Annotated in this window: 61 protein-coding genes and 2 riboswitches (1 of these 63 only partly in view); of the genes, 24 read left to right on the top strand and 37 right to left on the bottom strand. The window is 37.9% G+C overall.

Features of this window, described 5'->3' with window-relative positions; translation table 11 throughout:
- Positions 1-19: 19 nt before the first annotated feature.
- Positions 20-739: a FadR/GntR family transcriptional regulator gene (locus AC4NPH_RS08865; protein WP_013055945.1), complete on the bottom strand. Its 720-nt coding sequence runs from the start codon at positions 737-739 to the stop codon at positions 20-22.
- Positions 740-932: 193 nt separating this feature from the next.
- Here AC4NPH_RS08865 and AC4NPH_RS08870 point away from each other — a divergent pair, with 193 nt between their 5' ends.
- On the top strand, positions 933-2,702 hold the full coding sequence (locus AC4NPH_RS08870) for a B12-binding domain-containing radical SAM protein (protein WP_013055944.1): 1,770 nt from the start codon (positions 933-935) through the stop codon (positions 2,700-2,702).
- Between the two features lie 27 nt (positions 2,703-2,729).
- Here the strand turns inward: AC4NPH_RS08870 and AC4NPH_RS08875 are convergent, their stop codons facing one another.
- The 7 genes from AC4NPH_RS08875 to phaR form a co-directional block, all read right to left on the bottom strand.
- Positions 2,730-2,903, bottom strand: a complete 174-nt coding sequence (locus AC4NPH_RS08875) for a protein YkzE (RefSeq protein ID WP_013055943.1) — start codon at positions 2,901-2,903, stop codon at positions 2,730-2,732.
- Between the two features lie 2 nt (positions 2,904-2,905).
- On the bottom strand, positions 2,906-3,067 hold the full coding sequence (gene ykzP, locus AC4NPH_RS08880; RefSeq protein ID WP_013055942.1) for a protein YkzP: 162 nt from the start codon (positions 3,065-3,067) through the stop codon (positions 2,906-2,908).
- 287 nt (positions 3,068-3,354) lie between these two features.
- Positions 3,355-4,734 (bottom strand): TrkH family potassium uptake protein, encoded by a 1,380-nt coding sequence (locus tag AC4NPH_RS08885; protein ID WP_255256020.1) that lies wholly within the window; start codon positions 4,732-4,734, stop codon positions 3,355-3,357.
- A gap of 223 nt (positions 4,735-4,957) precedes the next feature.
- Entirely contained in the window at positions 4,958-5,137 is a 180-nt protein-coding gene (locus tag AC4NPH_RS08890; protein ID WP_013055940.1) for a hypothetical protein, read from the bottom strand.
- Positions 5,138-5,257: 120 nt separating this feature from the next.
- Positions 5,258-6,346, bottom strand: a complete 1,089-nt coding sequence (locus tag AC4NPH_RS08895) for a class III poly(R)-hydroxyalkanoic acid synthase subunit PhaC (RefSeq protein ID WP_013055939.1) — start codon at positions 6,344-6,346, stop codon at positions 5,258-5,260.
- A gap of 76 nt (positions 6,347-6,422) precedes the next feature.
- Positions 6,423-7,166: an acetoacetyl-CoA reductase gene (locus AC4NPH_RS08900; RefSeq protein WP_013055938.1), complete on the bottom strand. Its 744-nt coding sequence runs from the start codon at positions 7,164-7,166 to the stop codon at positions 6,423-6,425.
- A gap of 81 nt (positions 7,167-7,247) precedes the next feature.
- Positions 7,248-7,847, bottom strand: coding sequence for a polyhydroxyalkanoic acid synthase subunit PhaR (gene phaR / locus AC4NPH_RS08905; RefSeq protein WP_013055937.1), 600 nt, complete (start codon positions 7,845-7,847; stop codon positions 7,248-7,250).
- 392 nt (positions 7,848-8,239) lie between these two features.
- Between phaR and phaQ the strand changes: the two genes are divergently transcribed.
- From phaQ to AC4NPH_RS08920, 3 genes are all read left to right on the top strand, one after another.
- Entirely contained in the window at positions 8,240-8,680 is a 441-nt protein-coding gene (gene phaQ, locus AC4NPH_RS08910; RefSeq protein ID WP_013055935.1) for a poly-beta-hydroxybutyrate-responsive repressor, read from the top strand.
- 168 nt (positions 8,681-8,848) lie between these two features.
- Entirely contained in the window at positions 8,849-9,361 is a 513-nt protein-coding gene (gene phaP, locus AC4NPH_RS08915; protein WP_013055934.1) for a polyhydroxyalkanoic acid inclusion protein PhaP, read from the top strand.
- A gap of 143 nt (positions 9,362-9,504) precedes the next feature.
- Positions 9,505-9,702 carry an alpha/beta-type small acid-soluble spore protein gene (locus tag AC4NPH_RS08920; protein WP_013055933.1) on the top strand — a complete coding sequence of 66 codons (198 nt, stop codon included), beginning with the start codon at positions 9,505-9,507 and terminating at the stop codon, positions 9,700-9,702.
- 50 nt (positions 9,703-9,752) lie between these two features.
- On the opposite strand, the gene sigI is transcribed toward AC4NPH_RS08920, so the two are convergent.
- The 5 genes from sigI to AC4NPH_RS08945 all read right to left on the bottom strand — a co-directional run bounded on the left by sigI (position 9,753) and on the right by AC4NPH_RS08945 (position 18,202).
- Complete coding sequence (gene sigI / locus AC4NPH_RS08925; protein WP_097813247.1) at positions 9,753-10,463, bottom strand: RNA polymerase sigma factor SigI; 711 nt, start codon at positions 10,461-10,463, stop codon at positions 9,753-9,755.
- A gap of 370 nt (positions 10,464-10,833) precedes the next feature.
- Positions 10,834-11,649 carry a TerC family protein gene (locus tag AC4NPH_RS08930; protein WP_013055931.1) on the bottom strand — a complete coding sequence of 272 codons (816 nt, stop codon included), beginning with the start codon at positions 11,647-11,649 and terminating at the stop codon, positions 10,834-10,836.
- Between the two features lie 96 nt (positions 11,650-11,745).
- Positions 11,746-11,841, bottom strand: a riboswitch (yybP-ykoY riboswitch).
- A gap of 76 nt (positions 11,842-11,917) precedes the next feature.
- Positions 11,918-14,956, bottom strand: coding sequence for a PAS domain S-box protein (locus AC4NPH_RS08935; RefSeq protein ID WP_098812600.1), 3,039 nt, complete (start codon positions 14,954-14,956; stop codon positions 11,918-11,920).
- A 144-nt stretch (positions 14,957-15,100) separates the two neighbouring features.
- Positions 15,101-15,844 carry a LytR/AlgR family response regulator transcription factor gene (locus AC4NPH_RS08940; RefSeq protein ID WP_013055929.1) on the bottom strand — a complete coding sequence of 248 codons (744 nt, stop codon included), beginning with the start codon at positions 15,842-15,844 and terminating at the stop codon, positions 15,101-15,103.
- Positions 15,845-16,546: 702 nt separating this feature from the next.
- A complete protein-coding gene (locus tag AC4NPH_RS08945; RefSeq protein ID WP_098812599.1) occupies positions 16,547-18,202 on the bottom strand; it encodes an alkaline phosphatase in 1,656 nt (551 codons plus the stop codon).
- Positions 18,203-18,404: 202 nt separating this feature from the next.
- On the opposite strand from AC4NPH_RS08945, the gene AC4NPH_RS08950 reads away from it, so the two are divergent.
- From AC4NPH_RS08950 to AC4NPH_RS08960, 3 genes are read left to right on the top strand one after another with little or no spacing between them, the layout of a single operon-like run.
- Positions 18,405-19,925 (top strand): spore germination protein, encoded by a 1,521-nt coding sequence (locus AC4NPH_RS08950; RefSeq protein WP_029325067.1) that lies wholly within the window; start codon positions 18,405-18,407, stop codon positions 19,923-19,925.
- 14 nt (positions 19,926-19,939) lie between these two features.
- The gene (locus AC4NPH_RS08955; RefSeq protein WP_013055926.1) at positions 19,940-21,025 is read left to right on the top strand and encodes a Ger(x)C family spore germination protein; all 1,086 of its coding nucleotides are present in this window, start codon (positions 19,940-19,942) and stop codon (positions 21,023-21,025) included.
- Positions 21,026-21,037: 12 nt separating this feature from the next.
- Positions 21,038-22,162, top strand: a complete 1,125-nt coding sequence (locus tag AC4NPH_RS08960) for a GerAB/ArcD/ProY family transporter (protein WP_098812598.1) — start codon at positions 21,038-21,040, stop codon at positions 22,160-22,162.
- A gap of 25 nt (positions 22,163-22,187) precedes the next feature.
- On the opposite strand, the gene msrA is transcribed toward AC4NPH_RS08960, so the two are convergent.
- The 6 genes from msrA to AC4NPH_RS08990 form a co-directional block, all read right to left on the bottom strand.
- Entirely contained in the window at positions 22,188-23,150 is a 963-nt protein-coding gene (msrA, locus tag AC4NPH_RS08965) for a peptide-methionine (S)-S-oxide reductase MsrA (protein WP_098812597.1), read from the bottom strand.
- Between the two features lie 153 nt (positions 23,151-23,303).
- Entirely contained in the window at positions 23,304-23,732 is a 429-nt protein-coding gene (locus AC4NPH_RS08970; RefSeq protein ID WP_013055923.1) for a MarR family winged helix-turn-helix transcriptional regulator, read from the bottom strand.
- 203 nt (positions 23,733-23,935) lie between these two features.
- Entirely contained in the window at positions 23,936-24,436 is a 501-nt protein-coding gene (locus AC4NPH_RS08975) for a MerR family transcriptional regulator (protein ID WP_013055922.1), read from the bottom strand.
- 137 nt (positions 24,437-24,573) lie between these two features.
- Positions 24,574-25,020 carry an aminoglycoside phosphotransferase family protein gene (locus AC4NPH_RS08980; RefSeq protein ID WP_257205796.1) on the bottom strand — a complete coding sequence of 149 codons (447 nt, stop codon included), beginning with the start codon at positions 25,018-25,020 and terminating at the stop codon, positions 24,574-24,576.
- A 318-nt stretch (positions 25,021-25,338) separates the two neighbouring features.
- Entirely contained in the window at positions 25,339-26,505 is a 1,167-nt protein-coding gene (locus AC4NPH_RS08985) for an ABC transporter permease (protein ID WP_491938690.1), read from the bottom strand.
- A gap of 1 nt (position 26,506) precedes the next feature.
- The gene (locus tag AC4NPH_RS08990) at positions 26,507-27,244 is read right to left on the bottom strand and encodes an ABC transporter ATP-binding protein (protein ID WP_013055919.1); all 738 of its coding nucleotides are present in this window, start codon (positions 27,242-27,244) and stop codon (positions 26,507-26,509) included.
- A 175-nt stretch (positions 27,245-27,419) separates the two neighbouring features.
- Between AC4NPH_RS08990 and AC4NPH_RS08995 the strand changes: the two genes are divergently transcribed.
- From AC4NPH_RS08995 to AC4NPH_RS09005, 3 genes are all read left to right on the top strand, one after another.
- Entirely contained in the window at positions 27,420-28,118 is a 699-nt protein-coding gene (locus tag AC4NPH_RS08995; RefSeq protein WP_063670924.1) for a LytR/AlgR family response regulator transcription factor, read from the top strand.
- Between the two features lie 17 nt (positions 28,119-28,135).
- Positions 28,136-29,086 (top strand): sensor histidine kinase, encoded by a 951-nt coding sequence (locus tag AC4NPH_RS09000; protein WP_053486999.1) that lies wholly within the window; start codon positions 28,136-28,138, stop codon positions 29,084-29,086.
- A gap of 219 nt (positions 29,087-29,305) precedes the next feature.
- Positions 29,306-30,607 carry an NCS2 family permease gene (locus tag AC4NPH_RS09005; protein ID WP_013055916.1) on the top strand — a complete coding sequence of 434 codons (1,302 nt, stop codon included), beginning with the start codon at positions 29,306-29,308 and terminating at the stop codon, positions 30,605-30,607.
- Positions 30,608-30,638: 31 nt separating this feature from the next.
- Here the strand turns inward: AC4NPH_RS09005 and AC4NPH_RS09010 are convergent, their stop codons facing one another.
- Complete coding sequence (locus AC4NPH_RS09010) at positions 30,639-30,833, bottom strand: hypothetical protein (protein ID WP_013082184.1); 195 nt, start codon at positions 30,831-30,833, stop codon at positions 30,639-30,641.
- A 174-nt stretch (positions 30,834-31,007) separates the two neighbouring features.
- Between AC4NPH_RS09010 and AC4NPH_RS09015 the strand changes: the two genes are divergently transcribed.
- Together AC4NPH_RS09015 and AC4NPH_RS09020 are read left to right on the top strand one after the other, a co-directional pair.
- Positions 31,008-32,177 (top strand): MFS transporter, encoded by a 1,170-nt coding sequence (locus tag AC4NPH_RS09015; protein WP_098812594.1) that lies wholly within the window; start codon positions 31,008-31,010, stop codon positions 32,175-32,177.
- Positions 32,178-32,200: 23 nt separating this feature from the next.
- Positions 32,201-32,524 (top strand): hypothetical protein, encoded by a 324-nt coding sequence (locus AC4NPH_RS09020; protein ID WP_102055980.1) that lies wholly within the window; start codon positions 32,201-32,203, stop codon positions 32,522-32,524.
- Here the strand turns inward: AC4NPH_RS09020 and AC4NPH_RS09025 are convergent.
- Entirely contained in the window at positions 32,452-32,898 is a 447-nt protein-coding gene (locus AC4NPH_RS09025; protein WP_013055913.1) for a GNAT family N-acetyltransferase, read from the bottom strand. The genes AC4NPH_RS09020 and AC4NPH_RS09025 overlap by 73 nt on opposite strands.
- 113 nt (positions 32,899-33,011) lie before the next feature.
- Here AC4NPH_RS09025 and AC4NPH_RS09030 point away from each other — a divergent pair, with 113 nt between their 5' ends.
- Both AC4NPH_RS09030 and AC4NPH_RS09035 read left to right on the top strand, forming a co-directional pair.
- A complete protein-coding gene (locus AC4NPH_RS09030) occupies positions 33,012-33,347 on the top strand; it encodes a CotG/ExsB N-terminal domain-containing protein (protein WP_335566177.1) in 336 nt (111 codons plus the stop codon).
- A 147-nt stretch (positions 33,348-33,494) separates the two neighbouring features.
- Positions 33,495-34,292 (top strand): VOC family protein, encoded by a 798-nt coding sequence (locus tag AC4NPH_RS09035; RefSeq protein WP_098325769.1) that lies wholly within the window; start codon positions 33,495-33,497, stop codon positions 34,290-34,292.
- A gap of 18 nt (positions 34,293-34,310) precedes the next feature.
- Here the strand turns inward: AC4NPH_RS09035 and AC4NPH_RS09040 are convergent, their stop codons facing one another.
- From AC4NPH_RS09040 to AC4NPH_RS09060, 5 genes are all read right to left on the bottom strand, one after another.
- Entirely contained in the window at positions 34,311-35,924 is a 1,614-nt protein-coding gene (locus AC4NPH_RS09040; protein ID WP_252288017.1) for a M20/M25/M40 family metallo-hydrolase, read from the bottom strand.
- 469 nt (positions 35,925-36,393) lie between these two features.
- Positions 36,394-36,636 (bottom strand): hypothetical protein, encoded by a 243-nt coding sequence (locus AC4NPH_RS09045; protein WP_028414204.1) that lies wholly within the window; start codon positions 36,634-36,636, stop codon positions 36,394-36,396.
- 67 nt (positions 36,637-36,703) lie between these two features.
- A riboswitch (SAM riboswitch) is annotated at positions 36,704-36,805 on the bottom strand.
- 63 nt (positions 36,806-36,868) lie between these two features.
- Complete coding sequence (locus tag AC4NPH_RS09050) at positions 36,869-38,023, bottom strand: M20 peptidase aminoacylase family protein (RefSeq protein ID WP_013055907.1); 1,155 nt, start codon at positions 38,021-38,023, stop codon at positions 36,869-36,871.
- A gap of 47 nt (positions 38,024-38,070) precedes the next feature.
- Positions 38,071-38,577 (bottom strand): GNAT family N-acetyltransferase, encoded by a 507-nt coding sequence (locus AC4NPH_RS09055; protein WP_013055906.1) that lies wholly within the window; start codon positions 38,575-38,577, stop codon positions 38,071-38,073.
- Between the two features lie 203 nt (positions 38,578-38,780).
- Entirely contained in the window at positions 38,781-38,975 is a 195-nt protein-coding gene (locus tag AC4NPH_RS09060; protein WP_223272336.1) for a hypothetical protein, read from the bottom strand.
- 301 nt (positions 38,976-39,276) lie between these two features.
- On the opposite strand from AC4NPH_RS09060, the gene AC4NPH_RS09065 reads away from it, so the two are divergent.
- Positions 39,277-40,029, top strand: coding sequence for a M48 family metallopeptidase (locus AC4NPH_RS09065; protein ID WP_063670916.1), 753 nt, complete (start codon positions 39,277-39,279; stop codon positions 40,027-40,029).
- A gap of 212 nt (positions 40,030-40,241) precedes the next feature.
- On the opposite strand, the gene AC4NPH_RS09070 is transcribed toward AC4NPH_RS09065, so the two are convergent.
- Positions 40,242-40,655 carry a DUF1259 domain-containing protein gene (locus tag AC4NPH_RS09070; RefSeq protein ID WP_013055903.1) on the bottom strand — a complete coding sequence of 138 codons (414 nt, stop codon included), beginning with the start codon at positions 40,653-40,655 and terminating at the stop codon, positions 40,242-40,244.
- A 253-nt stretch (positions 40,656-40,908) separates the two neighbouring features.
- On the opposite strand from AC4NPH_RS09070, the gene AC4NPH_RS09075 reads away from it, so the two are divergent.
- From AC4NPH_RS09075 to lepB, 3 genes are all read left to right on the top strand, one after another.
- A complete protein-coding gene (locus AC4NPH_RS09075; RefSeq protein ID WP_013055902.1) occupies positions 40,909-41,247 on the top strand; it encodes a YmaF family protein in 339 nt (112 codons plus the stop codon).
- 392 nt (positions 41,248-41,639) lie between these two features.
- On the top strand, positions 41,640-41,975 hold the full coding sequence (locus tag AC4NPH_RS09080; RefSeq protein WP_013055901.1) for a LapA family protein: 336 nt from the start codon (positions 41,640-41,642) through the stop codon (positions 41,973-41,975).
- 190 nt (positions 41,976-42,165) lie between these two features.
- Positions 42,166-42,717: a signal peptidase I gene (gene lepB, locus AC4NPH_RS09085; protein ID WP_013055900.1), complete on the top strand. Its 552-nt coding sequence runs from the start codon at positions 42,166-42,168 to the stop codon at positions 42,715-42,717.
- A gap of 36 nt (positions 42,718-42,753) precedes the next feature.
- On the opposite strand, the gene AC4NPH_RS09090 is transcribed toward lepB, so the two are convergent.
- Entirely contained in the window at positions 42,754-43,200 is a 447-nt protein-coding gene (locus AC4NPH_RS09090) for a YndM family protein (protein ID WP_013055899.1), read from the bottom strand.
- Between the two features lie 140 nt (positions 43,201-43,340).
- Between AC4NPH_RS09090 and AC4NPH_RS09095 the strand changes: the two genes are divergently transcribed.
- Positions 43,341-44,216 carry an aldose 1-epimerase family protein gene (locus tag AC4NPH_RS09095; RefSeq protein ID WP_029325052.1) on the top strand — a complete coding sequence of 292 codons (876 nt, stop codon included), beginning with the start codon at positions 43,341-43,343 and terminating at the stop codon, positions 44,214-44,216.
- 144 nt (positions 44,217-44,360) lie between these two features.
- Here AC4NPH_RS09095 and AC4NPH_RS09100 read toward each other — a convergent pair whose 3' ends face one another.
- Together AC4NPH_RS09100 and gloA2 are read right to left on the bottom strand one after the other, a co-directional pair.
- The gene (locus AC4NPH_RS09100) at positions 44,361-45,227 is read right to left on the bottom strand and encodes a gamma-glutamylcyclotransferase family protein (RefSeq protein WP_013082166.1); all 867 of its coding nucleotides are present in this window, start codon (positions 45,225-45,227) and stop codon (positions 44,361-44,363) included.
- Between the two features lie 5 nt (positions 45,228-45,232).
- Positions 45,233-45,631, bottom strand: a complete 399-nt coding sequence (gene gloA2 / locus AC4NPH_RS09105) for an SMU1112c/YaeR family gloxylase I-like metalloprotein (protein ID WP_013055896.1) — start codon at positions 45,629-45,631, stop codon at positions 45,233-45,235.
- Between the two features lie 147 nt (positions 45,632-45,778).
- Here gloA2 and AC4NPH_RS09110 point away from each other — a divergent pair, with 147 nt between their 5' ends.
- The 3 genes from AC4NPH_RS09110 (at position 45,779) to AC4NPH_RS09120 (ending at position 47,987) form a co-directional block, all read left to right on the top strand.
- Positions 45,779-45,979 (top strand): hypothetical protein, encoded by a 201-nt coding sequence (locus tag AC4NPH_RS09110; RefSeq protein ID WP_013055895.1) that lies wholly within the window; start codon positions 45,779-45,781, stop codon positions 45,977-45,979.
- 227 nt (positions 45,980-46,206) lie between these two features.
- On the top strand, positions 46,207-46,572 hold the full coding sequence (locus AC4NPH_RS09115; protein WP_013055894.1) for a MerR family transcriptional regulator: 366 nt from the start codon (positions 46,207-46,209) through the stop codon (positions 46,570-46,572).
- Positions 46,573-46,631: 59 nt separating this feature from the next.
- On the top strand, positions 46,632-47,987 hold the full coding sequence (locus AC4NPH_RS09120; protein WP_013055893.1) for a hemolysin family protein: 1,356 nt from the start codon (positions 46,632-46,634) through the stop codon (positions 47,985-47,987).
- Positions 47,988-48,037: 50 nt separating this feature from the next.
- Here AC4NPH_RS09120 and AC4NPH_RS09125 read toward each other — a convergent pair whose 3' ends face one another.
- From AC4NPH_RS09125 to AC4NPH_RS09140, 4 genes are read right to left on the bottom strand one after another with little or no spacing between them, the layout of a single operon-like run.
- Positions 48,038-48,748, bottom strand: a complete 711-nt coding sequence (locus tag AC4NPH_RS09125) for an ABC transporter ATP-binding protein (RefSeq protein WP_098315171.1) — start codon at positions 48,746-48,748, stop codon at positions 48,038-48,040.
- The gene (locus AC4NPH_RS09130) at positions 48,745-49,887 is read right to left on the bottom strand and encodes an ABC transporter permease (protein ID WP_013055891.1); all 1,143 of its coding nucleotides are present in this window, start codon (positions 49,885-49,887) and stop codon (positions 48,745-48,747) included. The genes AC4NPH_RS09125 and AC4NPH_RS09130 overlap by 4 nt, the downstream gene beginning before the upstream one ends.
- Positions 49,884-51,107 carry an ABC transporter permease gene (locus tag AC4NPH_RS09135; protein WP_098787782.1) on the bottom strand — a complete coding sequence of 408 codons (1,224 nt, stop codon included), beginning with the start codon at positions 51,105-51,107 and terminating at the stop codon, positions 49,884-49,886. The genes AC4NPH_RS09130 and AC4NPH_RS09135 overlap by 4 nt, the downstream gene beginning before the upstream one ends.
- Positions 51,108-51,121: 14 nt before the next feature.
- A complete protein-coding gene (locus tag AC4NPH_RS09140; RefSeq protein ID WP_097813258.1) occupies positions 51,122-52,816 on the bottom strand; it encodes a DUF6583 family protein in 1,695 nt (564 codons plus the stop codon).
- A 516-nt stretch (positions 52,817-53,332) separates the two neighbouring features.
- Here AC4NPH_RS09140 and AC4NPH_RS09145 point away from each other — a divergent pair.
- Positions 53,333-53,650, top strand: a complete 318-nt coding sequence (locus tag AC4NPH_RS09145; RefSeq protein ID WP_013055888.1) for an iron-sulfur cluster biosynthesis family protein — start codon at positions 53,333-53,335, stop codon at positions 53,648-53,650.
- 55 nt (positions 53,651-53,705) lie between these two features.
- Here the strand turns inward: AC4NPH_RS09145 and AC4NPH_RS09150 are convergent, their stop codons facing one another.
- Together AC4NPH_RS09150 and AC4NPH_RS09155 are read right to left on the bottom strand one after the other, a co-directional pair.
- Entirely contained in the window at positions 53,706-54,023 is a 318-nt protein-coding gene (locus AC4NPH_RS09150) for a hypothetical protein (RefSeq protein ID WP_013055887.1), read from the bottom strand.
- 15 nt (positions 54,024-54,038) lie between these two features.
- The gene (locus AC4NPH_RS09155; RefSeq protein WP_013055886.1) at positions 54,039-54,509 is read right to left on the bottom strand and encodes a MarR family winged helix-turn-helix transcriptional regulator; all 471 of its coding nucleotides are present in this window, start codon (positions 54,507-54,509) and stop codon (positions 54,039-54,041) included.
- 160 nt (positions 54,510-54,669) lie between these two features.
- Between AC4NPH_RS09155 and AC4NPH_RS09160 the strand changes: the two genes are divergently transcribed.
- A complete protein-coding gene (locus AC4NPH_RS09160) occupies positions 54,670-56,340 on the top strand; it encodes an alpha-keto acid decarboxylase family protein (RefSeq protein ID WP_098315169.1) in 1,671 nt (556 codons plus the stop codon).
- Between the two features lie 52 nt (positions 56,341-56,392).
- On the opposite strand, the gene AC4NPH_RS09165 is transcribed toward AC4NPH_RS09160, so the two are convergent.
- Positions 56,393-56,979, bottom strand: the 3' portion of a protein-coding gene (locus tag AC4NPH_RS09165; RefSeq protein ID WP_013055884.1) for a DUF554 domain-containing protein. 133 nt of this gene lie beyond the right edge of the window; only the last 587 of its 720 coding nucleotides appear in the window; its start codon lies beyond the right edge, outside the window; the stop codon is at positions 56,393-56,395.

Below are 56,979 nucleotides of genomic sequence, written 5' to 3' on the forward strand. Positions count from 1 at the left end.
TTTTCTACCTGAAATGGTATTATTTCTCTTCGGGTATGTATTTCATTAACACATGTTCAACATTATCAAGATGACTCATCATAAAATGCTGAGCGTCTTCTGCATGCTGAGAAAGAATAGCTTCATAAATTTGCTGATGCTCTTTATAAATCCGTTCAGCCGTTTTCTCTTCTGCATAAAGCCAGATGCGTCTTGTCTCTTTCATCGTTTCAATCATCATTTCTGATACGTTATTCATAAGCTTCACTAAAAGAGGGTTTTGCGAGGCTTTAGCAATGGCTAAATGAAAAGCAAAATCTGCTTTCTCTCCCAGCTCTTCATTGCCAAACGCTCCTTTCATTTGTTCCAGACTATCGCACAGCTGCTTGAGGTCCGCATCTGTTCTCTTTTGAGCTGCAGCACGAACAGCCCCAATTTCTAATACCTTTCTCACTTCAAGCAAATGTTCAATATCATTTTTATTCATTAATACAGCGCTAGTTACAGGCAAAGACAGCATATCGGAGTTAAACTCTCGTACAAATGTGCCTTCCCCCTGCTTCATCTCGAGCAGCCCCATCGCCCGCAAAGCACTAAGAGCTTCACGAATAGCTGAGCGCCCTACCTGAAAGTTTTCCGCCAGCTGCTGCACTGAATCCAAACGGTCACCAGGCTTTAAACTGCCTTCTTTTATATTCTCAAGAAGCGTTTCGGCTACTTCTTCGTATATTTTTTTTGGCTTAATTCGCTTATATTCCACGTTTTCCACCTCATTTTTTTCGTTCACCAAGGTTTACATTAACCGAGACTTTTTCTTCTTTTACGTTTCTGTTACATTTTACCGAAATCCTTTCCCCTCCACAACAAAAGTGGCAAGGTATTTATACTTTATTTCTCAAATGTGCTAAAATAGTAAATTGATTTCATATTACGAGTTAAAAGGAGCTTTTTGAATGAACATTGTTGTCAGTACATTGAATGCGAAGTATATCCATACTTCTTTAGCCCTTCGATGTTTAAAAGCCTATGCCGAGCCTGACTATAAAGTGGATATGGCCGAATATACGATTAAAGATCCTGCTATGAACATTGTCACGGATTTATATAAACGCAACCCTGATATTATTGGTTTCAGCTGTTACATTTGGAACATTGAAGAAACAATTAAAGTCGCACAAATGCTTAAAAAAATTAACCCCGAGCTCATCATTATATTCGGTGGACCAGAAGTAACCTATGATGTGACTCACTGGCTAGAGCGCATTCCTGAAGCTGACTTTATCGCTATTGGTGAAGGAGAAGAAACATTCAAGCAGCTTTTAGATGAACTTCACGGAGACCGTCAGTTTGAAAATGTAAGCGGCGTGGCTTTCCGAAAAGACGGCAAACCAGTTGTTAACCCGCAGCGCAATAAAATTGACCTGCGCGAAATGCCTTCTCCTTTCCGTTTTGAAGAAGACCGCCAAGAACTTTCAAAACGCGTTGTGTATATTGAAACAAGCCGCGGCTGTCCGTTTAGCTGTCAGTTCTGTCTCTCTTCTATTGAAGTAGGCGTTCGTTATTTCGATAGAGAAAAAGTAAAAGAGGATATTCGCTATTTGATGGATAACGGAGCGCGCACCATTAAGTTCGTAGACCGCACGTTCAACATCAGCCGCAGCTACGCCATGGAAATGTTCCAATTTTTAATTGATGAACACCGTGAAGGTACGGTATTTCAGTTTGAAATTACGGCCGATATTATGCGCCCTGAAGTCATTCAGTTCTTAAACGACAATGCGCCAAAAGGATTATTCCGCTTTGAAATTGGCGTGCAGTCTACAAATGATGCCGTTAATGAATTAGTTAAACGCAAACAAAATTTCAAAAAATTAACCCGTACCGTAACGATGGTAAAAGAAGGCGGAAAGATCGACCAGCATTTAGATTTGATTGCGGGACTTCCAGATGAAGATTATAACTCATTTAAAAATACGTTTAATGATGTATTTGCACTTCGTCCTGAAGAGCTTCAGCTGGGCTTTTTAAAAATGCTTCGCGGCACCGGCTTACGCTTAAGTGCATCTCGCTATAATTATCAATACATGGATCAATCGCCTTATGAAATTTTAAGCAATAACGTCTTGCCATTTTCAGATGTCGTACGTATCAAACATGTAGAAGATATTTTAGAAAAGTTTTGGAATGACCATCGAATGGATGAAACAATAGAGTTTTTAGTAGAGCACTGCTACGATACACCTTTTGATTTCTTCCAAAACTTCGGGACGTATTGGGATGAAATGGGCTGGGTTCGAATCGGCCATCAGCTTGAAGATTTATTCAGACGCCTTAGACAGTATATTGAAACAGAGAATTTTTCAAATGAAGAAATGATTGAAGGGTTTATGAAAATTGATTATTTACAAAACCAAAAGCATAAGCCTCGTAAACCTTGGTGGGACGATAAAGTAGAAAAACAAGTCCGCTCTCATTACTATCAGCAAATGCTTGCTAATCCTTCTATTATGGGACAGGCTTTTGAAGCTGAACAGCTTGCTGAAAAAGAATTATACAAGCACACCGTTTTAGAAATTCTTCCATTTGACTATATGTATTATAAACAAACGGGAAAAATAAATGAACAACCATCTGTTCTTCTTGCTTATTATGATCAAAAAGCAAATGATACAAAACTTTATTCAGCACCTGTAGAGGCATTTGGCCTTCCAGTTGTAAGCTAAAACCTCGGATGCCCGAGGTTTTTTTCTTTAACATTCTTTTTTCTTTTTTTGCTCTTTATCAGACTTTGTCTTTCCTAAGGATTCATATATTTTAGCTGCGTTGGGATCGCCCATTTCCGCTCCGAACTCTTCTTGCAGTAACTGTTTTTGCTTTGCTTCAGTGCTTGCGATATGCTTATTATTTTGTTTATGTTTGCTCATCGTTATTTACCTTGCTTTCCTTTTTTCGAATTGCGATTCGCGCCTTTAGCCGGCTCCTCGCCGCCAGCATATTCAGCAGCAAATTCTGCATCTGAAAGGCTCTCTTTTGGTGTATTATTGTTAGTCAGTGCTGATTTGTACCCTACTTTACGCTTTGCCATCATATATCCCTCCTATGCTTGGAAGTCCATTGAACTTCCTTTTCTTAGAATGCACTTTCTGATGCGTAATATAAGCAGAAAAAGCTGTAAAAAAGCGGTTGAAACATAACGAAATCATTTTACTCTAAATACGAATAAATGAGATAAATGGATTGACCCTCTTGTGACCCAGCTACATGAAACCTGCGTTCACCATCATAATAAAAAAATCCGAACGAGTTTGATTCTTAATCAAGAAACAAACTTGTTCGGATCTTCCTTCAACTAAAGTATTTGTGTCCCAGCCTCTTTTATCCAATAATAATACGTTCTTTCGGATAGTGATAATCCGGTCCAGACGTTGGACGGCGAAGCATTAAAATAAATGAAAACATGCCGATTCGGCCAATGAACATTAAAATCATAATAACGCATTTACCGATATCAGAAAGCCCTCCTGTAATTCCCATTGATAAACCTGTTGTTCCAAAAGCTGAACACACTTCAAAAATAAGCTCAATGAGAGAAAAATGTTCTGTAATACTTAAAATAAGAAGCGAAATCGAGCAAATGATTACGGCTAACATCGATACAGCTACTGATTTAATAATGTCATCTTCATGAATTTCGCGGCGAAAGATTTTAATCGTCTTATTTCCTCTTACGTAATAAAACAGGAAAAGAATATTTAATGCAAACGTCGTCGTACGAATTCCTCCCCCTACTGAGCTCGGTGAAGCACCGATAAACATCATCGCACTCATCATAATTAACGTAGGAAGTGAAAACTCATTAATATTCATGGTCGCCACTCCTCCGCTCCTTGTGGCAGCAGATTGGAAAAACGCATAAAAAAACGATTCATCCCAAGACTTATCTGCTAGAAATCCTGAATGCTCTAGCACAAGAATCAAGATTGTTCCCCCTGCTAACAGCAGAAAAAACATGATGGTCGTTAGCTTCGTAAATAGCGAAAATTGAAATTTACGCTTATCTTTAAATGTTAAAAAATAGTGCTTAATTTCAATTAATACAGGGAATCCAATCGCTCCAAGCGTAATTAAAATAACGGTTACCACTTGTACAAAATAATCATGGGCATACGGAATAAATGAAGATCCTGTAATATCGAAGCCAGCATTTGTTGTAGCGCTGACAGAAGCAAAGAACCCATGCAGAAAAGCATCTGTCCAGCTTGAGTAATAACGGAGAAAATGTAATCCTAAAATAATGGCGCCAACTAGTTCAATGGCAAAAATAATAAATAAAATATTTCTCATCAAGTCAACTAATCCTGATAAACGGGATTGGTTATGGTCTGTCATAATGAGCTGACGTTCCTTTAAACCGATTTTTTTACCCAAAATCATCCAAATAAATGTACTGAGTGTCATTACACCAATACCACCGATTTGAAAAATAAAAGCGAGCAAAAAATAGCCCGTCGTACTAAATGTATCCGGAGTGGAGACAGGTGTCAGCCCTGTTACACTTACCGCACTGACGGCAATAAATAAGCGATCAATAAATGCTAACTTCACTCCCGGCTTTAAAGCTTCTGGGATACTAAGTAATAGAAATCCAAGCGTAACAGCCACTATGTAAAATGTAACAATAATTTGAGCTGAAGACATCTGCCTTACTCGTCGTTTCCATGGTTGCGGCATAATCTGACATTCCTTTTTTGTTATAATACTAATAGTTTTCTTCTTTCTTCCCAAAGCATACTCATTGTTACACGGATTGCAATATCCATGTAAAAAATCCCATGTTCAAGAAGGTGACTACATTAGTATAAAAGAAGTCACCTCACTTGTCATTAGATATCATAAATCCCAGCAGCCCGCATAAAGGATCGTCACTCAATATTATCGGTTTACACAAAAAAACGAGGTTGCGACATAATTAAATGAATCAATCTAAAGACGAACAAATGGGATACATGAGCTGAACCGCTTGTGACACCGCTGTTGATTTCCGTGGAAGACTTCGCTTTCCGCGGGCGGCCCGTGAGCCTCCTCGTCGCTGACGCTCCTGCCGGGTCTCACCTGTTCCGCTTTTCTCGCAGGAGTCTTCGCCTTGCCCTCCAATCAACAGCTAGAAGCAACGACATACTTGAAACCTACGTTCACCATAACAAAAAACGAACCACTGATATCAGTGGTTCGTTTTTCACTTCGGCTAAAATACTTTTGTACCAGCCGCGTCTTTATTTTATTTAGAGCGTTTTTCTAGCCAATCGCCGATTGAAGGATATGTTTCCTTCACTGCTTTTGGACCAAATACAACAGATACGTGACCTGTTTGCAACAATTTATACTCTTTATCTTCACTTGAAACAGCGTCCATTAAAGCTGCCACCTGATGCGGCATCGCAATATGATCACGGCTAGCAGCAATGTTTAAAATATTAGCTTTAATATTTTTCAAATCTACTTTACGTCCGCGAACTTCAAGTTCACCATTGATTAATTTATTTTGTTGATAGAAGTCACGAATCCACTGACGATAAGCTTCACCAGCAAATGGGATTCCGTCAGCAACCCACTTTTGCATTAGCTTCCAGCTTTCAACAAACCGCTGATTTTCGGAACGGTCCACCAACGTTACATATGGGCCGTAGAAATTCGTGATTGGCTTTAACATCTTGTTTCCAAAGTCAATCATCTCTGGAGGGATGTTTCCGAATGTATCTACTGCTTTATCTAAATTAAAGTAGCGATCGTCTAGGAATGCTCCGTATAAACCTGTATCGGAAAAATCAAATGGACTTGTCATAAAAATTAAGTTTTTAATCGGCAAGTCTTCATTTAATGCAGCAAAAATAGATGTCATAGTTCCGCCCATGCAGTAACCAAGAACAGACAAATCAGGAGATTTAGAAGTGCGCAGCACCTTTTTCGCCGCTTTTGGAATATAATCTACAATATAATCATCTAGCTTCATATTGCTGTCTTCAAGCCCAGGAGTTCCCCAATCAAGCAAATACACGTCAAAACCGCGGTTTAATAAGTATTCAACAAGGCTGTTTCCAGGTGTTAAATCCAAAATATACGGTTTATTGATCAATGCATATACGAGTAAGATTGGTGTTTTATGCAGGTTATCTTTTACTGGCGTATAGCGATATAATTTCGCTTTGTTCTTTTTCCAAATAACCTCTTTTGGTGTTAATCCAACTTCCGGTTCCGCTTCTGTTGTCATAATTTCATATGCACGCTTAAAACGTCTTGCAGAACTTTTATATTCACTTGGCATTGATTTGATTAATTTTTCCCACTCTTGCACGTAAGGAATTGCCACGAATATACACACCCTTTCATTCCATTAGTAGTTAGTTAACAAGCACAGCCCCGACAAAAGTCAGGGCCAGCATTTATTACATGTATAAGCCGCCGTTAATGTTTAACTGTTGTCCTGTAATGTACGCGCCGTCTTTTGCTAAGTAAACAACTCCACGTGCAATTTCTTCAGCATGGCCTAAGCGACGAGTTGGAATTTTCGCAACAATTTTTGCACGAACATCCTCAGGAATTGCCATCACCATTTCCGTTTCAATAAATCCTGGGCAAATTGCATTAACTGTTACGCCTGTCTTAGCTAGTTCAAGAGCTAATGATTTAGTGAATCCTAGCATACCTGCTTTAGCAGCTGAGTAGTTTGTTTGACCAAATCCGCCCGCTTGACCAATAATTGATGAAATATTGATAACACGACCACCTTCAGATTCTAAAAGGTGCGTTAGCGCAGCTGATGTTGTGTTGTATACGCTATGTAAGTTTACATCAATTACTTTTTTCCAATCTTCTTCACCTAACTTCTTGAATGAACGGTCGCGCGTAATTCCAGCATTGTTTACTAGAATGTCTAATTGACCAAACGCAGCTTTTGTTTCTTCGATTAGGTGTTTTGCTTGATCTACATAAGACACGTCAGCTTGAACCGCAATAGCTTCTCCGCCGTTGTCTTTAATTTCTTTTACGATTGCTTCTGCAGATTCTTTACTGCTGTTATAGTTTACTGCTACTTTTACTCCATTAGAAGCAAGCTCACGTGTAATTGCTGCCCCGATACCTTTAGATCCGCCTGTTACGATTGCTACTTTACCTTGTAATGTTGTCATGAAAAATTTCCCCCTTGCTTCTTCAGCGATGATTTTTACTGTAAATACAGCAGTTAATGTTGTTATAAAATCCCCTATACCTTACTTGCGAGCCGGCTGCTCAGTTTTTTGAGCATTTGATGGTTTTGCTTCAGATTTAGCTTCTGCCTTTGGCTTTTCAGCTAATTTTTCTTGTTTTTCTAACAGCTGAGCCTGAAGCTGCTCACCTTGAGTTTTAATTTGTTTTTGAATAGTTTCTTTTAACTCGTCTTGTGTTTTTTGCTGCCCTTCAAGAAGAGATAAAACTTTGTCGAGTTTTTTGTCTAACGATTTGACATCAGATTTCAGCTTAGTGACATCTTTTTTCAAAGCAGATGCACTTTCTTGCTGTGCTTCTAATTCATCAAAACGATCGTCAAATTGCTCTTCTAATAATTCTACTTTTTCTTCCACATTGATGACTAATGACGCAACGTTTGCTACATCTTCTTTTGTTGGTACATTTACTTGGTGCAGATAGCGCCCCGTTACTTCATTTACTGCTTGTTGATATTGAAGGTTCATATTTAGCACATTTCCCATGAGCTGGGAAAATTCTTCACGATTCATATTGTCCCCAATAACTTTACCCCAGTAAGATTCGGTTTTGTCATATACGTCTTTCCATGCTTGAAACGGATCAAATACTTTTTGCTGTTCCAAAACTCCATCTCCTTTCTTGTGTACGTTAAAAGTGATGGCTTTCAATATGGACACTTAATGTGACAAGCGACATATTAGAAGCTCTAAGTAAACGCAACCAATTTTGCGTTTATTTATTGGATAATGTAAATCTTTTCACAATTCACTTACCAACAAATTATAAATGTTATAAAAATTACCTACATGTACTATTATAAATTCGTTTTCCAAAATAAACAATTCTAAATCTTTGTTTATTTTTGAATTTTTTTGACGCTTTTTGTCGAAATCCAAAAAATCGTTCTTTTTTCCTGTATTTGAAAGACCTGTTTTAAAGTGTTGACAATTTTTTCATCTAGGTGTAAATTACACATATAGAAAACAAATTCTCTTTTTTCGAAGGGGTGATTACCTTGGGATCAAGTGAAAAAGATAACACCTCTAATTCAAACAACTTAGAAAAATCGATTAGCGGTGCACCAAAAAACTTGATGGTTCCTTTTCTTCTTTTAAGTTTAAGAGGTTGGAATCTACATGGTTACAAGCTCATTCAGCAACTAATGAGCTTTGGATTCACATCAGTTGATCAGGGAAATGTCTACCGCACGCTGAGACAGCTTGAAAAAGACAACTTGATTACATCGCAATGGGATACGTCAGCTGAAGGACCTGCACGCCGGATTTATTCATTAACAGATGCCGGCGAACAATATTTAAGCATGTGGGCTAATTCACTTGAACAGTATCAAAACATGTTAGATTCATTTTTTCACATGTATACCGACATGTTGTTCCCTTTTAGCTCTTCTTCTTCTAAAAAGTCAAAAGAATCAAAAGAGGAAGAAAACGATTAAAGGGATTCACGCAGTACATCTGCGTTTCCTAATATAATGTTAAATTTCACGGTCAACCAGCGAGCGCGGAATGTTAGGTTTATCACACAACTACGAATTTCTTCTTTAACGTTTTGTTCATTACGATAACTGTTCGCCAGACCAAATTATTCAAGGAGGAATTTGATTATGTCAACAGTAAAGTATGATACAGTAATTGATGCAATGTGGGAACAATGGACAAAGGGGTTACAAAACATTGCAGAAGGAAACAAACAAATTGAGCAATGGACGTTAAAAGCACTTGAGCAACAGCAAGAATTTGTAACAAAAGCAGTTGAACAACTTCAAGCAACAGACAAACAATGGAAAGCTGAATTAGAAGATCTTCAACAAAAAACAGTTGAAAACTTACGTAAAACAGCTGGAAACGCTGTTGCCGATTCTTATGAAGAATGGACAAACCGCACGCATGAAGCATTAAATAAATTACAAGAGCTTTCTCTTAACCAAAGCAAATCAAGCTATTCTTTAGTAAAGCAAGCTCAAGAACAATATCATCAAGTAGTAACACAATTAGTAGAAGAGCAAAAGAAAACACGCCAAGAATTCCAACACGTATCTGATGCATACGTAGAACAAGTAAAATCTCTTCAAAAGTCATTTGCTCAGTCTCTTGAGCAATATGCAGTTGTAAAATAATATATAAAAAAGCCCAGCTTCTTTGAAAGCTGGGCTTTTTTATACTTTCTTGCAAACCATTACCAGTATGCAAAATAGGAAACAACAAATAATACAGGTACAGCAGTAAACTGCTGTACCACTAAAAAAGGAGATGACTAATCATGGCTAGAACAAATAAACTATTAACACCAGGTGTAGAACAATTTTTAGATCAATATAAGTATGAAATCGCTCAAGAATTTGGGGTAACTCTAGGTTCTGACACTGCTGCACGCAGCAACGGTTCAGTAGGCGGAGAAATCACAAAACGCTTGGTGCAACAAGCTCAAGCTCACTTAAGCGGCAGCACACAAAAATAAAACATAATTTCATAACATGGCTAAAAAAGGCACCTGCGTGTGCCTTTTTCTTACATAATATAGTCTTTTAAATACACGTAGTCCCCCGCTAATATAATAACCATCGCGATAATATATTTACGGTTTCTTTCAATTGTTTTCCGGCTCACTTTCACATGTTTTTCAATCAAGCGAATAGGAAGCTGCCGCTTTAAAAACAGCTTATCTTTTAATTCTTTTTCCTTGACGATAAAGGATGCAACTTCCACTGCATTTCCCCTTGCATCCTTATGTTTAGGAGACGTGTTAATAATGTCTTCAAGAGTTAATTTAAACAATTTTAGCGTCTGACAAAAATAAGTCATTTCCTCTTGAATATATGAAGTTTCACTTTGCCTTTTATAGTTAGAAAGCGATATATCCCTTTCTACCTTACCTTGAATAAAACCTTCATTTTCAATTCGGTTATAGAGCAGCGTTTGATTTCTCTTTTCTTTTCGAATATAGTCAATTACTCTTCTTTTAATAATAAGTTCCGCAAATGCAAGAAGGGATCTGCCTTTTTGGATTGTGTAATTTTCAATGGCTTCATTAAATGCAATCAGACCAATGCTAAATTCATCGTCAGCTTCACTTATATAACGTTTACATACAGCTGAAACAACTTTAGCAATAAACGGTTTATATTGTTGAATCATTTCGTTATGTAATTGTTTATCCCCTTGCTGAATCGTCAGTACAATCGTTTCAAGCGATGGAGGCGTTTGAACTTTTGTGAGCATTGGCTTCACCTCTTTTACTATACTCAATTACTTTATACCATGTTAATATCCATTCTTTTGATGACGAACAGGGTTTAGAAGCGCTCTGCTCCTCTTAATTTCCCTTTATTATAACCCATAATAGCTCAATTTTACCAATTAACATACATTTGAAATATATGTTTATAAACTGAAATAAACTTCATTGAACTGAATTACTCACGGCTGCTTCTGTTCTCTACAGAATATGAACGAAAAAGCAAAACATTCGGATATAAAGTAATTAAACAGTAGTTAGTTCTTTTACCCTTTATCTAAACAATCTAAACTAGGCATTTTGTCTCAATAATAAAAAACGCGCCTTCAATTAGCATTGAAGGCGCGTTTTTTATTATTGATTTTCAATTTTTTTTAACGATTCTTTTTCTTTCTCTGAGCCTTCAAGATCAGTTTGTTCTTTATTTTTAGATAGAAACCAGCCTGAAGCTGCTATGGCAAGTAACACAATCCAAAACGTAATTTTCCACACTTTTGATTCAGGGAAATGTTCATTAATAATACCTAACTCCGGATGAGCAAGGGTATAAACGGCTAACTTAACCCCTACCCACCCTACAATAGCAAAAGCCGCCGTTTCTAGGCCTGGGCGCGTATTTAATAGCTTGACGAACCAAGTTGCAGCAAAACGCATAATAATTAATCCCATAATTCCTCCGGCGAAAATCACCAAGAATTGTCCCCCATCGAGTCCGCCAATTTGAGGAAGATCTGTTGTTGGCAATGTAACGGCGAGAGCCACAGCGGCCAAAATTGAATCAACGGCAAAAGCAATGTCTGCTATTTCTACTTTTAAAACCGTCATCCAGAAACTTGAGCCCTTTTTCTCGTCTGCTTCTTTCACTTTTTCATGATCGTCTTTTTTCACATATCGCTTCACAATATGATTAATGGAAATGAACAACAAGTAAATGGCTCCTATAGCTTGAAGCTGCCATACGTCGACTAAAAATGAAATCAAGAACAATGAACCAAATCTAAAAATAAAGGCACCGGCTAGTCCGTAAAATAATGCCTTCTTGCGTTTTTCTTCCGGTAAATGTTTGACCATAATGGCCATCACAAGAGCATTATCCGCCGCCAAAATTCCTTCTAATGCAACCAGAACTAGCAATACCCATCCATACTCTAACAAAAGCGATGCATCCATAAAAATCCCCTCTCGTTTCTTTATATAAGTTTATTTATCCTCATTACCGGAATAAAACACAAAAAGACCTTTGCCAAATATGGCAAAGGTCTTGCTAAGCATAATCATTATGCCAACAAAGCCGATGGAATACTCCATGTAATGACGACTTTGTTTCAGGTTTCCCTGACGCTACTCCCCTTTACTCCGTAAGAAGTAAATGTATTAAGTTGTTTTTATTTTATAAAAGGTTCACTAATAAGTCAATTAAAAGCCCTCTAAACTTTTGTTAAGCTTTTGTTAAGCGTTTTAATACATTCAAAAACGTTGAAATATGAATAGGCTTTGTTACGTATTCACTAAAGCCGACTAAAAAAGCTTGATCAATATCGCTTTGCATCGCGCTTGCACTCAGGGCGACTCGCGGAATATGCTTCAATTCTTTTTCTAGCTGCAGCTGTGTGCATACCTCAAAACCATTCATATCAGGCAGATCAATATCAATTAAGATCATATCCGGTGAAATGGACCTGATTAGCCCGATGCCGTTTTCTCCTGTTTTGGCAACTAAAAGCTTAACGTTTTTATATGGAGAAAGAATCGATTGCATAAGCTCAATATTTGTATCGTTATCCTCAATATATACAATTGATGTCGGCACGGAAAAACCTAAAAACGGCTCGGCTTCTCCTTCACTGGATAATCGTTTAGGAACAGGTGGATGTACTAAGGGAAAACGCACCCAAAATGTACTGCCTTTTCCTTCTTCACTTCGCACTCCGCACGTACCATTCATTAATACAACAAGCTGCTTTACAAGCGCCAATCCAATCCCTGTTCCGTCTTTTTCTAGTCTATTTACACGGTAGAAAGGCTCAAAAATCCGATTCAATTCTGAAGCTGGAATTCCAAAGCCCCTATCTTCAATCAATATGGTTACGTGATGCTGAGTGATCTCGGTATAGATAGTGATATCGCGATAAGCGGGCGAATATTTAATGGCGTTTGTAAGCAGATTTAATAAGATCTGCTGAAACCGAAGTTCATCTACTTCAACAAAGACTTCTTGGTATGCATGAAAGCGAGTATAAAGTATACTATGCTTATCTTTTGCTAATGGTTTCATAATTTTAAGCGCGTCTTCAATCGCCTCTTTTACCGACACCGGTTCAAGGTTAATCGCTAAGTGACCTGATTCAATTTTCGATAAATCAAGCGTTTCATTTATCAAATAAAGAAGATGATTACCTGCTTTTAAAATTTTTCGTATACGATTCAATTGTTTTTCTGTTAAATCTTTTTCCCCTTGCTCTTCCAATATCTGTGCATAACCTAAAATACTGTTTAAAGGCGTACGAAGCTCATGGCTTACTTTTGATAAAAATTCAGACTTGGCTTGATTTGCTTTTTCAGCTTCTTCTTTTGCTATAATCATTTGCTGATTAGAATGAAGCAAATCTTGTTCTTGTTCCTGCTGTTTTGTAATATCATAAAACGTGACAACTACGCCTTTATAATATTTGCTTTCTTGAAGAGGTTCAGCATTCACCGAAAGCCAAGTCAACTTTTTTTCATTTAAATAAATGCCCATAACTGTATTTCGCACAGGCTCTTTTGTACGAAGACATCGAACAGATGGAATGTCTTCCAGTGCAAAAGGTGTGCCGTCAGGATGAATGATTTCCCAGTCTAAACCAAACGGGTTAACCGATAATATTTGGTCATAAGGCACGTTTAAGATTTTAGCAGCGTACGCATTAGCAGCAATTAAGTTTCCTTCAAGATCATGAAACACAACCCCTTCTGACATCGTAGAAAGAACGGAGCGATACATGCTTTCACTTTTAGCCAGCTTTTCTCTTGCTTCGTGAAGATCGGTAACATCTACTATAGAACCAATAACTTCTTTTACTTCTCCTTTGTAAATATGAGGTATTAACTTCGTATAGTAAGCAAAATCGTTCAAAAGTACTTCATACGATACTTTCTCTCCCGCCCATGCTTTCTCATAGTACTCCTTATTTTCTTTTGCGTAGGATTCAGGTAAAAATTCTTCAAGTGTTTTACCGACAACATCTATTTCCTCATATCCCATTTCACGAATCATTTTGCCTTCGCACATGGTATGAATATACCCTTCATCGTTTTTCACAAATTTAAAAATAGCGCCATCTTGCTGTGAAAGCGTGCGTTTTAAATCTTCTTGTAAATCCAGAAGCTGCTGTTGCGCCTTTTTTCGGTCTGTCACATCTTTGGCAATGACGTAACTGCCTTTAATTTGACCATGAACAATAATAGGCATTTGCGTTACTTCAACATATACAGGCTGATTATCTTTGCGAATGAGCGTTGCCTCATAATAAACAGAGTCTCCGCTCAGGGATTTCCACATATATTCTTCAGCTTTTTCAGCTTCTCTAAACATATAGGGAAACGGAATTTTCTCCATTTGATGCAACGTGTATCCTGTTAGTTCTATTCCTTTTGGATTAATCGTTTGAATATTGCCGTACAAATCAACCGCACACACAATATTGGGATTGTAGTTAAAAAGAGATTGATAATACTCTTCTTTTAGTTGACTATCCCTCACTTCTTCCTGGCGCTTAAAAGCAGCAACGAGCAGAAAGACAATGAGTAGCGTAATCGTGATACTTGCAATCATATTGGAAAATGGCGCTTGATAAGGCAGCCACTGGCCCCATCTTCTGACAACTGAGTGTTCAATATGCAACTTCATTCCATACATACTGATGAAATGCATAGCTGAAATTCCAATGCCCAGCAAAATTGAGCTAACAAGTTTGAGAAACGGATTAGCTTTCACGCTTTTCGAACGAAAAAACAAGTGCATCGCATAAAATGCAACGACCAGGGCGATGATGATGGAAAGCAAAACAGATAGCACGGTATAATGGATGTGTGCTTCTGTTTCGATTGCTGCCATGGCGATATAATGTGTACCCAGAATACTGCTTCCCAAAATGAGCCCTGACCATACCGACGTGCCCCATTTCCAAAATGTCCAAAACGCACCTAGTGATCCGCTAATCGCTATTATTAAAGCAATGACAGAAAGTACAGCATTAAAATGAAAGCTAACAGGCACATAATAAGCAAGCATCGCAATATAGTGCATCGCCCCCACTCCAATTCCCATTGAAGCCGCTGACAGGGTAAGCCATAAATAATTGTTCCGCTGTTTTTTCATCATTTTACTCATAATATCAAGTGCTGTATAAGAGGCAAGAATTCCTACAATGACAGCAAGAAATACGGTAAATTCATTATAGTGACCAGTAATTGAAATCATTTTCTTTCCTTTCACTTCAACGTTACTTCTTCTATCTAACTCTCCTCATAAGAACTATATTACGATCATTTATTCCGAAAGCAGACACATGAAATAGACGAAACTTACATAAGCTTCGTCCTTTCATCAGCATAGCTATTTTAGAAGCAGCACCATCTCTTAATTCATCATTAACTGATGCAGCTGTTTTTGAACGTCTTGGATTTTTAATTTTGAGATATGAGCATATTCATCAATTTCTAAGAAATAAACAAGATATGTTTCGTTTTTTGGTGTGATGTGCGAAACTTTCTGTAAATTCACGATATAAGACCGGTGTGTTTGACTAAATACAGAAGGGTTCAAATACGTATAGATATCACTAATATTTTCATATGTCTCATAGACACGTGATTGAGTATAGATCAAGCATTTTTTTCCGGATTTTTCGATAAAAATAATTTGATCAATTGGAATGTAGTAAGTAGATCCATTAAATTTTACAGGCAGTCTTTTTAATTGCTCACCTGGCTTTTTTGACTGATTTCTATCAATTCCAATGGAGTTTTTTGCCCGCTCTAACGCCATATAAAGCCTTGTTTTTTCAATCGGTTTTACAATGTAATCCAATGCTGACAACTCAAATGCCTTCACCGCAAATTCATCATAACCAGTGATAAAAATGAAGTTTAAATTCGGCTTAATGCGCAGGCACTTTTTTATTGCATCTACACCGTTAATCGTAGGCATATTAATGTCGACGAGCAAAAGGTCTGGACTCTTAGCCATCACTTCCTGTACAAGCTGCTCTCCGTCTTTGCAGATGCTAATCACTTCAAATTCCGGAAGCTGTTCTATAAAATAATCTAAAATTTCAACCGAATCTTCGTTATCATCGGCAATAATTAAGTTAATTTTGTTCATCCTGACTCCCCCTAGGATACAATGTTAAAGTATAGTACGAACTATTGCCCATTCTGGTTTATGCATGTCTACACATAGTTATAGTGTTTTTATGTTGAGATGAATGATCTACACGGACGGTAATCGTTAATGGAACGCACAACGATTGTTCATGGGGAATATTGCAATAATTGTTGGTTTTCTAGAAGAAGACATAAAAACCGTTTATCTATTATCATTTATTTTCCTAACAATGATTTAATACCCTTTTTATAATCTGTAAATCAGCATGCCAAAATCTTTATTTAACATTTTCGATAAAGGCGGCACGCTCTTTCACCTATACTTTTATTAATTTCTTACTTTTTTTCAAGGTAATTTCTTACATAATGTCCTTAATAACCTTGACTTTGTGATTTCATCCAAAAGAATTTATGTATTTTTTATTCATTTTATTATAAAAATTTTAGCATACAAAGTTATGAACTTACATATGTATTCCGAACTAGTTCCCTTTAAAACTATGATTATTATACCATTTCATAGTATAAATCACATATAGTTAAACGTGAAGACTTTCCATTTCTTTAAGTGTTCAAAGCTATTTATTTGTAAAATAAATAGCTTCATTCCTCTATAACGGCTACATAACCTAATTAACCAGCTATTATTTGTAAAAAAACAGGCCTAAAGTTATAACCCGGCCTGTTTTGCATTCATTTCTTATTTTTCATTTTTTACAATTTGCTGTGCTTGTTTCGATACAAAGAAGCGATTCTTTTTATCCTGTACCACTACGCTGTCCATTTGAATTTCTCTTCCATTTACAATAGCAATATTTTTATTTACTGGGAAACGCACCGTTCGCTTATTGTTTGTAACAACCAGCACAGGGTTGTTTTTGTCTTTTGAGTCAACCGCTACCTTTGAGCCTTTAAAAGCTTTATTCGCTTCAATAAATAATTCATTTGTTAACTCATTTAAGTTAATATTCATTGATTTAGCCATATGTTTGGCAATATCCGTATTATCAAAGTGCCCCGTTGGTCGATTTACGCCGTATGAATACAGAAATACATCCTCACCCGTATGACCGCCTGTTGTGAATCCAAGGTTTGCTCGGTTGGCTAATAACTTCGATAGTGTAGCACTGATTTCTTTTTTATTTCTTGCTTTAGTCAGCTGCGCTTTTTCCTCTAAAGTTAGATTTGATAAACCATACAAAGCAGCTACTTCTTCTTTATTTGATAAATCTTCTTTTAATTTAGACGTAGCACCTTCTAACGTCATTTTTGCTTTTTTTAATGGATCAATATAAGCAGAAACAGGTGTGGTATCGTATCCTTTTGTTGTATTTGCATTACCAATTGAAAGACCGCTGTTTCCGTGATCGGCAATCGCAATAACCATCGTATTTCCATCTTTTTTAGCGAACTCTACTGCTTTGCCCACTGCTTCATCAAACGCTAGTACATCGCTAATCATTCCTATTGGATCATTTGCATGAGCTGCCCAATCGGTTTTGCTTCCTTCAACAAATAAGAAAAAACCGTCTTTATCTTTGGATAGTGTTGTTATTGCTTTATTTGTCATCTGGGACAACTTTGGCTGTTCTGCTTTTGTCTGCGGTCGGTCCATATCATAGGCTAAGTCTCGGTCGGCGAAGCTCCCCCAGATTTTTTTGGCACGTGACTGCTCTAATTCCTTTTTATTTTCTACAAAGTCATATCCTCTTTTATTCAATACATTGACTAAGTTTTCACCGTCTTTCCGGCTTTTTTCTTCTTTTCCTGGAAGAAGAGATTGCTTACCTCCTCCAAGCACTACATCAATGTTTTGATACACTTGCTGCTCCGCTAGCGTTTGAAAATCATCACGGCTATAGTTGTGGGCTGAAAAACCAGCTGGTGTGGCGTGCTGGATTTCAGAAGTAGCCACAATTCCTGTCGCGCGCCCTGAAAGCTTTGCTCCTTCTAGAACGTTTGCTACGGGACGAAATTGATCTTCTTTTTCTACGGATTTAACCCCAGGTGTATTCACTACTGAAGGAAGCACACCTACATAACCTGAATTTGATTTATTTCCTGTTGCTAAAGCAGTAGCTGCCGGAGCGGAATCTGTAATAGCAGATTCTGCCGAATACGCACGTACTCCCCCGGCCATCAGCTGATCCATATGTAACGGTTTTCCCTTGTACCATCTTGCGAGTGTAGTAGCATTTGAACTCGTCCCGTCCATTACCATCATAATGACATTTTGAGGTTTCTTAGCTGACTTATGCTCCACTTTTGCTTCCGTTTGAATAAGTGAGTTTCCTACACCAAACGAGGCCAATGCTACTGCTCCTGCCAGTGTAATACCTGCTAATTTTTTCTTCATATAAATATACCCGCTCCTTTATTTAATTGTCTTCGACATGTCTAAAGTTACCATTCAAACGTAAACCCACTGTTTATCTGCTGTAAAAGAGTGTAAAGTTTGTCTTTATATTCTTCCTTTCTTCTTAAGAAAAAATAGTCGAATAAAAAGGAAGTACATGAACAAACTACCAGTAATAGAAAGTCAAGCGAGGGGCACGGTTATGTTTAAACATTTATTTAAAAGAAAAAATGCAGACGATCAGCCCAAAAAATCATTGGATGAACTGATTAACCAATTTAAAAAATCAAGTGATTTTACAACATTAGCCATTGGCTCGCAGCACCGAAAATACATCATTACTTATTTTAAACAGCTCGTAAACATGCAAAGTGTTGAAGATAAAATACTTGAGCCTTTTCAAAAACTAGATTTCACGTTAAGCAGTATATATGAAGTTGAAAATGTTCTGCCAATTGAAGATATTTCAGTCACAAAAGATACAAAAGAAATTTTAGAAAAGATGCTGCGCGGCTATGTAATGTTTCAACTGCATAAAGACGATAAGCTAGTAGCTCTTATTAAAGTTCAAAGCTTTGATACGGGGTTTCGAAAAGAAAACGAAACAGAAAATGAGTTCAGCGTCGTTGGTCCTAAAATTGGTTTTGTAGAGGATTTAGATGTCAATCTCTATTTAATGAGAAAAACGGTCATTTCCGAAAACCTTATTTTTAAAGAACTCACCGTAGGAAATAAATCGAAAACGCGCGTGGTGCTTGTTTACTTAGAAGGCGTAACGAACCCTCAGCACGTAGACACCATGACCCAGCGCCTTGAAGATATAGATTTCGATGTCATTTTTGATAGTACAATGCTTGATCAATTAATTTCCGATAATTCTTCTACGGCGTTTCCGCTTTTTTTAACAACAGAGCGGATTGATCGAGTCTTGTTTAGCCTGTTAAACGGGCAAGTTGCCTTCTTTTCGAGTGGTTCACCCTACGCAGTTACGGGACCTTCAACATTGCTTGACTTCTTTATTTCACCTGAAGACTACTATTTACCGTGGGTTCTAGGGTCATTTTTCCGGGTTATTCGTATTTTGGGCGTCTTTTTCTCTATTTTTGCTACGCCTCTTTATGTAGCCATTGTTACGTATCATTATGAGATGCTTCCAAAAGATTTGCTGGGTCCTATTATTTTTTCAAGGACAAACGTTCCTTTTCCACCGGTCATCGAAGTACTTTTTTTAGAAATCACCATTGAACTGCTTCGAGAAGCTGGAGCCAGGCTTCCAACAAAAGTAGGTCAAACGCTGGGAATCGTAGGCGGGATTGTTATTGGGCAAGCAACAGTCGAAGCGGCGTTAACAAGCAATATTTTGCTTATTATTGTTTCACTGACAGCTTTAGCTTCTTTTACAACGCCTATTTTTAAAATGTCTAATACCATCCGGTTATTACGTTTTCCGTTTATTTTGTTTGCTACTGCGTTTGGTTTAGTCGGCATCACCTTTGGCTTTTGCTTCTTGCTGGTTCACTTGCTTCGTTTAAAATCTTTGGGCATGCCTTATCTTGTTCCGCTTTTTCCGTTTCGTCCAACAGAGTATAGGGATACCTTTTTGCGATTGCCCTATAGTCATACAGCAAAGCGTCCAAGTTACTTGCGTCCTTTAGAACGCTTTCGCTATAACCCTAATAAAGCGAATAAGACTAGACGAAAAAGTAATTTAGATAATGAGTAAAGCGGGGAAACGTCATGAAGAGAATACTTATTTTATGCACTTGCCTTACTTTCTTAACGAGCTGTGCAGACCGTGAAACGATTGACGAAATTCAAGTAGTTAACTCCATAGGATATGATTATATTCCTCAAAGCAATAAAGTCAGAGGAACCATTTTATACCCTATCTATAAATACGGCCCAACGGAAGAGCCAAGTATCATTGCGGCTACTGCTAATTCATCGTTTGATATTCCACTTCGCTTAAACAATAAATCATCTCTTCCGGTCGCTTTTGGGCAGTTAAGGAGCATCGTCATGGGAAAAGAATTTGCAACACATGGCGTGGAAGAATTAGTAAACACAATTGCTAGAAATCCAGACCTTGGACGTAATATTAAATTAAGCATTGTAGATGGCAACGCACATGAATTATTGAGTTCCGTTACCAAAAAGAAAATTAAGGACTATCAGTTTATTTCTAATTTAATCGAACAAAATATCCGCACAGAAAATTTACCTAACACCAATTTACAAATTTTTTTATTTAGTTTTTTTAGTGACGACCGCGACCCGTACCTTCCTGTTTTAGCTCAGGAAAAGGATGCCATTAAGTTAAAAGGCCTGGCGCTATTTAAAGAACAAAAAGTCGTTACAACTATCGGAATGAAAGAAACGTTTTTATTTAAGCTGCTAACAAGCGGAACAAAGCACGGCCGCTACTCAGTAAAAATTAAAGAGAGTGACCGTAAGGGCGAGATCATTCTTCAAAACTTGCGCACCAAAACAAAGTATGAAATTAAAGGAAATCATCAACATCCAAGTATTGTTGCACACTTAACTGTCGACGGCCTTGTAAAAGAGTTTCCCGGATGGATAGATTTAACAGACCCGGCTAGTATTAAAATGGTTGAAAAAATGCTTCAAAAAGATATTGAAAAAGATGGGGATGCCTTTATTAAGAAGCTTCAGCAGCACAAAATCGATCCCATTTGTTTTACAGATTATGTTCGAAGTAAAACACGCGGGTTTAACAGTGAAAAATTCAAATCGCAATATCCGGATATGAATATTGAAGTAAAAGCTCGCGTTCATCTTATTCAAACCGGTATTAGCAACTAGGAGGAAGAAAAGATGCACAATACAATTAAAGAAGAAAATCAAGTTTCCCCTTCTTTTCTTTTTTTCTTAGTTCACTCTACTCAGATTGGCGTTGGAATACTAGGATTTCAGCGTTATATTATTAAAGGTGCCGGATATGAAGCATGGATATCTATCATCCTTGCAGCGATCAGCACCTGTATTTTATTGGCAATGATTTTTAATATTTTAACCCGTGAAAACAGCGATATTATTGATATTCACCGGCTATATTTTGGAAAATACCTTGGAGGGGCTTTAACCCTTGCCGCTTCCATTTATTATTTTATCTTTGCATTAACGATTTACCGAACATATGTAGAGATTTTGCAAATATGGATGTTTCCACAGTTAGAAACATGGGTCGTATCACTTGTATACCTGCCTATTATTTACTACACAGTTTCCGGTGGGTTTCGTGTGATTACTGGAATTGCCTTTTTTGGAGTCATGCTTCCCTTGCCGCTCGTATTTGCCTTACTCTATCCGTTAAAGTATGGGCACCTTAATAATTTATTTCCTTTATTTGACCACACAATATGGGAATTTTTAATTTCAACTAAAATGATGACCTTTGAGAATTTGGGATTTGAATCCGTGCTTTTTTTCTATCCATTTATAAAAAATGGCGCTACTAGTCAGAAGTGGGGGCAATATGGCGTTTTGTTCAGTACTTTTTTATATTTGTGCACAGCATTAGTATCATTTGCTTACTTTAGTCAAGGACAGTTAGGCCATACCATCTGGCCAACTTTAACAATGGCTAAAATTATTGAAATCCCATTTTTACAGCGTTTTGAATATATTTTAATTTCTCTGTGGCTTTTAGTCGTTCTTCCTACTATTGCTGTCAGCGTATGGTGTACAATTCGTGGATTTAGTAAAACATTTAATAAGCCGCCTACGATTTTTCTCATATTAGTTCTTATTGCTCTTCTTGGCTTTTCTATTTTCTTTGATGATAGAGAAACCATCGATCAGCTTAATACACGATTATCCATGACCGGCTTTTACTTTATTTATGGCTACATTCCTTTCCTTTTTCTCTATAGCCTTATTCGAGCCAAAATAAAACAAAAGAAAGCACCAAAAGAAGAGCGTGAGCCAACTTTAAGTTGAATCACGCTCTTTCTTTCATATTATTTTATTTGTTAAATAAAACAGCGTATTCCCCGTATCCTTCTTTTTCTAAATCTTCCTGCGGAACAAAGCGAAGAGCCGCTGAGTTGATGCAGTAGCGCAAGCCGCCTGCATCTTGCGGACCATCATCAAATAAATGACCTAAATGAGAGTTCGCTGTTTTGCTTCGTACTTCTGTACGAACCATATTATGACTAACGTCCATGTTTTCTTTTACTTCATCTTTATTAATCGCTTTTGTGAAAGACGGCCATCCACATCCGGCATCATATTTATCAGTTGAACTAAACAACGGCTCTCCTGATACGATATCTACATAAATACCATCTTCTGTATGGTCCCAAAATTCATTGCGAAACGGAGGTTCCGTTGCGTCATTTTGAGTAACTTCATATTGAATAGGCGTTAATGTCGTTTTCAGCTGCTCGTCGTGTCCAAAGTCTTTCCAGTTTTCTTTAATAAAACGATCACGTCCAGACCCGCGTCGATACATAGCATAGCGGAATTTATTTTTCTTATAGTAACCTTGATGGTATTCTTCCGCTTCATAAAACGGTTTTGCCGGTAGAATTTGTGTAGCAATCGGCTCAGAAAAACGGCCGCTTGCTTCTAATTGTTGCTTAGATTCTTCAGCTAGTGTCTTTTGGTGTTCATTGTGATAAAAGATAGCTGTTCGATATGAATCTCCTCGATCGGCAAATTGTCCGCCTGCATCCGTTGGATCAATTTGAGGCCAGTATAGTTCTAAAAGCTTTTCATATGGAAAAACTTCTGGGTCAAATGTAATTTGGACCGCTTCATAATGGCCCGTTGTTTCTGAGCATACTTCTTTGTACGTCGGGTTCTCTTTGTGACCGCCTGTATAGCCAGATACAACTTTTATAATGCCTGGCTGTTCGTCAAATGGCTTCACCATACACCAAAAACAGCCGCCGGCAAAAGTTGCTACTTCATATTGTTCTGTCAAAAAGATGACCTCCTTCATGTGTTCTTTCTATTATTATACGCTGATTTTATGTTCTCACCAACTAACTTGCCTTTTATACTCTTTGCGTTTTAAAACAAAAAAATAATCAGTGAAGCTCATACTCACTGATTATTCTTCCGTATTTAAAGCGCTTTATTTTTGATCGCCTTTAATTTTGTGAAACAGTTTATTTACCGTTTCAATTTCTTTATCTGTAAAGTGCTCAAAACGCTCAAGGAAATAGGCTCGTTTCTTCTCTTGAATAGCATTAAAAATATCCTGTCCTTCCTCGGTCAGTTCAATATCAATAATACGCCGATCGTTTTCAGACCGTTTGCGTGCAATGTAGCCTTTTGATAAAAGCAAGTCGGTTACTGCCGTAATGTGGCTTGCTGACACTTGAAGATACTTTGATAAATCAGTTGATCGCTGCCTGCCGGAATCAACCAGCATACGAAGCACCATAAATTCATTTGTTGATAGCTCTGAATTGTATACTTCATTAATTTCTTGGCGAAGCTGTCTGAACACAAAGCGAAACAGCGTCTCCATTTCTTGAACGAGCTCTTCTCTTTTTTTCACTTGTCACTCCCCTTAACGCTATCGGATGATAACGAATATGTATTTACGAAAGTATTTCACTTTCTTAACTTAATTAGTTTTATCAAATTACTAAGCGTTTCGTCAACTATTATTGAGATTTTTTTCCACAAATCTGTACGAATTGATGTATTTTTCATAAAATTCCATAAAAAAAAGCGATTTACCGTTATGATAAATCGCTGCTAATAGCTAAAAATACCGGTTAAAAAGCTTCTCCATCTTGGAACAGGCTTTTTACCTTTTAAGCTATCTTCACTTTTCAACTGACTTTCAAGTTCCACTACTCGATTTTCTAATTTCGTAATAACTTTATTTAATCGATCGATTTCTGAACGATGCTCTAAAATTTGAAAGGTAACTACTTCTCCCGCTTTTTCTTCTGTACGCTTTTCATTTTCAATCAGCCTTAAAAAAAGCTGATCCAGCTGCTTTTGCATGTCTTGCGTACGTTCATCAGATATAACGACTTCCTCTTTTTCTACTACTTTTTCTACCACTTTGACGACGGCTTGACGATTGCGGTTTTTTTGGAAGTTTCTAAGTGCTTCAACATTTTCTTCTGTAAACTCACAGTGTCCTGATTCATTTCTCTCTAGCTCGATATCCGCCATTTTGACCCATTTTAATACCGTACTTGGATGTATTCCCAGCGACTTTGCCACATCTACCGTTTTCATCGTCATGTTCCATCCCTCCATTTTTTTCATTTACTAGCCATTTCGAGAGAAATCTTTAAATCCCTTCATACGTGACAAAACTAGTATGAATTCGTCAAAGAAAGTGGACGTTCAACAAATGAAGAAAATGATGTCATTATTCCTTAGAAAAACTCGTATAAACCTTCTGCAAAATAACAAAATTCGCCCTGTGAAATCCCCTTGCCGTATCCATTAAAAAAAGCCGCGCGTTCTTTACCTGTAAAGATTCCGTCTTCAAAGCGCACAGCAAGCGCCATATCATAACGAGCATCTCCGCAAGTTCCTCCGCTCCAGTCAATAACAGCTGTTTGAACGAATTTGTAAGCACTCGGGCTTTGAAAGTCCGCCAGTGCCTGTATATTTTTTAATACATAATATTCCTTATATAACCATTTTCTGTACTTTTCCCTTTTTGCCCGCTTTAAAACACATCTCCCTTTAGGGGTATGAAGGATCCCAACATCCGATGTACACCCTTGCTTTGGAAACGTTACTTTTTCGATTTGCTTTACATACTTCTTTATCGAATGAGGAATTTCTTCTACTATAATAGGATACAACTGTTTCACTCTCCTTTCTTTCTACATTCTCTTTTAAGCTCTATTTCCCTACAAAAAGGCTGAGACATAATTAAATCAATTCAATCTAGAGACCGATAAATGGGATATTATGAATCGCTTGTTACGCCGCTGTTGATTTCTGGGCAAGACTTCGCTTTCCGCGGGTGGCCGGTGAGCCTCCGTCTTTCCCTCCAATCAACAGCTAGAAGCATCTACATACATGATAATCATAACAATGAAAAAATCCGAACGAGTTGGATTCTTTATCAAGAACCTCGACTCATCGTTCGGATCTTCCTTCAACTAAACTACTTTTGTCCCAGCCTCTTACCCTTTACCAAGCACCCAGCGGCTTTTGCTAAACATCGTATAACCAATCGTAAATAAAACAACTGTACAAACCGACAAGCTTCCTATTGTATAGGCAAGACTCTGCATGTCATAGACACCGTAGAGAAGCTGTTTCATAAGTGCAAATACGTTATAAATAGGAATTAAGAATCCGCTTGGCTGCAGTTCGTGTACGGACTTTCCCATCAGTAAAAAGTATGGAAGTATCGCTACCATCATAATCTGGGATGTGTAGCTTTGCGCTTCTTTGACCGAACTTGCTAAAAGGCTAAGAATGCATAATACCATAGCTCCTAGAAGCGCTAGTAAAGTAAGACTAACTAAAAATGAGAAAATAAAGGTTGTAAAATGCCCCTTAAGCTGCAGTGCATTATTTAATACCTTTGTTAAATAACGCACAGACAAAACAAAGGCCAATGTCGACAAAAGGCCGCTTATGATACCGAATGTAGAGATAGTCAGCCATTTCCCAACCAATAATTGAGTTCTTTTGACAGGAGACATCAATAAAGCTTCCATCGTCTTTCGTTCTTTTTCACCTGCAAAGATATCATTTGCAGAAGGAAGAATACCACCTAAAACGCCCATAATGATAATCATTGGAGCAAACATCGCAATCATAGTTAAAGAGCCATCATCTTCCTTAGACACTCCTTTTTCAACCACATTAAACGGAGCAATCGTTTGACTATTGACATTTAATTGACCTAAACGTTCATTAACTATAGCTTCTCGATGTTTATTCAATATATTTTGTATATAATCCGCCGTAGCGCCTGAGTTCATACTGGATGAATCAATATAAACAGTAACTTCTGGCGATTTCATGTTACGCATTTCTGAAGAAAAATCACCTGGTATCTTTAACGCCGCTAACGCTTTCCCTTGTTCTACAGCGCTGAGTGGATTTTTACTTTCAATTACTTTAATGTTGTCATCGTTTTTTAACCAGTCGATCACACTGGCATCAGAATTCTTTGTAACAGCTACAGACATGGAATCTGTTTGATCCCTAGCCATCATTTTGTCGGCAAAAAAGATAATCCCTACATTTAATAAAATTGGAATCAACACGCTAAAGATAATCGTTTTGCGATCTCGCAAACAATCAATTAACTCTTTTTTATAAATATGCCAAATCATATTAAGCCCCCCTCACGATACGCGACATAAAGATGTAGTTTAAATCTGTGCTTTCCTCTTCTTTATAAAGCTGTTCATTTGTTCCTTGATAAATCATTTTCCCTTTATGAATCATGATGATAGACTGACACAGCATCTCCACTTCTTCCATAATGTGACTGGAAAAAATAATCGTTTTTCCTTCCCTTTGCAGACTTTTAATAAGCTCACGAAACATGTTTGCCGATGTAATATCTAATCCTGTAGTCGGCTCATCAAATAGGATAACGTCCGGGTTATGGAGAATAGTGCGTGCAATGGCTACTTTTTGACGCATTCCTTTTGAAAAGCCTCCGACGCGGCGATCCAAGTAGTCTTTCATTCCAAAACGTTTGGCCAGTTCCTCAACCCTTATCTTTGTTTCATGTTTGCTCATGCCATAAAACTTGGCAAAATAAGCTAAGTTTTCACGAGCGGTCAAACGGTCGTATAAGCCTGTTTCACCGCCAAAAAGCACGCCAATTCTTTGTTTTATTTTATCGGGCTGTTTATGAATGTTAATTCCGTGAATGAACATATTACCTTCCGATGGTTCAAGTACAGTCGACAGCATACGTAAAAGAGTTGTTTTCCCCGCTCCATTTTCACCTAATAGCCCTACAATTTCTCCTTGTGCGATGGTTACATGAATATCTTGAACAGCTGCAATTGTTTGCTTTTTCTCTTTAAAATATTTCGTAACACCTTTGATTTCAATCATATCCGCTCTCCCCTTTTACTGTGATTGACTATATCTTAGCTTATTTTTCATACAGCATCTTCCATCTTGTCATAAAGAGGGTTTTTTATGTCGCGAAACGTCCTTTCCATCTTGCAAATCATGGTAAAATAGTGTGGTAATATCCAATAGAATGAAACAAAGAGGGTTTTTATTTATGAAGGTAGGATTAGTGGACGATCATTCATATGATTTAGAGAAATTGAGGATTTCTTTAGAAAGAGAAGATGATATAGACATACTTTTTTCGACTAACAGCGCAGAGGAAGCTTATAACAAAATTAAAAAAAATGAAATTGATTTATTAATTACAGATATTGAAATGCCAAAGCTATCAGGTTATGAGCTTGCAGACTTTATCAATGCTTACGCACTTGATATTCAAGTCATCTTTGTCACTGGGCACAGCGGCTTTGCCGTTCATGCATTTGAACTCAACGTTTTAGACTACATTATGAAGCCTTATTCTAAAGAGCGTCTGTTAAAAGGCATTCAGCGTTTTCATCAAAAAAAACAATCAACTGACACAAGAGATAAGCTTATTTTAAAACAAAAAACCGAAATGCAGGTGCTGAACAAACAAGATATTATATTTGCAGAACGAACGGGTCGCTCTACCACAATCATAACGACAAATGGAGAGTTTAGTACCTATCAATCATTAAACGAAATTGAAAAAGAATTAACAGCGAGTCATTTTCTAAGGTCTCATCGAGCTTTTATCGTCAACATTTCCTATATTCAAAATTTCTCCCTGTATACTAAGCACTCCTACTCAGTGATGTTTCAAAGCACCGAAAAAACAGCTTTAATCACGAAAACAAATTTAGACATCTTGCAAAAAGAATACTTTTAAAGGAGGGACTATCTAAAATGAAACTATTTTACACACTAGTTTTACTAACTGTTTTCGTGCTCCTCTTTTTTAAAGACCTGCCTGTTAGTTTACATCTCCTACTTAGTTCTTTTATAATTGGTTCATTTTTTATATGGAGAAAGAAATATCAAACGGCTCCTTTAATAAATATAAAAAAAGCAATCGTAATCACGTCTTTTTTCCTGCTTTTATTTAGCCTATCTTCACCTTTTAGTATTGGCCTAACCGTTATCGCAATGATTGGTTACATGACCGACATGTTTTCTTCTTATCAACAATACATATTTGTAACCAACCGGGAAAGCAGTGCTTCGCGTGAAATTCAAAAGAACAATGAGCTTTTTCAAGCGTTAAGGGCTGAAAGACATGATTTTATCAAACATGTCAGTGCCGTATCCTATCTTCTAGAAACAAATCAAAGACAGCAGGCACAAGAGTACATTCAAGATTACGTTGAAGCTTTGAATGATACCCATTCATATATTCAAGGTGAACATTCGCACGTCGCTTCTGTTGTACATCAATGCAAGAATCAAGCACATACGTGGGGAATACATATGAATGTTCAATTAGATTCACCGTTATCACAGCTGCCTTTAAAGCACCTTGACCAAATGAATCTCATCATGAATTTACTGCATAATGCTTTAGAAGCCGCTCATTCTTCTGAGAAAAAAGAGATAACTGTTTCGAGTATGATTCGAAGTGGCATTTACATTTTAGAAGTCAGCAATTCTACCGCTCCTTTATCACGAGAGCGTCAAGATCACTTGTTTACTTCTTTTCATGTTACAGAAAAGAAAGAACGCCACGAAGGCCTTGGCACGTGGATCATTTCTGAACTTGTTTCCAACTATCACGGACGCTTGGAATATACGTATCACGATTTAACTCTTTCCATTAAAATAAAATTTCCGATAGTCGTTGCCTCAAAACAAGCAACATAGCCGCTGTAGCCCAAGCGGCTTTTTTTCGTATGAGCCTCTTCTATACGCACACACTATAAAAAGCACCGAAAATAAGAAATATTTCACACTTGTTTTAGCTCTTTTATCGTCACTTTTTTAGTTTTTGATTTTTTATATGCAAATCTATTGCATTTCAAGTAAAAAACGAATATTATATATCATGTTGCTTTTAATGTTCGTTATTTTTGGAGGTTACTTATGTTTAAGTTAAAAGAATATAACACGGATGCTAAAACGGAGATTTTAGCTGGTATTACAACGTTTTTAACCATGATTTATATCGTCATTGTGAACCCAGTTATTTTGTCCAGCGCCGGCGTTCCTTTTGATCAAGTATTTACAGCTACTATTATTTCAGCAGTCGTAGCTACGCTATGGATGGCTCTTGCAGCTAACTATCCAATCGCTATTGCTCCCGGTATGGGAATGAATGCATACTTTGCTGCTTTAGTTGTTGGTTCAAATGGAAGCATCGACTATGCTACTGCTTTTTCAGCTGTATTCGTAGCGGGTATTATCTTTATCATCCTATCGTTAACATCGTTTCGTGAAAAATTAATTGAAGCTATTCCAAACAATTTAAAGCACGCGATTAGTGCTGGTATCGGTTTATTTATTGCTTTTATCGGGCTTCGTTCAGCCGGTATTATTGTTGCAAATAAATCAAATTTAATTGGACTTGGTGATTTGCAGTCTGAAAAAGTAGTTTTAACACTGATTGGACTTGCGATTACAATCATTTTATATACGCTAAATGTAAACGGCGCTTTATTCTTCGGTATGATTATTACGGGATTAATTGCTTTCTTTAGAGGACAGCTTTCATTTGATAAAGGTTTGTTTGCTTCTCCTCACCTTCCAGACGGCTTAATGATTTCAAATCCTTTTGCTGCTTTTGGAGATGTTATTCATCATGATTTGTACACAGTTGTTTTTTCTTTCTTACTTGTTACAATTTTTGATACAACAGGTACAATGGTAGGAGTAGCTCAACAGGCCGGTCTTATGAAAGGTAATAAGATGCCTCGCGTACGTCAAGCATTGCTTGCTGACTCATTTGGTACAACGATTGGAGCTTTATTTGGTACAAGCCCAACAACGGCTTACGTTGAATCTTCATCTGGTGTAGCAGCAGGCGGACGTACAGGTCTAACGGGTGTGACGGTAGCCATTTTATTTATTGTTGCAGCGTTCTTTAGTCCGGTTGTAAGCTCGGTTTCTGGCGTAGCAGCTATTACTTCACCTGCATTAATTATTGTCGGAAGCTTGATGATGGGCGCTGTAGCTAAAATTAATTGGAATGACTTTGATGAAGCGTTCCCTGCCTTTTTAGTTGTTCTAGCGATGCCTCTTACATCAAGTATTGCCACAGGAATTGCGCTTGGTTTCATTTCTTATCCGTTAATGAAGCTGGTAAAAGGAAAAGGCAAACAAGTCCATCCGCTTGTGTATGTCTTTGCTGTTTTATTTCTCTATCAGCTCATCTTTTTACCGCATTAAAAAAGCTTGGAGATTCGTCTCCAAGCTTTTTTTATTGAAAGTGATTGTTATTTTCTTTTGTTTGATAAAGATAATTTTCCACATAGATTTGTTCTGCATCAGAAGCATTCTTTATTCCTTCTTCTGGATCTAACTCGATACTTCTCTTTTTAGCTATATAATCCACTAGCGCCCCAAACCCTAAAAGACCGCCTATGATCCCAGCAAATACAATCCATATTGGCAATCGCTTCACGTCCTTATTCTTTTAATTGTATCATCCTCAGCACAACAGGTAAATATTAACATAGTTATCCATTTGTAAATAAAACGCTTTTTACCAAATATACGTAAAAAACTTCTTTGTATTTGGTATACTAAACTCACGGCATGTTCTACAGAGAAAGGGGCTTAATTGCATATGAACAAACAGCTTGGAACGTTAATGTTTGTTATTTTTATGGTATTTGTCGGCTTTGGAGTGATCATCCCCATCGTACCTGAAGTTATTCGTGCCACGGGTGCAAGCACGGTCAATTTAGGAATACTAATGGCTAGCTATTCGATCGCATCTTTTATTACTGCACCTTTTTGGGGGAAGCTTTCCGATATAAAAGGCCGGCGTCCCATATTACTTTGGGGCTTACTCGGCTTCAGCGCAAGCTTTTTTCTTTTTTCGGTGGCAGAAAACTCTCTGACTTTAATGTATACGTCGCGCATCATCGGAGGTTTGTTCGCAGGAGCTGTTATTCCTTGTGCTTTTGCATATACTTCTGATAGTACAGATGAAGAAAACCGCACGAAAGCAATGGGACTGTTAGGAATGTCGATTGGCTTAGGCTTTATTTTTGGACCGGCATTAGGCGGCGTCCTTTCATCTTTCGGCTTGTTTGTTCCCTTCGTTATCTCTGGTATCTTGTCACTGATTATGACAGCGTTCTCATTCTTTACGTTAAAAGAATCTTTACGAAAAGAATCTGCTGCCAAAGTACAGACATCGAGATGGCATGACTTCACGTCAGATTTTCAAGGAGCTATGAAGTATTTATATGTTCTTTCATTTTTAGCGACTTTTACGCTCGCTGGTTTAGAAGCTACTTTTCAATTTTTTCAAATAGCGAAAATTAATGCTACTCCTACCACAATCGGATGGATGTTTATGGCGAGCGGTTTAACTCAAGCGCTGATTCAAGGCGGTGTGCTGCAGCGATTTAAAAAAGGAAATGAAAAAAAGCTGATGGCCATTGGCTTATTGGTTTCAGCAATAGGATTTACGTCTATTTTGTTATCTTCTAGTGCCGTTAATGCTACCTTATTTTTGTGCATATTTACAGCAGGAAATGCCCTTATTCGTCCTTGTGTCCTCTCATTAATTACGATGAGAACCAAAGTAGGATATGGCTCTGCTTCGGGGCTAACTGCCTCAATGGATAGCTTAGGGCGTATTTTTGGCCCTCTGCTTGGTGCATTTGCCTTTAAACTCAATATGACGCTGCCTTTTATTATCGGAGCAATTGTCACTTTAGCTGCTTTACTGCTGATTCAGCGCCATACAGCTCTAGATTATTCTGAGCAAACACTCTCATCGTAGAGGCTGGGAAAACATTATTTTAGTTGAAAGAAGATCCGAACGATGAATCGAGATTCTTGATGGAGAATCCAACGCGTTCGGATTTTTTTATTGTTATGAGTATACTAGCTGTGTTGATTGGAGAGCAAGGCGGAGACTCCTGCGGGATAAGCGGAAGCGACGAGGAGGCTCAGCGGCCGCCCGAGGAAAGCGAAGTCTTGCACGGAAATCAGCAGCCGATTCCTACTAGCGCATGTAGCTCATTTGTTGGTCTTTGGATTAATTTAGCGATGTCTCAATCTCTTTTCATCGTTACTAACACAAGATTATCAGCAGCTGCAGTACGTTTTATAATTGAAAACCGATGAGCTTCGTATAGCTTAATCGCAGGTGTATTTTTTTCGGCTGTAGACACGATACATTCACATTCAGAATATCTTTGAAGTACATGTGTTAAAAGACGGCTTCCGATTCCCTTTCGAAAGTCCCGAGGACGCACAACGAGGCGGCAAATCGTTAATCGCTCATTTTCTTTTTCAAACGACAGCACTCCTGCTAGCTTACCTTCAATCATTTCTCCGATAAACACTTCCTTGCTTTTCATAATATCTTCTTTGCTTTCTGTAAGCTGAGGAATATCTGAAAAACCAATGAGCCTTGCTTCTTCTTGATAAGCTTCTACTTGCACAGCTACTATTTGAAGAGCGATATCCACTCTTTGATGTTCGAGGATTTGAAGCATGAAAACCACTCCATTTCTTTCACAAATTTAGACAAATTCCATGTTTTCACTATATCCAAACGCCTTCCTTGTACATATTGTATTATGTACCGAATTAGCCAGGAGGTGTTTATATGCATATCAATGCTGAAAGAATTAGAGAAGCAACAGAAGCGATTGCTTCTACTGAGCTTGAAACATTTATGTACCAAGAGCCAACTGCTCGTCACAGACGCTCTCGTCGTCGTTCTACTCGCCGCACTACTCGCCGCACTACTCGCCGTTCTACTCGTCGTTCTACTCGCCGTTCTACCCGCCGTTCTACTCGCCGTTCTACTCGTCGTTCTACTCGTCGTTCTACTCGTCGTTCTAGCCGTCGCCGCTGTCGCTGCGGTTCACCTTGCTGCTCATATCCATGGTTTAATAAATCATTTGGCTGCTGCTTTAAAGGGCATAGCTGTCGTCGCTAAATAAATCTAAAGCAAGTCGAGTTTAAAACATACGCGGCTTGCTTTTTTTAAGATTTTTATTTTATATAATCATTCGTTTTACTCTTCTAAAAAAAGAAAACAACGTATAATAATGGGAAAGAATCTCTCTTAAAAGGAGGCCTATCCATGCACTTATCTTTTGATCATCTTGTTCATTTTTCACCTGATCCTATTAAAGCTCAGAAAGAACTAAACGAATACGGAATAAATGTCGTTAAAGGCGGCATCCATGAAAAATGGGGCACTTTTAACACGTTGGCTTATTTTAACCTCAGCTATATTGAATGGCTTGGACTTAGAGATATCGCGTTAGCTCAAACTGTTACAGATAATGACCTTATTCAGCAGCTTGTTAACGAACATACACCGGTTGGTCATTTTGGTCGATTTGCATTTCGTACAGATGATATGGATTTGCTAATAAAAGAGCTGGAAAGCAAGAATGTCACTGTAAAAGGTCCTGTAGCGGGTTCTCGTCAAACCAATGATGGAGAAAGACTTCAATGGAAAATGTGTTTTATTGAAGCTGACCACGATTCCCTGCCTCTTCCTTTTTTTATTGAATGGGGTGAAACAGAAGAAAAACGCAAGCCAAAGCTAGCGGCTCTTTCTTCTCACCAAGCTGGTCAGCTGCAGCTAAAAAATATTTACTGTGCTGTACATAACCTCGAAGAATCCATCAGCAAGTGGACGAAACTGCTTGACATTCAGTCTGCCCAAAGCTACAAAGACTCTTTACTTGATGCACGTTGTCAAAAACTATATGTCAATGGAGGAAACCTTATTTTTTGCAGCGGAACACAAGGTGTTGTCCATGATACATTAAAAAAAGTTGGAGAGCGTCCATTTTTGGTTGAATTAGATCACGCTCTAACACCGCAACAAATTACCGTACAAGGAGCTTCTTTTAAATTCAACAAATAAACATCCGCGGACGGATGTTTATTTATGTGCTTCCTTTATAGCTTGATAAATGAAATGAGGCAAAATTCCAAAGGAATACTGAACGTCTAATCTTTCGGTCCATTGATGCGCATCTCTTCCCAGCGGTCCAATGTTCAGCACCGGCACCTTCAGCTCCTCTAGCTCTTCTAGCGGGATATAATACCCTTTATTCCATAGCGGCATATTTGCTACCAACGTGTTAAATGTATGAAGCGGATGCTGCAGGCTGGCATAGCTTAAATCCGAAATTCCGCCAAAATAACTTTGTTCAACTAGCTCCACTTGGAATTGCTCTTTGGCAATTGCCTGTACGTTTGACAAAATCTCTTGTACAAACGGATCATCATGTGAACAAACGGCCGGATAAAGAGGCGGCGTAAAAAATAAGACCATCATCGGAGCTGCTTCTTTACATAAACCAGCTAAAGAGTTTACTAATTTAATGGTTTTATTTCTATCATCATCCTCTTGTGCCAAAAGTGCTGCTTCCATTTCTTGCACATATTTTTGACCGTGCTGTTTGACTGCATGAGTATAAAGTTCTTCATACGTCCATACGTTCACGTCAAGAGATGAACCCTCCATTCCCGCAGCATACTGCCTAGCGGCTTTATTATAGTGTTTTTTCACATTCAAAGCCGCTTTGTCAGCCGATTTCAACAGCAGATCTGTTACTTCTTTAAGAGAGCGGTTTAACATAAATAAATTAAATAATACAACGGCAGAGTGCGGAACTTGAACTGAATACTCTTCTTTTAAATCTTTTTGTATCAGCACCGTAGGAGGTGGACTCGTTTCTTCTCTTACTTTTTCGCAAAAATCAACGTTTAATTCTATTTCTTTTGTTAAATAAGAAGCTAGTAAATTAGCATTTAAACCAGCTAGCGGTTCCCCTACATGAGTTTCTTTTCCATAACACAAAAAGCTTGGCATGATCTTCCCAATCGATCCTGAGTACACATAGTTCGTTTGATCTCCAGGATAGCGGCTGAACACTGGTTCTGCATTTAGCATGAGAGAAAAATCCAGCTGATGTTTGCGGGCAAGTTCTAAAAGAACAGGCACTGCTTTTCTCATCCCAAGCGAATTTACTTCTTCATCCGGCACCGACAGCAGCAGGATGTTTCCGTCAAACTCTCCGTTGCATGCTCGTTCAACCATACTGATATGCAGGGCAATGCCTGCTTTCATGTCCATCGTTCCTCTGCCAAAAAGCCAGTCTCCTTTTATCATATCCTTTTGTACGTGCGCCGGAACTTGTTCCATATGGTTATAAAAAGTACTCGTTAATGTATCAGCGTGAAAAGCATCCTTTTTCCACTGTCCATAATCTTGTACATCCACTACATCGTAATGACTTACTAGTACAACTGTTTTATTCGTATTTTTCCCTTGAACAAAAGCTGTGACAATCGATCGCCCGTCTCCTGTTGAATGAAGCTCGACTTGCTCGTTTTTTTGAAAGTAAGGCAGCTTCAATAAATAAGACGCTATCGATTCAGCCATTTCCACTTCTGCCATCGTTCCTGTCACGCTAGGTATAGAAACCAATTCGCTTACAAGTTTTTTTAACTGTTCTTTTGTTTGATACAAAGATGTTTTGTTCGACATACCCTTCATCTCTTTCCTTTTTCTAAATTTTCTATCAAACAAAACCATTCGTCAATCCCTTTGACAGAGACTCTTTCATTCTATCCCTATGTATCATAGTATGGCGCTGCCTTTACGCACATGATAAAAAAAGAGTGCGCGGCTAGGGATAGCACCGCACACTCTTTTTTTACTTTTCGTCATCTTCTAAAAAGTCTAGGATACGATCAATAAGCTGTTCGCTTCCTGCATCGTTTCCGTGTTCAAGAGACATTTCCATTTCAATGCTCCTTTCATAAAATATTCTTGTTTTATAACATACCACAATTCATTTCGAATGTAACCTTTAATTTGTGTAAAAATTTCGACAATTTATGATTAATTTTAAAACCTGGTGAGTATTGATTATACCCACCAGATTCTTTGCTTGTCAAAAACCATGCTTTCTATTTAAAAACACTTAAAAAATAGAGGCGCGAGCAGACTTCTTCTATAAAAGACAGCCTACTCGCTCAAGCTTGGAACAGCATGATGAATAAATTTCTAGTTCATTTGCTTTTTGTACATCTTTAATATCTATGCCTACAGCATATGTACGAACATGGTTTTCGACCACAATTTCATAAAATGTTTCTAATTCCCGATAAGCTACTTGATAATGCTTTCCTAATAATTTCACTGCTTCCTTTAATGCTTTCTCTCCTGTATGTGCTGCAACTGCTGTATGACTCATAAAACCCTCTCCTTTTAGAAAAATAAAAAAACTCATTTTGCTTTGATGCAAAATGAGTTTTTCACCCGTTTTATCACCCAAAGCACATGCTTTGCTGGTAGGAGCACCTTACATTCGTAGGTTGCTGTGGAGTCAAAGAGCCAGATCTCTCGTCCACTCGTGATAACTTTTTTAATTTAAAATTTATTTTATCAAACAATTCCATCCCCGTAAATAGAAAAATAAAAATATTTTAATTTTTTCGGTAATGGAATGAATTCAAAAAATGAAAGCTTAGATTAGCAAAATAAGAAGCTGCTACAAGTAATGCCTCTTCATTTAATGAAAAAGAAGGATGGTGCCATTCATATTCTCCAGCTGTACCCATCCATACAAAAAATCCTGGTACATGCTGCTGATATACGGCAAAATCTTCTCCTCCAGGCGATTGTTCAGCTTCTACGACTTGATAACTAAGATCCTCTGCCGCTTTAGTAACTAGTTTTTCCAGCGTATCATCATTGTTTACTACAGGAAGATATGGATACCATTTAACGTCTACTGAAGCCCCGAAAGCTGCGCCAATCCCTTCAGCAGTTCGTTTCATAAGAGCCGGTATTTTTTCTCTCGCTTCTTCTTGAAAGGTACGCACAGTTCCTTCAAGCGTTACTTTGTCAGGAATGACGTTCCACGAGCTCCCTCCATGGATTTGAGTTATGCTGACAACAACATTTTGAAAGGGGCTGAGATTACGGCTGACAATGGTTTGTAAACTAGTAACAATTTGACCAGCAGCAGCAATTGGGTCTATTGTTTTTTCAGGGATACCTGCGTGACCTCCTACTCCTTTGACGTCAATTTCAAAACGATCAACACTTGCCATTAAAGGTCCCGGTTTGATACCAATGGTCCCTACAGGAAGATCCGGTTTGTTATGCATCCCAAATATCGCTTCCACTCCTTCGAGCACACCTTTTTCAACTAGCATTTTTGCCCCAGAAGCCGTTTCTTCGGCTGGCTGAAAGATAAATCGAACCGTACCGCAAAGCTCCTGCTGACGCTCTTTAAGAAGGATAGCTGCTCCGATTATAGAAGCCGTATGAAAATCATGGCCGCATGCGTGCATAACACCGTTCACTTCAGAAGCAAATGGCAGATTGGTTTTTTCTTCAATTGGCAGCGCATCAATATCAGCTCGAATAGCGATAATAGGTCCCGGCTTTCCTCCCACAATTTCTGCTACTGCTCCTACGTCTAATTGGAATTCATCCGCTATAGAAATATCATAGTGTTTTAACCACTTTTTAATACGTTTAGTTGTTTCATATTCTTTCATTGAAAGTTCTGGAAACCGGTGCAGCTCACGGCGTATGTCTATTAGCTCGTTTAGTAGTAATTGATCGGTCATATTTATCACTCTTTCACATTTCTTAATTTGGATCACTTCTCTATCTTTTACGACAAATAGTGTACCTCATTGAATTTTTTATAAAGAAATACGGTCGTATAACCTTCTGCAAGGTGCTTTTCTTTAGCTTGAACATATCCTTTTCGTTCATACATCTCAACTAACCAAGGATGTTCTTTTGCTGTTCCTAAAGACACACCTGGTGATTTAAACGTATTTTTTATTACCTCTTCCTCTACTAGATGCAGCAGCTTAGAACCAACGCCTTTCCTGGCAAACGACGGGTCCACTGCAAACCACCAAAGATGCGGAACAGCAAACGGACCTGGATGTTCTCCCCAAGGCATTCGTATAGATACAGTTGCAGCGATTCTTTTATCTTCTTCATATACATAGCAAAGGTTTTGAGAAATATTTTTCTTAACAAGGGCAAGATCAGCAGTAGCTGCTAAGAAAGGAATGCCTCGCTCTCGAATAGGCTTATATGCTTGTAGAGTTAAGTTCAATAAGTTATCTGCGTCGTCATTTGTTGCCAAACGGAATTCATTCTTCATCTCTTCGTCTCCTTATGCAGTGTTTAAATATTTTATTTAACTTATAAGTTTACTAAGAATTAAAAAAGACAGACTGCCGCCTTGCGTACTCACTATACAACGGCTTTTATAACGTGTCAATTTTCATTATCTCTTTCTATGAAAGCTATCATAAAAACCAATACTTACAGTTTCTTATACTGAACAAATATCAATAAATCCCCTTACGAAACCCCTTTCATTACTTTCGTTAAATTTTCAACCGCAATTATAGAGCGACGTATGATAAAATAGAACACGGTAGTTGTAAGAAAAGCAAACAGAAATGTAATCACTAGCATAATCGAGGCTGCTTGCTCTTGTTTCATAATAAGATAATAATTTGTCACTTCAATTACAGTAAGTGTTATGACCATCATATATAGCATTTCACATGTAAACTTTGAAACGCTTTTTTTATTTTTCATTCCCTATACCATCTAAAGAAATAGAATGTCTAATCTATATTAGTAGTATCGGCATATTTTTATATGTTTTTGTAAAAACTAAAGAAGAATTGAAGCAATTATTATTGGCGCTTTTCCACTAAATATTGGAATACATATCATTCTGCAAGGCGCTGCAACAGCAGTTGATAACTGTCTGATTATTCTTTCATTTGACCAAACTCTACCTTTGCTTATAAAATGAAGATTTGTAGAAAGGAGTACGAAAAATTTTATGTATACGTATCAAACAGGCAATCAAACAATTGACTACAAAATTGAAGTCGTTCCAAATAGAACCGATATCACGGTGCAAATTTGTGACAAAGAAGGGGTAAAAGTTATTATCCCAAGAGGTCTTAATGAAAACAATGTGCGTTCAATCATCGCACGCAAAGCAACATGGATTTTAAAACAACTAAACGGTTCACAGCCAGCTGAGGAAAAGCCAGCTGCTCCAAAGAAAGAAGCAGTAAAAAAAGAAACAGCTAAAAAAGAGGCTCCTAAAGCAGCAGCTTCTGCAGCTAAAACTGGTTCTTTTGAAGAGGGAGACAAATTCCCTTACCTAGGACGTCAATACCGCTTAAACATCGTTCGTGGAGATGTAGCAAAGGCTGCAATGACATTCCGTGCAAAATTCATTGCTACAGTACCTCAAAGCTGGAACGAGCAGCAAACAAATGAAGGTATTGGACAACTATTAACAGAATGGTACCAAGGCCGCGCAGGTGAAAAATTCCAAGAAGCTTTGAAATCTGTTAAAAAAGCAGCAGACAATGCTCCTGAATCTGTTAAGTGGGACGAGTTAGGTGAAGAATACGCTACGACTCAAGATAATACAATCGTATTAAACTGGCGTTTGCTAACAGCTCCTCTTGCAACAATTGAATATGTCATTGCTTCTCAATTTACAAATGCAGATGAGTTATTCGAAGATGCAGCTGAACGCAAACAGTGGTTAAGCGATAACACCCTAAACGCATTTTAAGTTTATACATAAAAAAAGCACGCGGCGAACGCGTGCTTTTTTTATTTGGATAGAAGTACTCGAATAATCTCACTGCTCAAAAATTAGTTAACCTGATAGGTTCATTCAAGAGCAGTTTATAAACAAATATATAATATACATGTTTAAAGTTTTATTAATCTAATTTTAAAAGCAGTAAGTAAGACTAAACTGATTCTATAAAAAACTGCTTTCTATCCTTTTAATACTCTAAACGCTTCTCTTACTTTTCGTGCAAAATCTAACGGTGGCTCTACGGATTCAAAATGCATATACATTGCTCTCGGCTCTTCAAATAGCCAATGGTTGTGAACGGCCGTAACCTTAATATCTCTTTTTCTAAGCTCCGTTAATAATGGATTTACCTCTTCTTGCAAAAGCACGGTTTCACCTAGATTTAGCGCTCTTCCTTTGCTATCTAAATCTTCAAAAGTGAAAAATTGAGGAGTAACTAATGGAGAGCGTGTTGGACGCCCTAAAATTTTAAAACGAATCGTCCGAAACTTTTGTACCAAACAAACGCCATTTTCATCTAAACTGCCTTGTCCACCTAGAATTCTCGCAAACTCCTGATCCTGACATAGACTCTTTTTATTTTCCCAACTCATTATGCTGACTTCCTCTCTTATAATAACTTGTCCTTCCTTAATAAATATATGTGAAAGTTATCAAGTAGAAACGGCAAACACATAGGAAAACTACCCATTTTATAAATCCTGATTATCAAAAGTCATATTTATTTTTCTTTGTTCATATCAATAGCATGTATTTTTGAATTTAACTAAAAAGAGAAATTCAGATGCTCATTTAAAGAATTTACTTAAACAGTTTTTTTAAATTGAATTTGTAGGGGGAAGTAAAATGAAAAAAATAGGCAAAGATGATTTTATTTCAGGGTTTGTTCCTCATCATAATCATGGCTCAGTGGACTACACTTCTGTTGCGTCAGGACATGTCCATCAGTGCCTCGATGTAACGTCTCCTCCAATTCAAAGCGAGGATGGAAGCCACATTCACTATACAGAAGGCTATGTTGTTTTTGAAGACGGACATACACATCATTACAAAGCCTACTCTGGTCCCGCTATTCCCATTGGCAACGGTATGCACGTTCACTATTATGACTTTTATACCAGCGAAGACAACCAGCATCGACATCATGTCAAAGGTGTAGACCACCCTGCTCCGGGCGATAGATAATGAAATAATTTAATGCACTTAAGACAAAGTCTCAGCTTCTGTACTGATTTATATCTTGTGTTTATATACCCCTTTATTAAAAGTGAGACCTTTAATAGATAAAGGTCTCTTTGTACATATATGAGTTAAATGCAAGTCTCTCCCTCTGCTTAAGCAAAAAAGGATACGCGAGCTCTTTATTCCAAAAATTCGACATACCAGGTCTTTGCACATGTCAAAGTTTCTACACCAATCGATATATTGTGTTTTAAAAGAAAGATATATAATCAAGAAAATGTTTGATTTTGTTTAAATGTGGATACGTATACCTATAAGCAAGATAGCAAACACTTAAGATGAGTGGTTACGCTATAAAAGTTGTAATGACCATGTAAAGAAAGGAAGTGCAGCTTATGAAAGGACAGAGCTTTTTTATTTTAGGACTTATATTTGCTCTTATCATTGCTGTTTTAGCTGTAATTAACAACGATCCGGTACAATTTAACTATGTATTTGGTTCACAAAAATGGCCTCTTATTTTAATTATCTTAACAACGGCCGTGTTTGGAGGAGTTGTTGCTGCTTCATTGAGCTTTGTAAAAATTGTTCAACTAAGAGGACAAGTGAAGCAGAAAAACAAGCGAATTGCTGAACTTGAAGAAGACATCAAGCAGCATAAGCCTGTTGAGCCTGTTGTGGAAGAAGAACCAAATCAACCAGCTACTCGAACTGAGCGCGCTCAGTTATAATAAAGAAGAGCCGTTATTCTCTAGAATAACGGCTTTTTTCATTTTTTGTTCCCTCACGCATATTTTTGGCATACACGCATAAACAGATAGATATGGAAAACTTTAGTTCTGAGTGGTACAATCAACACTGTTATATCTCTATGAAAAACTTAAATTGACAGTCTTACCGTTAAGAAGGTGTTCATCCATTATGGTCAATAAAAAAATAAAGCGTGAAATTCTTACATACACAAGCGTCATCCTCGGCACCGTTTTGCTTTCTGTTGTTGTTCAGCACTATTGGTTTCAGCCCTACACTGTAAAAGGCGATTCGATGAAGCCTATTTTACACGAAGGCAATCGAATTATTATTAACAAACACAGCAAGCTGGAGCGCTTTGACATTGTCGTTTTACAAGCTCCCTATAGCAGTGATTTTCTAGTAAAGCGTATTGTGGGCTTACCAGGAGAAACGGTGGAATACAAAGATGATGTTCTGTATATAAATAACAAAGTCAAAAAAGAGCCGCATCTTCATAAATATTTATCCAAAGTACCCGCTTACGAGCGATTTACTGAAAACTTTTCAACTTACGAACTGTCTCCAGACGGCACGATACCGGATGGCTACGTATTAGTGCTAGGTGACAACAGACGCATTAGCCGAGATGGCAGGCATTTCGGCCTCACTCCGATTTCTTCGATCATGGGAGAAGTCAATATGAAATACTGGCCTTTAAAGGAAATGACTTTTATGCATTAACACAAAAAAAAGAAAGCTCGAAAGTGAGCTTTCTTTTTATTTTGGATTTTCCTTGTTTTCTACATGCTGTTCTTCAGCAAATTCTGTGTCATATGCTAGTTTTCGCTTAAAAGCGGGACGCGTTCTTGCTGTATGTTTCGTTTCAATATGGTTGAATAAGTAGCGGTGAACAAAAACCTCAGCGAATGTAATAATAGCTGCAGAAATAATACTTCCCCAAGCAATTTGAACGTAGCTTTCTAATAACAATGTGCCAAAAATCCATACGCTCATATAGGTTAGAACAAATTCAACAATAATGGCATCACGGTTGCCCACTCGAGGCAGTACAATTCGATCCACTACTAAATATGTCACAACTGTCGTTAGCAAGCTAAAGGAAATAATGTCTCCGATGGTTGCATCAAAAAACAAATCAAGGCCTATACCAAACGCAATAAGTGCCGCTGCAAATTTAATGAGCAATAATGTTGCATGATTCATATTTGAACCCTCCTTTTTCTATTTAATTTGAACAAAAATAGGGAAATTAATACCTTTTTTGCCAAGAAGGGTATAATATAAGCAAAGCCAGTACGTTTGAGACTGCTCTAGCGTACAAGAATAATTTAGGAGATGTTGTAATGATTGTACTAGAAAACAACGAAATGAAAGTCAGCATTCAAGAAAAAGGGGCGGAAGTTGTAGAAGTATTTCATAAAGAAAAAGACCTGCAGTTTATGTGGAGCGGCGACCCCGCTTATTGGGGACGAGTATCGCCCGTATTGTTTCCGATTGTAGGCCGATTAAAAAATGATCAGTATACCGTTGATCAGCGCGTATACTCTTTGCCTCAGCACGGTTTTTTACGTGATTCTACTTTCAGCGTGATCGAACAAACAAACGAAACAGCACGGCTGCAATTTGCTACAAATGGCCGCTTTAAAGACGTATATCCGTTTGAATGTTCAGTTGAAATCAGCTATCGTCTGGAAAACAACCGATTAACGTTTCAGTGGAAAGTAGTAAATGAAGATAAAGGCGATATGTATTTTTCAATTGGAGCCCACCCTGCTTTTCGTATTCCGTTACGTGAAAACGAGCAGATTTCTGATTACTTTTTAGAAATAGAGCCTTCTGAAACTACGCCAAAGGAATTTGTATTGAAAGACGCTCTTATTCATGAAAAAGGGGCTGCAGAAAATTTGCACCAGCTGCCGCTAAGCGCAGATTTATTTGCAAATGATGCGTTAATTTTTAGTGATATTGACGGAATTACGATTAAATCGACGGTTAATGAAAATCAAATTAACGTTCAGTTCAATGATTTCCCGTATGTCGGTATTTGGTCAAAGTATGATGCAGAAAATCATACAATCGCTCCTTTTCTTTGCATCGAACCTTGGTTTGGAATTGCAGATACGCATGATCACAACGGAAATTTCAAAGAAAAATTAGGCATCAACCGTTTATCAAAAGACGGTGTATTTCAAACAGAGTTCTCTGTTTCCTTTAGCTAATGTAACACATAACAAAATCAATCCAATCAACAGCTAGAAGCAGTTAAATAGATCTTCGTTCACCATAATAATGAAAAGCTCCAAACGATTACTCGTTCGGAGCTTTCTTCAACTAAACTACTTTTGTCTCTGCTTCTTTTTATATTAGTTATTTACAACATCACTATTTTTTAGCGCATGGACTTGTTCTATTAGCTTCTGAACGTATTCTTCGCTGAGTACACCTGTTGCTCCTCGAATAATTTCAGTCGAATAGTGATCCGGAGGTGCGACTTCTTTTTCTTTATTTAACACAAAAAAAGTAAGAACATGATCCACCATCTTACCTTCATGCTCGACAGAAATAATAGCAGGACGATAACCGTTATTATCTACGCCTTCTCTGCCATACAGGTACGTAATGGCTTCAGGCGGCACGCGGTATAGTTTGCCTTCAACGACTCCGCCTTCTTCAACCATGTCTGCACGTCCTCCGTCATGAATAACGTGGTTATATCGAAGCGTATAGCCTTTAAAAACAGCTCTGCCGAGACAGTCTTGGAAATGCTGATCCACCCCGTGCTTAATAAAACGATCGTTATCCATACATGAACCGTAAGCAAAATACAGCATACCTTCTAATAAATCTTCTTTCCACACGCGCCAGTTTCCGCTCGGGATAAATTCGTGCAGCAGCGAACGATCGCTTGCCACATAAACAACGGCTTCAAATTCACCTTGGTCCGTTTCAACCGTTTGCACAACTTTATCATATTCATTGTCTTTATGACCTTCATGAATGTATCCTTCCAATTCATCAAGAGCCTTCCACATAAGCTGATCGGTCACTTCATATACTTCTCCGTATACAATATGTTCACTGTCGATATCGAGCATAGGGTAGCCTTGCTTTGTGTCATATAATTTCCCTTTCGTTTTTGCCTGCTTGGCAATAGGGCGCGCATGATGCAGCAATCCGTGATTACCTTCTCCTTCAAGAAGCGTTCCGTATACAAATAAATAATTGCACATACTCCTTATTCCCCCTCTTTCTCTTCATAAAGCTCTAGCGGTAACCCGTCCGGATCAGCAAAAAAGGTGAATTTTTTTCCCGTTAGTTCATCTACCCTAATAGGTTCCACATCAATCCCTTGCTGCTCTAGTTCACGCTTGGAATTCTCTACGCTTTCAACCGCAAAAGCTAAATGGCGTAAGCCGCACGCTTCAGGTCTTGAAGGACGTTGTGGCGGATTTGGAAACGAGAACAACTCAATTTGATAGCCAGGAGCTACTTCTAAATCTAGCTTATATGAATCTCTTTCTTTTCTATATGTTTCTTCTATAATCTTGCATCCTAACACATTTACATAAAAAGCTTTTGAACGTTCATAATTACTTCCTATAATGGCTACGTGGTGCATTCGTTTTAAATTCATTTCATTCTCCCATAAAAACCCTTTTCTAATCATCCTACACAAAATGCCGGCAAACATCAAATAATTACATTATCACCTTTGACTAGAGTGATAAAAGTCACGGACATAGCGCCTCATAACAAGTAACATAACAACGAGGTGAATAACATGATTTCGTTAACATTTAAAGCAAGAGTTGACCGAACTCAAAATTTAGATTCGTTAAAAGAAGAAGCTGCTATTATGCACCGTATTGCTGATCAGCTATCTCCAATGAGCCCTGAGTTCATAGAATATACTGAACGTATTCAATATGTGTATGAACGCATGCACATTATCGTACGTCATCCTACTAAAAAACTCGCTTAATATAAGCGAGTTTTTTTATAAAATCTTTGTCAAACTACCTTATTTTAAGATATACTGAATGCTAATAAAAAAATGAAACTTTTTGATCTTACGCGCGTATACTTAATTACGATAGGATAAAAGATAAATAGTTACGTAGATGAAAACCATCACGTGATGGTTGACATAGTTAAAGGAGGTGGTATTCTGATGGGGTTGCGACATACAAAATTGGCGAACTTGCAGAGATGGCACATGTAACGAAACGCACGGTTGACTATTATACCAACATTGGGTTGTTAAAAGCAGAACGCTCTGCTTCTAACTATCGCTTTTATAACGAAGAAGCGCTGAAACGTCTTTACTTAATTGAAAAATTAAAAAGCGAAGGCCGTTCTCTTGAAGAGATTTCTTCTCTATTTTCTATAGAGCAATCCGAGAATAGCCACTCCAAAGACGAATTAGCATCCAAATTTTACGTACTAAACGACAGTTTAAAAGAAGTTGCACCGCTTATGGAAAAGCTTAATGAAGAAGATCGAAAAGTAATGATGAATCGGCTCTCACCAGAAAGCGTCACTCTTTTGCACTCTTTACTGCTGCTGCTGTCGTAAATTTATTATTTACAGGAGGTGTTTACTTACTTTATAGCACTATAAAGTAAGTATATTCATTGATAACCATTAACTTAATTATTTTTGCGATTTTAATTGTACTCACTGCTTTTTTCGTTGCTTCAGAGTTTGCAATTGTGAAGCTTCGTAGTTCACGGGTAGATCAACTTGTTGCTGAAGGAAAAAAAGGAGCGAATGCGGTTAAAACCGTGACGACACACTTAGATGAGTATTTATCTGCGTGTCAGCTTGGTATTACGATTACTGCTTTAGGACTCGGTTGGTTAGGAGAACCGACTGTTGCGAAGATTTTAGAACCCCTGTTTGACAAAATGGGTGTTGCTGCATCTTTAACACATATTCTTTCATTCATTATCGCATTTGCGCTTGTAACGTTTGTTCACGTAGTAGTTGGTGAATTAGCGCCAAAAACATTTGCGATTCAAAAAGCTGAAACAGTTACGTTATTGTTTGCTCGTCCGTTAATTTTATTCTATAAAATTATGTTCCCCTTCATTTGGTTACTAAATGGTTCTGCCCGTTTATTAACTGGAATGTTTGGATTAAAGCCAGCTTCAGAGCATGAACTTGCGCACAGTGAAGAAGAGCTGCGCATCATTTTATCAGAAAGTTTTAAAGGCGGGGAAATTAACCAGTCTGAATATAAGTACGTGAACAACATTTTCGAATTCGATAACCGTGTTGCCCGCGAAATCATGGTACCAAGAACAGAAATTTCAGCTGTTTCTGAAGACGACAGCATTGAAGATTTCTTAAAGCTTGCTGTAGAAGATCGCTACACCCGTTACCCTGTTACCGTTGACGGAGACAAAGATAACATTATTGGATTAGTCAACGTCAAAGAGATTCTAAACGATGTCGTAATTAACGATGCGTTAAAAAAGCAAAGCGTGAAGCTTTATATGAATCCTATTATTCAAGTAATTGAAACTGTAGCGATTCAAGACCTATTGCGCTCGATGCAAAAGAAACGTACGCATATGGCTGTGTTGATTGACGAGTACGGCGGTACGGCTGGTATCGTTACCGTTGAAGATATTTTAGAAGAAATCGTTGGAGAAATTCGAGATGAGTTTGATACAGATGAAAAGCCGCTTGTTCAAAAAATCAGCGATCAGCATTTTGTCTTTAACTCAAAAGTACTGCTTGAAGAAGTTAACGAAGTGCTTCATATCGAAATTGAAAACGACGATATCGATACAATCGGCGGCTGGATGCTAATGCAAAATATCGATATCCAGGAAAGCGAATCGTTCAAACTTTTTGGATACGAGTTTATTGCAAAAGAAATGGACGGTCACCAAATGAAAGAAGTAGAAGTACGTGCCCTTCCTGAAGAAGAACGCGTGCAGCCTGAAAGTCATTCACCAGAACAAGAAGTTACACAAGCATAATAGAAAGAGCCGCTTCTTTATGAAGCGGCTCTTTCTATTATTGCTTTATCTTAATCATGCAGCAGCTTATACACAACGTTCTCTTCTGCCTCTTCCCCAGTCTTTTCCTTCGCCTGGTCCATGGTGCCGACAAATTCCAGTTTTCCCTCCTTTAAGACCGCAAACCGATGACACACGTCTAAGATTTCATTCAAATCGTGGGTAATATAGATAATCGTCTTTCCTTTTGCCGCCAGCTGTTTAATATAACGAATGATCTCAAGCTTGGACTGCAAATCAATTCCGACTGTCGGCTCGTCCATTAACAAAACGGACGGTTCATGAATAAGTGAAACGGCTATGTTTAGCTTTCGCTTCATGCCTCCTGATAAATTTTTTACTTTTTCCTTCCATCTTCCTTCGAGCTGTACAGCTGAGCAAAGAGACTGAAGCTGTTCATTCGACAGAGGGCGTGAAGTCATTTTGCTCCACATTTTCATGTTTTCTTTTACGCTAAGCTCTTCCCACAGCGCTATGTCTTGTGGAACGTAGCCAATGACTTCTCGAATCGCTTTTTGATTTTTCTTAAGCGATAAGCCTCCAATCGTGACATTCCCGCTTGAAGGAGCCGTAATGGTAGACAAAATAGACAGAAGCGTCGACTTACCAGCGCCGTTTGGTCCTAAAAGACCAATGACTTCTCCACTTTCTACGGTCAGCGTAACATTTGCTAACGAACGTTTTTTTCCGTATGTTTTGCTAACATTGTTAATTTCAATCATTTGATGCTCCTCACATTCCACACTATTTTAAATGCGCACAAACATATACATGCAATGGAAACAGCTATCTCTTTCCAAATGAACGTAAGCGGCAGTGCATGCTGATACAGAAGCAGATGCTGCGGAAGCCACTGACTTATTCCTTCAATCGTTGCAGAAAGCTCTCCTACCGGGAAAAAGCTCCCTCCTATTATACTGAGTCCTGTGACCATGACAACGCTGATCATATAATAAGATCCAACTCGCTGACTTTCACTTGCAAGCCATGTGCTAAAAGCAACGCACACAATCACATAGATACACATATACAGCAGCACACCGTAAGACTCTACTCCATACAGCCATTTAAATAGAGCAAAGCTTATGAGAGCTTGAAGCACGTATAGCACAGCATAAGCAGCGCTGACGCTTCGAATATAACCGTAAAGTCCTTTTTGCATCGTTTTCATTCGTTTGAAAAGGTGCCTCCGCTCTTTAATCATCCAATCTGATGTAATGCAGCAAAGTAAAAGCGTAAAGAATCCCCATAGCGGCACGTATCCGGTCATTTGAACGTTCCCTTGCTTCGTATGCTTCGTTCCTTGCGCCTCGTAATCAATTGTCATCAGCGGCTTTGGCTTCCACTGGTTATCGGTATAACGATACGCTTCTTTCCATAAATCCGGTCCCGCATGAATGTTATAAACTTTATATAAAAAACGCACTTCATTTGCCGCTTTAACATTTGTCGTTAACCTTGTCACTTCACTCGCCACGACTTCTCGAACCGCTTCCGTGGCAACTGAAGAAGGCAGCGTGAGCAAATCAATGACTCCTTGATAATTCCCCTCTTCTACTTCTTGTTGAAAACCGTTAGGAAACATAAAAATGCTGTCAATTTTATTTTTAGCCAGCTCCTTTCTCGCTTTTTCTTCGTTCAGAGAAAGAAACTGAATTTCTGTTGTTTTCTGTAGTCGATCCATTACTTGTTTAGACATGTTGCTGTGATCTTGATCGACAAGAGCAACGGGTATTTTTGAATCACTTTGTACTTTTGCTAAAAATGAGCTGCTAATAATCGTTCCTATTAAAGGTAAAAAGAAAATCATGATAACAAGCATAGGGCGCTTCAGCAGCTGCTTTATTTTTTCACTAATCATTTTCTCCACCGCCTTTGCAAAGTCATCACGTAGCCAACAGCAAGAACAAAACTTCCTGTTGCCGTAATGAGAATAGGCTTAAGGTAAAGAAAAGCTTCGTTTGTGTTATATCCATTAAATTCATAAAATAACAATTCCAAGACTCTGGTGTTGAGTGACCATTTCTGAAAACCACTCGCCCAGTCCGGTAAATAGACGACCGGCACAACATGTCCACTTAAAATCGCACTCAGCAAAATAAACAGCAAACCGGTTATTTGATAAGCTTTTTGTGATAAAAAAAGAACCCGAAGCAGTAAAAACAAACATAAAAAAGCAAACAAACTTCCGCTTACCCCTAAAAAAAGCTCTCCGTACGTACCGGTTACAGGCAGTTTCAGTTCTTTAATGAGACTTCCAAACAAAACGACAGAGACCGGTAGCAAAAGAACATACAGAGCCGTCAGCTGTGCTAAATAAATGTGAACAAACGATACACCTCTTGTTTTCATTCGAGCCAGCACCGGAGAAGTCTGCGTTTCACTAGCAAGCAGCCATCCGCCGTAGCTCCAAATCATAAGCAGCAAAGCAGCAAAAGACAGGACATAATATTGCTTCATATCCTGCTGAAAGAAACTCGTTTCTATTTGTTCATCAAATAAACTTCCTCTATCTAGTACGTGAAGCCCAAACGTCACCAAGCTCTTCTTAAATTCTGCGCGTCTATTTTTATCGGAAACATTTTCTTTTTCTAAAAAGGCTTCAACCGTATTAATACCGCTTTGAGCAGCTGACGTGTAGTCAGCTGCACTTTCCATCACGTAGCGAAACAGCTGTGACTGAAGCGGCTTATTGCTATTTCCAATGACGTGTAAAGGCTGATTTTTTCCATGAGCAATATCGTGACTAAAACCTTTTGGCAGCGTCACAATGGCTGCCACTTTATTTTGCTGCAGCAGCTGTTTAGCTTTCTGTTCATTCGTGTAAAGAGGCTTCATGATCTTGCGAAGCTTACCTTCAGTCAGCTGTTCGATGACGTACTTCGTTTGTGCAGTATCATCTTTATCCACAATTGCCACGGGGAACCGATTTACTCTCTCCTCACCTTGCATGGTCTGACTAATAATGATCCCTGCTCCAAGTAAAAACAGAGCAGGGATCATTATTAGCAGTATGAAAGATTTTATATTTTTCAATAGAGCTTTACATGTAAAAAGAGTCAAAGAGAAATATATCTTCATCTGCTTTGCACCTTTTAGTAACCAGCGGTTCCCATATTCATCATGAGACCTTGAACATTTTTAGCGAAATTTTCTTGAATCGACAGCATATCTTCAGGCGTTACATCTTTTACGTTTGTTGCATTAGATGCGTCAAGCTCTGGAATAGTTGCTGATTTTTTTAATTGAGAAGCAGAGTCAATTTTTAACGTAACGTTTGCCGGATCTGCTTTTGGTCCTATCTTTGTACGAATATCAAACGAATAATCTGCTTTTCCTTTTGAAGCACTTATTGCTTGATTCTGCTTTACTTCCCCGTTTACTACTAGATCTTCTTGATCACCTAAGTCTAAAGAGAAAGTACGGTCAGCCGTTTGTTTCGCATCGGTTTTACCATTGATTACCGAATTCATTTTAAACGTCATATTCGTGTCTTCATCTTTTGAATCTTTTGTTAACAAATGAATAGACATGTTTTCTTTTCGTTTTTCACTTTCCGTTGTTACGTCATTTTTCATATCAAACGTAAACGCATCATCGGTAGTGCTATCCGCTAGAACTGCTTTAAACTGCTTAGCCATTTTGTTATCTTCATACGGAATATTTTTAGTCACCACGTTAAGTTTACCTTTATCGTTAGAAGCATTTTTTACGCCCATGTTCATATCGCGAGCTACCACAACATCATCTTGAACGTACACAGTTGATTTCACACCGCCAGGGTAAGTCGTATCTTTTGCTTCTTTTTGGAAGTCTTGAAGACTTTCTTTTACTGATTTTTTCAATTCTTTTGGATCTGCCATATCTTTTAATTCTGGATTCGTTGCTGCCGAAGATTTAAACAGCTTAGATACGTGATTTGCATAGATGGTATGAAGCTTGTCATCTTTTGCTACTTTCGCAATAAGCTTATCCATAAATTGTTTTGTTTCTTTATCAGACATGTTAAGCGTCACGCTTGTTAACTGAAGCGTTTTGCCATTTGTTTTATAATCCACATTTTTTTCTTTTGTAAAATAATCGCTGTCTAACTCATCATAAATGAACGTTCCGTACTCTTTTGCAATGTAGGCCTTTTCTTTTTCCGTTAACTTTAAGTCTTCTAAACTCACATTGCTTGTGTTAATATCAAGCGTTTCAGGACCAGAATAAGAAGGATCGAACTTACGCGCTACCTGTCCATATTCGTCTAAGTTTAAATAGAAATATTCATTTGCTAGAATCGGGGCTTTAAAGCCTATTCTTTCTTTCGTTTGAAAACCTTCTAGGTCAAGCGCTTTTGAACCGCCGATATTAAGAGCCAGTGAACCGTATCCTTCACTTTTTTTCGGATCTTGTTCCACTTTAATTTTAATTTCAGCTTTACTGATAAGATCTTGAATCATTTTAAAGCTTGGATCATACGAAAGTGAATCCATGTTAAAGCCGCCTTTGATAGTAGCATTTGTAGCAGAAGGCTGCTTCATCGCTTTTTCCTGATAAGCCATCGTTTCACTGTACTTTGTTTCTAATTCATCAGCTGCTTTTTGATACGTATTTACTTCAGAAATTAAGTATAATTGCTTAGGAGATTTTTTAAATACCGTAGCAAATGTAATTGCCCCTCCAATAATAACAATTAAAGCTGCTAAAATGATAATCCATTTAGCCGGCGCTTTTTTGGGAGCGGGCGCTGTTTCTAGCGAAGCCGCTGTTTCGTCTGTTGTTCTGTTTTGATCTTTCTCACTCATCTACACCAGAACCTCCTATGTATTTTGTTAGTCACTTTGTACATGATAAGGAATGGTTTCCATAAATTCTACTATTTCGACAAAATAAGACAATAATTAGTCCGATAAACCGATGTCTTTCGGTGCAATATCGTGTGCAAAGTACTATACTTAAGTACCCAATATATTGAAAATAAAACCAATTATTCAAAACTATCTCAATAACTATTAAAATAGGTAAATGACTTAACTTCTTATTTTTTTACAACATATTCCTATTTTTAAGCATTTACACCTAAGAATTACGAATCGGCGTTTTTCTATAGTCGATCTCTTTTTCATTTAATCACATACAGGTGATATCTATGTACGTCTTTATGAAAAGATGATAAAAAAGCAGCGTTTTGTTCTAGTTCGAAAGGGAAATAATAAATATAAGAAAGCTTTTTTCTTGCCGGTGATATAAAAATCGAATAAAGTATTGTTAAATATATTTTACACAATTTAATTTGAGGATAGAAAAAGGAGGATATCATTATGAATATACGCGTCACTCCTTCTGCAAAAGAAGCGTTGCAGAACGTAGAACAAAATCAAATGATTCAGCTTTCTTTTGATCGAGGAAGCTGCGATATTGTTAATACAATTTATGAAATGAAGATCATCTCAAAGCGCAGCCTTCAACCCTACGAAAAAGTTGTAACGGTTGAAGACTTAGAATTTATTGTTGATGATGACATGGAAGAAGTATACGACAATGAGCTGGTGATTGATCACGCAGCAGGTGCTTTTGTCTTCAAAAATCACAACCAAATTTTTAATAACCGCGTAGGATTGCGCTATATCAATTCATAGAAAAAAAGCAGGGAACTCCCTGCTTTTTTCCTTGCATATATTAGGAAACTCGCTTCTATCGATTGACCTTTAACCGCTCTTGGATAAATAACAACACGTTCACAAGGCTATTTTCTTCATATACATTCACCTGCTGACGCTTAAATTCTCCTTGTTCATGGTAGTAAACAATATCTCCGGTCCCTTTATCTTCATTCATATGTAAATGAAAACTAAGCGGCGTTGCCAAAATAGATCCGTCTTCATCTCGCTGAAGAATTTGACAAAGCGTTTGATTCCCTTGTTTTTCAGATAAAAAGTCATAGCCAAATTGGCGTGCTAACTTCTCCACTTGTGCAGCAATAAGAGCTGTAATCTGTTGATTGTCTTTCATATCTCTAGTTTCTCCTTACTTATTTTCTTTTTTTATATTCCATGCTTCATAGCCGGAACGAGTTTTTGATAGTTTTTCCATAATATCGAACCACGCTTGTTCATGACCTTCACCAGCTTCAGAAAAAATAGCCGATAACTGCTCACGCTGTCGATTACTTAATTCTTTTTCTAATTCCCGTCCTTCATCCGTCAAAAACAGCTGCTTTACTCGACGATCATGCGCTGCTTCTTCACTAATCATTAATTCTTTTTCAACCAATTTTTTCATTGGACCGTGCAGCGCTTGTTTTGTGACTTCTAGCAATGCCAACAGCTCGTTCACACTAAGTCCCGGAAACCTCGCAATGAAAAATAAAATACGATGATGAACGCGCTGAATTCCATACTTTTGAATAATTTGATTCGGCTCCTCCGTAAACGTTTTATAGGCAAAATAAAATAAAGCCAGCACATCATTCATTTGCTGCTTCTTATTTTCGTCCATTTATGTCACCTGCTTTCTCTACGCTCTGAGTATCTTCTTATCAGTATACTATATTCTGAACTTATAGCACTAAAGGTCAATATACTTGACTAAAAAAACTTATTCTTCTACACTGTATTTAAGTCAACTATGTTGACATATTATTTTGAGGTGATGAAGTATGAGTAGCAACTATACGATCGGACATTATTTATTAGATCGTTTAGCCGAATTAGGTGTTCACCATATGTTTGGTGTACCTGGCGATTATAATTTATCTTTTTTAGATGAAGTCATTGATCATAAAGAAATAGAATGGATCGGAAATTGTAATGAGTTAAATGCAGCTTATGCTGCTGATGGCTATGCAAGAGTTAATGGAATGGCCGCGCTCATTACAACATTTGGTGTCGGTGAATTAAGTGCTGTTAACGGTATTGCAGGATCTTACGCTGAACGTGTACCCGTCGTTAAAATTACGGGAACTCCTACAACAAATGTAATGGATAATGGTTTGTACGTTCACCATACGCTTGGAAACGGAAAGTTCGATCATTTTTCAACTATGTATAAAGAAGTAACTGTAGCTCAAACGTTCCTTACACAGGAAAATGCAGCTCAAGAAATTGACCGCGTACTTCTTACATGCTGGACTGACAAAAGGCCTGTTCACATTAATTTGCCAACCGACGTATATGATAAGCCTATTAGCAAACCCTACAACTCATTATTAGACAGTGCCATTTTAAGTAACGAAGAAACATTGAAACAAATGATAGTAGACGTTCCCGAAAGAATCAATTCAGCCAAAAGGCCCGTTATACTGGCAGACTTTGAAGTAACTCGATACAGAGCACAGAAAGCTTTGCTGCAATTCGCTGAGAAAACCGGTTTTCCTGTTGCAACATTAAGTATGGGAAAGAGTGCTTTTAATGAAGCACACCCTCAGTTTATCGGTGTTTACAACGGAGATTTAAGTTCTTCTTATGTGCAAAAACGTATAGATCAATCAGATTGCATCATCAGCGTTGGAGTAAAATTAACGGATTCAATAACAGGCGGATTTTCTCACCAATTTTCAAAGGACAATGTTATTCATATTCACCCATTTTCCGTTCAGTTTAACAGCACAAAATATGCACCTGCTACAATGATTGATTCTTTACACGCATTAAGCAGTGCAATTACAAAAAGAAAAGCGGAAGATTTGGATATTCTTTCTCTCACTTCACAGATAGCTGCTAAATCATATACTGCAGCTGAAACCGAGATAACGCAAGAAAGGTTCTTTGAACGAATTGCTGCTTTCCTTCATGAAAATGATGTACTGTTGGCGGAACAAGGAACATCTTTTTTCGGAGCAGCAACCATGCCGCTGCCAAAAGACACAACATTTATCGGCCAGCCGCTTTGGGGATCTATCGGCTACACACTCCCTGCTCTTTTAGGATCACAGCTTGCCGACAAAAACCGACGCAACGTATTGCTTATCGGCGACGGTTCATTTCAATTGACAGCACAAGAGCTGTCAACTATGCTGCGTCAACATATTAAACCGGTAATTTTTCTAATTAATAATGACGGCTATACGGTAGAACGTGCGATTCACGGCGAAAATCAAGTATATAATGACATTCAAATGTGGAATTATCAAGAGCTTCCCGCTGTGTTAGGCCCTAAAGACCGGAGTATAACTTTTAAAGTTCGTACAGAAATAGAGCTGGAGGAAGCTTTAATATTGGCCGAACAGAATTATCAACATCTCGTATTTATTGAAGTTATGATGCACCGAGACGATAAACCTGCTCTGCTTGCCGAACTTTCAAAACGATTTGCAAATCAAAACGTATAAGCTAATAACTGTAACACAAAAAGCTTGTGAGTCATGCTCACAAGCTTTTTCCTCATAAAAAATATGTATGCTGTACAACTACAATCACAACCGCAATTAAAATCGAAGGCAATAAATTAGCAACTTTGATTTTAATAATTTCTAATAAATTAATCCCTATTGCTAAAATTAACACGCCGCCTACTCCTGTTACTTCGGCAATGATACTATTCATTAAATCTTGCGGCACGACCGCATTAATTTGCGTAGCAAATAACGAAATGATGCCTTCGTACAGAAACACGGGCACCGCTGAGAAAATAACGCCTATTCCAAGCGTAGTGGTTAATAATAATGAGATAAATCCATCCATCACCGCTTTCGTAAACAATACGCTGTGATCGCCTCGTATTCCGCTGTCTAATGCTCCTACAATCGCCATCGCTCCAATAACAAAAATTAAAGTTCCTGTCACAAAGCCCTGTGAAATACTGAATGCTTGCTTTTCGTTTTGCTGCGATTGAAATTTCCGTTCAATCATATTACCTAAAAGGTTTAGCTTTTCATCTAAATCGATGAACTCACCAATAACCGCTCCAATGGCTAAGCTCAAAATTACAATTAAAAACTGATGGCTTTTAAAGCCCATTTGCAGACCGA

The organism is Priestia sp. MDV22-iso46 (assembly GCF_058629175.1).

What these genes read in the sequence shown, in the direction of transcription:
- AC4NPH_RS09080 (WP_013055901.1), top strand. Translation starts at nt 41,640, where the DNA reads ATGAAAGGACAGAGCTTTTTTATTTTAGGACTTATATTTGCTCTTATC.
- AC4NPH_RS09135 (WP_098787782.1), bottom strand. Translation starts at nt 51,107, where the DNA reads ATGAAGATATATTTCTCTTTGACTCTTTTTACATGTAAAGCTCTATTG.
- AC4NPH_RS09070 (WP_013055903.1), bottom strand. Translation starts at nt 40,655, where the DNA reads ATGAGTTGGGAAAATAAAAAGAGTCTATGTCAGGATCAGGAGTTTGCG.
- AC4NPH_RS09100 (WP_013082166.1), bottom strand. Translation starts at nt 45,227, where the DNA reads ATGTGCAATTATTTATTTGTATACGGAACGCTTCTTGAAGGAGAAGGT.
- AC4NPH_RS09060 (WP_223272336.1), bottom strand. Translation starts at nt 38,975, where the DNA reads ATGATGGTCATAACACTTACTGTAATTGAAGTGACAAATTATTATCTT.
- AC4NPH_RS09130 (WP_013055891.1), bottom strand. Translation starts at nt 49,887, where the DNA reads ATGATTAGTGAAAAAATAAAGCAGCTGCTGAAGCGCCCTATGCTTGTT.
- AC4NPH_RS09055 (WP_013055906.1), bottom strand. Translation starts at nt 38,577, where the DNA reads ATGAAGAATGAATTCCGTTTGGCAACAAATGACGACGCAGATAACTTA.
- AC4NPH_RS09140 (WP_097813258.1), bottom strand. Translation starts at nt 52,816, where the DNA reads ATGAGTGAGAAAGATCAAAACAGAACAACAGACGAAACAGCGGCTTCG.
- AC4NPH_RS09015 (WP_098812594.1), top strand. Translation starts at nt 31,008, where the DNA reads ATGAACAAACAGCTTGGAACGTTAATGTTTGTTATTTTTATGGTATTT.
- lepB (WP_013055900.1), top strand. Translation starts at nt 42,166, where the DNA reads ATGGTCAATAAAAAAATAAAGCGTGAAATTCTTACATACACAAGCGTC.
- AC4NPH_RS08875 (WP_013055943.1), bottom strand. Translation starts at nt 2,903, where the DNA reads ATGAGCAAACATAAACAAAATAATAAGCATATCGCAAGCACTGAAGCA.
- AC4NPH_RS08985 (WP_491938690.1), bottom strand. Translation starts at nt 26,505, where the DNA reads ATGATTTGGCATATTTATAAAAAAGAGTTAATTGATTGTTTGCGAGAT.
- AC4NPH_RS09045 (WP_028414204.1), bottom strand. Translation starts at nt 36,636, where the DNA reads ATGAGTCATACAGCAGTTGCAGCACATACAGGAGAGAAAGCATTAAAG.
- AC4NPH_RS09115 (WP_013055894.1), top strand. Translation starts at nt 46,207, where the DNA reads ATGGCACATGTAACGAAACGCACGGTTGACTATTATACCAACATTGGG.
- phaP (WP_013055934.1), top strand. Translation starts at nt 8,849, where the DNA reads ATGTCAACAGTAAAGTATGATACAGTAATTGATGCAATGTGGGAACAA.
- AC4NPH_RS09125 (WP_098315171.1), bottom strand. Translation starts at nt 48,748, where the DNA reads ATGATTGAAATTAACAATGTTAGCAAAACATACGGAAAAAAACGTTCG.
- AC4NPH_RS08900 (WP_013055938.1), bottom strand. Translation starts at nt 7,166, where the DNA reads ATGACAACATTACAAGGTAAAGTAGCAATCGTAACAGGCGGATCTAAA.
- AC4NPH_RS08960 (WP_098812598.1), top strand. Translation starts at nt 21,038, where the DNA reads ATGCACAATACAATTAAAGAAGAAAATCAAGTTTCCCCTTCTTTTCTT.
- AC4NPH_RS08990 (WP_013055919.1), bottom strand. Translation starts at nt 27,244, where the DNA reads ATGATTGAAATCAAAGGTGTTACGAAATATTTTAAAGAGAAAAAGCAA.
- ykzP (WP_013055942.1), bottom strand. Translation starts at nt 3,067, where the DNA reads ATGATGGCAAAGCGTAAAGTAGGGTACAAATCAGCACTGACTAACAAT.
- AC4NPH_RS09030 (WP_335566177.1), top strand. Translation starts at nt 33,012, where the DNA reads ATGCATATCAATGCTGAAAGAATTAGAGAAGCAACAGAAGCGATTGCT.
- AC4NPH_RS09025 (WP_013055913.1), bottom strand. Translation starts at nt 32,898, where the DNA reads ATGCTTCAAATCCTCGAACATCAAAGAGTGGATATCGCTCTTCAAATA.
- AC4NPH_RS08950 (WP_029325067.1), top strand. Translation starts at nt 18,405, where the DNA reads ATGTTTAAACATTTATTTAAAAGAAAAAATGCAGACGATCAGCCCAAA.
- AC4NPH_RS08975 (WP_013055922.1), bottom strand. Translation starts at nt 24,436, where the DNA reads ATGACGATGAAAACGGTAGATGTGGCAAAGTCGCTGGGAATACATCCA.
- AC4NPH_RS09065 (WP_063670916.1), top strand. Translation starts at nt 39,277, where the DNA reads ATGTATACGTATCAAACAGGCAATCAAACAATTGACTACAAAATTGAA.
- AC4NPH_RS09160 (WP_098315169.1), top strand. Translation starts at nt 54,670, where the DNA reads ATGAGTAGCAACTATACGATCGGACATTATTTATTAGATCGTTTAGCC.
- AC4NPH_RS09005 (WP_013055916.1), top strand. Translation starts at nt 29,306, where the DNA reads ATGTTTAAGTTAAAAGAATATAACACGGATGCTAAAACGGAGATTTTA.
- AC4NPH_RS09040 (WP_252288017.1), bottom strand. Translation starts at nt 35,924, where the DNA reads ATGTCGAACAAAACATCTTTGTATCAAACAAAAGAACAGTTAAAAAAA.
- AC4NPH_RS08940 (WP_013055929.1), bottom strand. Translation starts at nt 15,844, where the DNA reads ATGAACAAAATTAACTTAATTATTGCCGATGATAACGAAGATTCGGTT.
- AC4NPH_RS08870 (WP_013055944.1), top strand. Translation starts at nt 933, where the DNA reads ATGAACATTGTTGTCAGTACATTGAATGCGAAGTATATCCATACTTCT.
- AC4NPH_RS09110 (WP_013055895.1), top strand. Translation starts at nt 45,779, where the DNA reads ATGATTTCGTTAACATTTAAAGCAAGAGTTGACCGAACTCAAAATTTA.
- gloA2 (WP_013055896.1), bottom strand. Translation starts at nt 45,631, where the DNA reads ATGAATTTAAAACGAATGCACCACGTAGCCATTATAGGAAGTAATTAT.
- AC4NPH_RS09155 (WP_013055886.1), bottom strand. Translation starts at nt 54,509, where the DNA reads ATGGACGAAAATAAGAAGCAGCAAATGAATGATGTGCTGGCTTTATTT.
- AC4NPH_RS08945 (WP_098812599.1), bottom strand. Translation starts at nt 18,202, where the DNA reads ATGAAGAAAAAATTAGCAGGTATTACACTGGCAGGAGCAGTAGCATTG.
- AC4NPH_RS08995 (WP_063670924.1), top strand. Translation starts at nt 27,420, where the DNA reads ATGAAGGTAGGATTAGTGGACGATCATTCATATGATTTAGAGAAATTG.
- AC4NPH_RS09035 (WP_098325769.1), top strand. Translation starts at nt 33,495, where the DNA reads ATGCACTTATCTTTTGATCATCTTGTTCATTTTTCACCTGATCCTATT.
- AC4NPH_RS09145 (WP_013055888.1), top strand. Translation starts at nt 53,333, where the DNA reads ATGAATATACGCGTCACTCCTTCTGCAAAAGAAGCGTTGCAGAACGTA.
- AC4NPH_RS09090 (WP_013055899.1), bottom strand. Translation starts at nt 43,200, where the DNA reads ATGAATCATGCAACATTATTGCTCATTAAATTTGCAGCGGCACTTATT.
- AC4NPH_RS09095 (WP_029325052.1), top strand. Translation starts at nt 43,341, where the DNA reads ATGATTGTACTAGAAAACAACGAAATGAAAGTCAGCATTCAAGAAAAA.
- AC4NPH_RS09150 (WP_013055887.1), bottom strand. Translation starts at nt 54,023, where the DNA reads ATGAAAGACAATCAACAGATTACAGCTCTTATTGCTGCACAAGTGGAG.
- AC4NPH_RS08920 (WP_013055933.1), top strand. Translation starts at nt 9,505, where the DNA reads ATGGCTAGAACAAATAAACTATTAACACCAGGTGTAGAACAATTTTTA.
- AC4NPH_RS09075 (WP_013055902.1), top strand. Translation starts at nt 40,909, where the DNA reads ATGAAAAAAATAGGCAAAGATGATTTTATTTCAGGGTTTGTTCCTCAT.
- AC4NPH_RS08955 (WP_013055926.1), top strand. Translation starts at nt 19,940, where the DNA reads ATGAAGAGAATACTTATTTTATGCACTTGCCTTACTTTCTTAACGAGC.
- AC4NPH_RS09050 (WP_013055907.1), bottom strand. Translation starts at nt 38,023, where the DNA reads ATGACCGATCAATTACTACTAAACGAGCTAATAGACATACGCCGTGAG.
- AC4NPH_RS09000 (WP_053486999.1), top strand. Translation starts at nt 28,136, where the DNA reads ATGAAACTATTTTACACACTAGTTTTACTAACTGTTTTCGTGCTCCTC.
- AC4NPH_RS08930 (WP_013055931.1), bottom strand. Translation starts at nt 11,649, where the DNA reads ATGGATGCATCGCTTTTGTTAGAGTATGGATGGGTATTGCTAGTTCTG.
- sigI (WP_097813247.1), bottom strand. Translation starts at nt 10,463, where the DNA reads ATGCTCACAAAAGTTCAAACGCCTCCATCGCTTGAAACGATTGTACTG.